The organism is Capnocytophaga sp. G2 (genome assembly GCF_035282625.1).
Lineage (GTDB): Bacteria > Bacteroidota > Bacteroidia > Flavobacteriales > Flavobacteriaceae > Capnocytophaga.
This window is the reverse complement of the sequence record NZ_JAYKBU010000011.1, coordinates 1-57671: the sequence shown is the minus strand read 5'-3', so window position 1 is coordinate 57671 and position 57671 is coordinate 1. Positions and strand designations below refer to the sequence as shown.

The window sequence follows — 57671 nt, the reverse complement described above, 5'->3', positions numbered from 1 at the left end:
AATACTCATTTTCATTTCTATGTATTGTGTATGCTGACTTATTACTGCTTTATCCGCCGCACGGAGCTAACCAAGCTAAAAGTGAGCGATGTAAATCTTAGCGGTGGATATATCATTATTAGTGGAGAGAACTCCAAAAACCGCAAGACGGAAAGCGTTACCATACCGAGCAACCTTCTGCCTGACTTAGCGCAACACTTGATAACTGCCCATAATAGTGATTACCTCTTTAGCCAAAACAATTATAAACCAGGAAAGAAAGCCTTCACTCCTAAGAAGATTTCCGATGAGTGAGCAAAGTTTCGTAAGGAAGGAAAATTTGATAGTAAGTTTCAGTTTTATTCTCTCAAGGATACAGGGATTACGGACCTACTCAATAGCAGTATGCCTGCTATCAAGGTCAGGGATCAAGCCCGACACTATGATTTAAAGATGACCGAAAGCTACATAGCCGGAAACAAGTTTGCCGATGAAATGGTTAAAAACGTCTCTTTTTTTTAGTTATTTCAGAGTGTTTGGAATGTGTTTTTTTGTGTGTTTTCTGTGCAAGTCCTTTTTTAAAGGATAATTAATTGAATATCAGTGTAGATTGCTACACATAAACTGCACACAAAAAATAATTTTGTACATAAACTTACCTTTTTGCACATAAATTTTTTCTTTTTGGGTACGGGTGTGAGGGTGTATAAGAAAGAAACCTCCTCAGAACGGACGTTCTTAGAGGAGGTAAAAAAGATAAAAAATATCTGAATTTATGCGTTTCTATGCCAGAAGGTATAACCAACCAAAGAGGTAATAACGAGTTTCGGTATACTGGAGCTCTCCAGCAGTGCCTAAGTGGTAAAATATCTTTGTTCTCATAGCAGCAGGGCAAAATATTTAACAATCGCTTTTTTGCTGGAAAAGAGTTCTTGTTCTTCTAAGTTGATAAAAGTAGTCCTCAAGCCAGTGCCTGAAAAGTCAATCTTTTTTACTTCAACGGCATAAATGATAAGCTCCTTAGCCTGATCATCTTCAGGATCTCGCCTAAGAAGCCCATCTCGTTTGTATTCTTTAGTGATTTTTACGCCTTGAATGGTTTCGTTAATGATTTTTCCTTTGTGAATGAAGAAAATACTTTCGTTAAGTTCAAATTTTGTTCTGAATTCCATAGTTTTACAATTTTTTGTTAGTGAAATAGGGATTAAGTGTCTCCAAAAACTTGTTTAGGTAGTAGCTCCCTTGACTACCTCGCTGGGGATCGGCTCTTCGCTTTTGCTGTCCGATAACACCATAAAGGTAAGGGAGATTTCATTGTTGTAGGCACGCATAGAGTGGGCAAAGGATTCCACGTCAAAGCAGTAAGTGCTGGAGCTACTGTGATTCACCACAGCGGGGTTGGTTTTTTGGTAAGACATAAGATATAAAGATAAGGTGTCCGTGAGAAGGTGTTGTCTTACCAAGTATTAATGCATTAGTTGAGGCTGTCCGAAAAGGGAACCTCTTTTCACTCTCCAAAGGCTCTTCGGATAAGGGCATCGGGGGTAGGCTCTTTTCCACGAAAGCGTTTGTAAAGGGTCATTTCCTTCTCACTACTACCTTTGCTGAGTACTTCTCTGCGGAAACGAGTAGCTACCTCAGTATTAAAAATACCTGCTTCTTTAAAGACTTCAAAAGCATCAGCATCTAGCACTTCCGACCATTTGTAACTATAATATCCTGCGCTATAGCCTCCACTAAAAATATGTGAAAAGGCGGGCGAAATACACATCGCTTCCACAGTTGGATAGAGTTGGGTTTCTTTGGTAACTGTTTGTTCGAAAGTACGAACATCTTCAAGGCGTTCCAAATGAGGGTAGGTATGCCACGTCATATCTAAGAATCCGAAATTTAACTGACGCACACTTAAAAGTCCTTCCATAAAAACACCGGCTTCTTTTATTTTCTGTACCCATTCTATGGGTAAAGGCTCACCTGTTTGATAATGTGTTGCAAAAAGGCGCAAGGTTTCTTCTTCATAACACCAATTTTCCATCAGCTGACTGGGAAGTTCTACAAAGTCGCGGGCTACATTAGTACCGCTTAGAGAAGGATACGTAACCTTAGAAAGCATACCGTGAAGAGCGTGCCCAAACTCGTGAAAGAGAGTTGTCAGTTCGTTGAAGGTGAGCAAGGAAGGAGCCGAAGCAGTAGGGCGCGTGAAGTTACACACTATGGAAATATGTGGACGCGAATCCTTCCCCTCAGTATCAGTGTATTGCTCTTTGTAAGAGGTCATCCACGCACCATTGCGTTTGCCTGTACGTGGAAAGAAATCGGTGTAGAAAAGGGCGAGATAATCTCCTTTATCATCGGTTACTTTGTAGGTTTGTACTTCGGGGTGATACTTTTCTACCTCATCGGTAAGGGTGAAGTGCAAACCGTAGAGCTTATGTGCTACTGCAAACATTCCTTCCACTGCTTTATCCAAAGATAAGTAGGGTTTTAATAGAGAATCATCTATTTGATAGCGCTGTTGTTTCAATTTTTCGGCATAATAAGCAAAATCCCATTGCTGAAAGTCATCAAGTCCTGAAAAGGCTTTTAGCTCTTCTAATTCTTTGATTGCTTGCGGTTTGGCTTTAGCTAAAAGTTTATTCAAGAAATCCATTACCTTTTCTGATGTTTCTGCCATACGCTCTTCTAATACCAAAGAGGCATAATCGGGATAACCCAATAGTGAGGCGCGTTGGGCACGTAACTCAGCGATACGCAACACATTGGCTTCGTTATTATAAGCACTATCACCTGCGCAACGGCTATGATAGTCAATAAAAAGTTTACGGCGCAACTCACGGTTATTAGCATATTTCATCACGGCGGTATAGACAGGCAGGTCGAGGGTAATCACCCAGCCTTCTTTATGACGTTTTTTTGCTTCGGTAGCGAGCATCTCTAATACAAAGTCGGGCAGACCGCTGAGCTCTTCTTTATGGGTAATCACCCATTGGTAATGCTGTGTTTCAGCCAATACATTTTCTGAAAACTTCAGTTTGAGGCGCGCTAATTCCTTGTCAATTCTGCGCAAATGCTCTTTATCATTCGATGATAAATTTGCACCATTGCGAGTAAAACTCTTGTAAGTCTTTTCAAGTAGAGTATGTTGTTCTGGTGAAGCGGAAAGGTAATTGCGGGTTTTGTAAACTGCTTCAACACGTTTAAAAAGTGCTTCGTTCAAACGGATATCGTTGCTGTAATCGGTGAGCAGAGGCGAGATGCGTTGAGCTTCTGCTTGCAGGGTTTCGTTAGTTTTGGCACTGTTCAAGTTGAAGAACATCGCCGTAAGTCGGTCGAGTTCTAATCCCACATAAGCCAAAGGCTGTATTGTATTCATATAGGTAGGCACTTCTGGATTATGAGCAATAGTATCGATTTCTTTGAGGTTTTTGGCAATAGTTTTTTGGATGGCTGGTAGATAGTCGGTAGGAGCAAAGCGCGAAAAGGGCGCAGATTCATAAATAGTATCAAACATAACAGTGACTTTTTAGTTTTGAGTTTCTTGTGTTAAGCTATAAATTCTTTTTGGCAAGAGAACTTTAAGAATAAAGAAATTATGCAGAGATAAGAAAATAGAGATGCAATAATTTACATCTCTTAAGTAAAAAATAGTTATTTAATAGTTGTTGGTTGTCAGCAATGAAAAGTAAAAAACTTTAAATCTTAGGACTAAAAATTCTCCTCATTATCATCAGGAGTAATACCTGCATAACCCTTCATAATACCGTGCTGGGATTTACGAACAAATTGTAAGATTTCATCTCTTTCTAAAGTAGCTTCCATTTCAGCTTCTATATAATCTAAGGCGTGAGAAGTGCTGAGTTTCTTTTGGAAGAGAATACGATAGATATTCTGAATTTCACGAATTTTTTCGGTAGAGAAGCCTCGACGGTGTAGCCCAATAGAGTTGACTCCTACATAAGAGAGTGGATTGCGGGCAGCCTTGACATAAGGAGGCACATCCTTACCCACTAAGGAGCCCCCAGTAACAAAAGCATAGCTTCCGATAGAGCAGAACTGATATACAGCCGTCATACCTGCCATCACGGCACAATCACCCACAGTAACATGTCCCGCAAGGGTGGTACCATTGGAGAAAATGCAATTGTCCCCAACAATACAATCGTGTGCGATGTGGGAGTAGGCCATAATAAGACAATTATTACCCACAACAGTACGCATACGATCCACTGTTCCTTTGTTAATCGTAACACACTCTCGAATGGTGGTGTTGTTCCCAATATGGGTAGTGGTTTCTTCCCCCTTGTACTTGAGGTCTTGGGGGATCGCTGAGATGACTGCACCAGGAAAAATTTTACAATTTTTTCCTATACGAGCCCCTTCCATGATAGTTACATTAGGTCCTATCCAAGTGCCTTCTCCTATTTCTACATTCTTACATATAGTAGTAAATGGCTCCACTACTACATTTTGAGCAATTTTGGCTTCGGGGTGTATATTGACTAAGGGATACATCATAAGTTATTGTTGATTATCGTCTCTTTTTACTATTTTAGCCATAAGTTCTCCTTCGGTTACTAATTTGCCATTTGCATAAGCATAGCCTTGCATGTGACAAATACCTCTACGGATAGGAGTGAGCAGTTCCAACTTGAAGATAAGAGTATCGCCAGGAAGTACAGGATTTTTGAATTTGACATTGTCAATCTTCATAAAGTAAGTCAAGTAGTTTTCAGGGTCGGGTACAGTACTGAGAATTAGTACACCCCCAGCCTGTGCCATGGCTTCTATTTGTAGAACACCAGGCATTACAGGAGCTCCAGGAAAATGACCAACAAAGAAAGGCTCATTCATAGTTATGTTCTTGGTAGCAATTACATGCTTGTCAGAAAGTTCAAATACTTTATCCACCAAAAGCATAGGGGGACGGTGGGGAAGGAGCTTCATAATACCCACGGTATCAATCAGAGGAACTTGGTTAATATCCACTTTAGGAATATCATTTTTGCGTTCATTGGCGATGATTTTTGAGAGTTTCTTAGCGAACTGTGTATTAGTAAAATGTCCTGGTTTGTTAGCTATTACTTTTCCACGGATATGAACTCCTACAAGAGCTAGGTCTCCTACTACGTCCAAAAGTTTATGACGTGCTGCTTCATTGGAGTAGTGGAGAGTGATGTTATCCAGTACACCATTAGGTTTTACAGTAACATTATCTCGGTTAAATACTTTCTTAAGCTTTTCCATTGTTTCAAAGGAGGGCTCTTTATCTACATAGATGATAGCATTGTTAAGATCTCCTCCTTTTATGAGTCCTTTGTCTAGAAGAATCTCTAATTCATGTAAAAAGCTGAAGGTGCGAGCACTAGCTATTTCATTTTTGAATTCAGAAATATTGTTCATATAGGCATTTTGAGTACCTAATATTTTAGTACCAAAATCCACCATGGTGGTAACCTGGTATTCTTCAGCAGGGATAATAGTAATTTCAGAGCCTGTTTCTTCGTTTCTGTAAGAAATGACCTCACGAACAATGTATTCATTACGTTCTGCCTCTTGTGCTATGATACCTACTTTTTCAATAGCCTCCACAAAATATTTAGCAGAGCCATCCATAATAGGAGGTTCAGGAGCATTTAATTCAATGATAACATTATCTAAGTTCATTCCTACTAATGAAGCAAGAATATGCTCACATGTTTGTATTTTTACACCTTTTTTTTCCAGAACAGTACCTCGTTCAGTACTGATTACATAATTTGCATCGGCTTCTATAACAGGATTTCCCTCCAAATCTACCCGCACAAATACATATCCTGTATCTACAGGGGCAGGTTTAAGAGTTAGTGTTACATCTTTTCCAGTGTGTAGCCCTTTTCCTTGTAAAGTAATAGGGCTGGCTAATGTATGTTGTTTCACAAGATATATATTTTAAATTACGTAATTTTAATGTATACTATTTTTCGTCAAGTTTCTTTTCCAATTCATCAATTCTTTTGAGTAATTCAGGTAGTTTCCTAAATACTACATAAGATTTATTGTAATTCATATAAGTAAATGCGGGAGATCCTTGTATGGCTTCATTATCCTTTACATTGCGCCCAATACCTGATTGAGCCTGAATCCTAACATTATTACCAATAGTAAAATGCCCAGCAATACCTACCTGACCACCTATTACACAATGGGAACCAATCTTACTAGAACCCGCTACTCCAGTCTGTGAAGCTATGACTGTATTTTCTCCTATCTCTACATTGTGAGCAATTTGTACTAGATTGTCTATTTTTACACCTTTGCGGATAAGAGTAGAACCCATGGTAGCACGGTCTATAGTGGCATTAGCACCTATTTCTACATTGTCCTCCAACACCACATTCCCTATTTGAGGAATCTTTTTATAGGTACCATCTTCCTGAGGAGCAAAACCAAAACCATCTGCACCAATTACCGCACCTGAATGAAGAATACAGTCCTTTCCTATAAGAGAATCTGCACAAATAGTTACTGCACTGAAGATAATAGTGTTATCAGCGATGGTCACATTATCGCCAATGTTGACATTAGAATATATTTTTACATTGTTCCCTATTTTGCAATGTGCTCCAATATGGGTAAAAGCCCCTATGTACAAATTTTCTCCTAAGGAGGTAGAAGGATCAATAAATACAGGATTTTCTATACCTATTTTTGTAGCAATCCGTATCTGATTATAATATTCAAGTAACTGAGTAAAAGCAGAATAAGGATCAGGAACTCTAATGAGGGTTGATTTGATCTTATGTTCAGGATGAAAGTCATCTTTTACAATCACCACGGAAGCCTCTGTAGTATATATGAAGTGCCGATATTTTGGATTAGATAGAAAAGTAATAGCTCCTTGGCATCCTTCCTCTATTTTGGAAAGCTTATACACTTCTACCTCAGGATTACCAACGAGAGTTCCATTAAGTATTTGGGCAATTTGGCTTGCTTTAATTTTATGTAACATAAAAACTTAAGTTCTTATAAAAGAGACTCCTACTCATAGAGAAAATATTTCCTCACTGAAAAGAGGCTCTTTTTATGGCACAAAAATAAAAAATATAATTTATATAACATGTATTTTTTATATAAATTTCTTCACATTTTTTGATTTTAAAAAAATGCTAAAATAGAAAAATATTTTATATATTTAAAAATCAGACGGATATAGGAGATATTTCCTCCTTATTTTTTTAAAAGTTTCTAGTTCCTTTTGCCAGTTTGCTTTTATTTCTTTTTCGCTTTTATGTTGTAGAAGTTGTTCTCGCAAATTTTTATTACCTGCTAATTTATCAAACAAGGGGTTAAAAAAATTTATCTTTACTTCTGAAGTTTGATGGAATGCCTTGATAAGCCAAGAAAGATTCAGGGAGGACAGGGTAGGGGTATGACTGAGGTCTTCCCCATAACAGGTTTTCCCATTATATTTTGGATTTCTATCTCCTGTGTTTGGATGAGGAACAAAAGTAAAAGCAGTTTTCTCTAAGTAAGGAGAACCATATATTTGAAATTGCCACTGAGTACCTCTCCCCATACTAACATTTGTACCTTCAAAAAAGCATAAACTGGGGTAAAGATTTACAGCTGTTATATTGGGGAGATTAGGTGAGGGAGGAACTGGTAATGGGTAGATAGCGTTTCTATCATAACTTCTTAATGGAATAATTTTTATATTGCAATGGATCCCATTCTTTAGCCATTTTTCTCCATTAATCATTTGGGCATATTCGGCAATAGTCATACCATAAACCACAGGAACAGGATGCATACCTACAAAACTTTTATAGGAATTTTCTAACACAGCTCCATCAATATAATAGCCATTAGGATTAGGACGATCAAGGATTACCAGAGGAATATAGTTTTCTGCACAAGCCTCCATAATGTAATGTAGAGTAGAGATATAAGTATAAAAGCGTGCTCCTACATCTTGTAGGTCAAAGAGCATAACTTCAATTCCTTTGAGTTGTTCTTTGGAAGGCTTTTTGTTTTTCCCATATAGGGAAATGATAGGGAGTTTTGTTTTAGGGTCAATATCATCTTTAATTACTTCTCCAGCATCAGCAGTGCCACGAAACCCATGTTCAGGGGCGAAAACCTTAGTAATATGTATTTTTTTAGACAAGAGAAAATCTACTAAGTGCTCATTTTGAGTAGTTATAATACTATCTTTTTGATAAATTATTTTCTGGATGATACTTGTGTGGTTGGTAACAACTCCTACACGTTTCCCTGTAAGCATAGGCAGATATTGGTAATATTGGCTTGCCCCTGTACCTACATACTCATATTTCTTAATAGAAATATTTTGTGAAGAAAGTCGTCCAAAAATGCTTATAAATAATAAAAAAAGTGTAATTTTGCTCATTCTAAATTGCATTTTTTATTTTGAATCTTGAATTTTTTATTGCTAATCGTCTTGTGGGAGATTCGGGGAACAAAAGTAATATTTCTTCTCCAATTATCAAAATTGCTATTAGTGCCATTGCTCTAGGGGTGGTGATGATACTTATTGCTATAGCTACAGGACGAGGCTTACAGGAGCGTATTCGGCAGAAGATAGCATCACTTAATGGGCATATCCAGATTTTTAATTATGACACTAATCGATCGGAAGTTTCAATAATTCCCATTTCTACGGAGGAAGATTTCTATAGGGATCCTCAATTTTTTAATCAGGAAGAGAAAAAAGTACTTCATATCCAATCGGTAATTACAAAAGGAGGAATTATTCGTACAGAGAAAACATTTGAGGGTATTATAGCCAAGGGGGTAGGGAAGGATTTTGATTGGCAATATATGAAAGAATATCTAAAGAAAGGAAAACTCCCTAATTTTTCATTAGATATCATTAGTAATGAGGTGCTTATATCTGAATACTTAGCGAATCGATTAGAACTTTCAGTGGGGGATATCTGTAATACTCTTTTTCTTCGTGAGGATAATATAAGTATCCCTAATCAGCGAAATTTTAGAATAGTAGGGATATATTCTTCTGGCTTTCAACAATTTGATGAAACTTATATTTTAGTGGATATTCGTCAATTACAAAAAATAAATAAATGGACTTCTAATCAGACGGGACTTTTTGAAGTCTTTATTAAAGATTTTGATCAAATGTCCTCTGTGGGAGAGTATGTTTATAATCATATTCCAGCAGAGTATGATTCACAAACTATTGCACAGAAGTATCCTACTATTTTTGATTGGTTTCATACTTTTGATCTTAATATTATTATTATTATTAGTATTATGGTAATTGTAGGTGGGGTAAATATGATTACTGCTATTTTAGTCCTAATATTAGAGCGTACTCCTATGATTGGTATCCTCAAGGCTCTTGGGGCAACTAATTGGAATATCCGCAAGATATTTCTATATAATGCTGCTTATCTTATTGGTTTAGGATTATTCTGGGGAAATATAATAGGTATGGTTTTGCTTCTTATTCAATACTATTTTTCTCCACTGAAACTTGATCCTTCTATTTATTATGTTTCAGAAGTACCTATATATTTGCACGTAAGTTATGTTGTAGTGCTCAATATAGGAATCCTTGTTATTTGTCTTTTGATGCTTTTGATCCCTTCTTATATAGTGAGTAAGATCTCTCCTATTAAAGCTATGAAATTTGAATAACCTAATAATGTATTATATATGATTTCTGTTTATAAGCTAAAACCTAAATTTCAGCAGCTATTACACCCTCTGTTGGTATGGTTATACAAAAGGAAAGTTACGGCTAACCAGATTACCATAGTAGCAATTATGTTTTCCCTGGGGATTGGTATCCTCTTTTGGGAGGCATCGGTGATACCTCTTTTCTATTTGGTGCTGCCAATAGGGCTATTGATTAGGATGGTGCTCAATGCTCTTGACGGAATGATGGCGCGAGAGTTTGGACAAACTACCCGTCTGGGGGAAATTCTTAACGAGGTGGGTGATGTGCTCTCTGATGTGTTTATCTTCTTCCCTTTGTTAAAATACCACCCCGAGAGCCTTTACTTAGTGGTGACTTTTATCATACTTAGTGTGCTCAATGAGTATGCTGGTATTATGGGCAAGGTATTAGGGGGACAAAGACGCTACGAGGGTCCTATGGGCAAGAGCGATCGTGCGCTGCTGATGGGTATCTATGGACTATTGGCCTACTTAGGAGTGGAGATACATGCTTATTCCCAGGTAATTTTTGCCATAGTAATCGCCTTACTTCTTGTAAGTACTTTTATTCGCTTAAAAAAAGGTTTTTATGGCACTCCATAATAAATATGCCGATGTGCCTCTTCGCATCAGAAGTTGGGGAGTGATTATCTGCGTTTTTGCAGTGGCTATTTTCCACCCTTATGCCATGTGCCTCTTTACCTTATGGGTGAGCTTCCAAGCCCTTACGGAACTCGGCAGACTTTTTGGCTTCAATTCTACCTATTGGCGTATTGCCATTCCCTTGCTACAAGGACTCTTACTATGGGGCTGTCCCAACTACTCCGCCTACATGATAGGCGTTTGTACCTTAGTAGGGGTAACCCTTATCCTGAGCCTTTGTCTACGGAAAATACCCTTAGGTTTGCCTCTTTCCTTGCTAATCGTTTTAGTAGCCTATCCTCATTTGACTTTCTTACGTATGGAGCCACAAGGGGTACAGTGGGTGATTTTCTTGGTGGTGGTAACCGAACTCAATGATATCTTCCAATACCTCACAGGCAAGAGTTTAGGCAATCGAAAGATCTTACCCAAGACAAGCCCTAATAAGACCATAGAAGGTTTTGTAGGAGGACTACTACTCACGCCGCTACTAAGTATGGGCTTAGGTCGCTTATTAGATCTTCCTATTGCACTGCACACTTTAGCATTGTTAGGACTAACTCTTAGCTTCTTCGGCTTCTGGGGAGATGTATGTTTTTCCTACTTCAAGCGACGGGTAGGGGTAAAAGACACAAGTACCCTTATTCCCGGTCATGGTGGGCTCTTAGACCGTATAGATAGCCTATTGTTCAATTGTATTTGGTTTTACCTATGGATACGATGAAGCCTTTTTTCCGCAGTCTGCTCTTCTCAGGAGGGGGTACCCGCTTTGCTCTCTATAACGGTATGTATGCCGCGTTGTGTGCTATTGGCAAAGCTCCAGAGCTACTGATTGCCTCCTGCGGAGGTGCCTTTGCTGCTTTGATAATCAACGCTTTTCCTACTGACAGAGAACGCAAAGCCTATCTGCAGTCAAAGGAGTTTTACTGCTTTATCCAAAGTCTGTCTCTTACTCCTTATTGTAAGCTACATCACTTAGGACTTTTAGCACTGCAAAAGCGATATGACAGGCGTCGAGCACCTTTTGTAGAAGACGTATACCAGCGTTATTTGGTAGAAATGTCTCAAGACCTTTCTGCACTACTCCCTTCTTTGGCTGAGGTATCTTTTTCAGCTACTTTGCCTACTATTATCATAGGAGCAAAGATGCTATTTACACCTCATGAGTGTGACAAACCCAGGAGTGAGCGAAAGCTCTACCAGGAAGTGCTCTTTACCGACTTCAGTACTGCCCAAAAGATACCGCTTTCTGGCATACAGCATACCGAATCAAACTATATTCATTCAGCAGTAGCCCCTGACATGCTACTCAATACCGAAATGTCTATGCTCAAGGCTGCCCGTATTTCCATCTCAGATATGTTTTATGTGCCGCCTGTTGCTTATCAAGGAGCATATTACGCAGGTGGAGCTATTGATCTGATACCCATGGAATTGGCTGATACTCTTTCAACACAGGTGATTGCCGAGCAAAAACAGATCTATTCCCCTACCGAAGAGGCTTTGGTACGTGCCGTCTTAGGCTTTAGCGGCAATGAGCGGTTAGCTTCTGTGGCATCTTATTCTGCTCAATGGGTAGATACACGTGGGGCAATTACCTCTCTAAAAGGTTTTTATTCTGAAAAATATATGGATTGGAAACGCTTTAGTATAAATATTCGCTTTCCCAAAAACTATCCAACATACCAACAACAGATAGACCAGCAATGGGACTATGGTTATCAAACTATTCTTAACACTTTTAGCGTATGAATGTATTTATCATAGGCGGCACCTCAGGAATAGGTCTTGCCCTGGCCTACTTCTATCAACAAAACGGTCATCGTGTAGGGATCTGTGGCAGAGACCTCAGGAAACTCACCTGCGAATCACCTTTTGAGAAATATAAGGTCAATGTCATAGATAAAGAACTGTTAGCTAGTACTATACGTCAGTTTGTGGGTACTGGTACCTTATCCCTGCTTATCAATTGCGCTGGTAGCTATGCTGAAGATGTGGTAGAGGAGATTTCCTACAATGATGCGGTAATGATGCTACAAACCAATATCATAGGTGCTATCAATACCTTAGAGATAGGACGTGAACTTATGGCCTGTAGCGGTGGACAGATTGCTCTACTAGCTTCTATCTCAGGGATTTTGGACTATCCTCAGTCTAGCCTATATACCAAAACCAAGCGCAGTGTATTGCAAATAGCCGATGCCTATAGCCGTGCTCTACGTCCATTAGACATTCATATCACTGCTATTGCTCCAGGATATGTAGCTACTCAAAAGCTATACGAGCTAAACCAAAACAACCTTTCTAAAAAGCCTTTTTTGGTTAGTGAGGCTAGAGCTGTGGTTGAAATTAGTGAGGCTATTGCCCAAAAGAAAGCGTTACACTTATTTCCTACTCGTATGAAGTGGCTTATGCGACTGCTTTCCTCTTTGCCCAAACCTTTGTTATCACTATTTATGTATAGAAAAGCCAAATGGATGCAAAACAACTAACTTTTCGTCATAGGATTATAGCATTAATTCTCTGTAGTGTTGTCTTTCTTATAGTATATAGTTTTTGTGGGACTTATACAGGAAGACTCTCGTATGTACCCTCTATTACTTTCTTTTTTGAAAAAGAAATTCCTTTTGTCCCTCTCTTTATATTTCCTTATATGAGTAGTGGAATCTTCTTTATTTGGGTGTTTTTTTGGGTAAGAAATGAGGAACAATTAAGAATACTTACTTACAGAATACTTTTTATTATTTTAGTGGCAGGAGGATGTTATTTGCTCTTCCCTTTACACTTTTCTTTTGAAAAACCATCAGTGAATGTTCCTCTCTTTCGTATTTTTTTTGAGGAACTCAAAAAAATAGATACCCCCTTTAATCAAGCACCCTCTTTACATGTAGCTTTTGCATTGATTTTTTGGCAAGAAGGAAAAAAATATTTTACAGGAATAAAAAAATATTTCTTATTTTTATGGCTGCTTATGCTCATACTTTCTACATTATTGGTGTATCAACATCATTTGATAGATATATTCTCAGGAGCCTTACTGGCAATACTTAGTTTTTTGATAATAAAGAGGTAATTCTTTAGAATAGGAAGTACCTCTTAGAATTATTTTATGAATAGAGGTTATTCAATAGCTTTTATTTTTTCCTTATATTTCTCCCAAATGGGTGCATCTTTATAATTTATTATCTTATTAGCAGGAACATAAATAGTCTCTAAAGAAGGACAATCTTTAAAAATTCCTTCTTCATCCAAACTAATTCCTTCTATTGAGGGAGGTTCTTGAGCAAGGATAGTGATTGTTTTCAGGTTAGAGCAATAAGAAAAAGCATCTCTGAAAATAATATTGACAGATTTTGGAAGTGTGATGGTTTCAATAGCGCAATTATAAAAAGCTTCAGCATTAACTTTTTCAAGCCTTTCGTTCAAAAGAATTCTTTTTAATTTAGAATTTTCTTTAAAAGCCTGTGCTTCAATCTCTCGTATGTTTTCTCCTATAATTATTGATTCTAAACTTTTACATTCTCCGAAACAGTCAGCAGCTATTTTTTCTACAGCTCTTAGTTCAGGAATTGTATTCATGTTTATTTTTTTTGCCTTAGTATTATCCCATTTAAGTAGGCTTTTCTTATCATCACTTAGTGTGTAATCAGTATCTCTTTCTTCGGAATTTAGATTCAAAAAATCGGCATTCCAACCTTTGTTAGTTTTAGGTCCATAAAGCCTTTTATTGAGAATATCAATATAAAAATCTCCTTCTTGACCTATTTTATTATTGGGAGCGTCTTTTCCGGAATATAGTCTGGCGCCACCTTGTTGTTCTTTTTGTTCTCCATCTTTCCCTTTTTCTCCTTTAGCACCAGGCTCTCCCTTTTCTCCTTTGGTACCTTTTTCTCCTTTCTCACCTTTAGCACCGGGCTCTCCCTTTTCTCCTTTGGTACCTTTTTCTCCTTTCTCACCTTTAGCACCAGGCTCTCCCTTTTCTCCTTTGGCACCTTTTTCTCCTTTCTCACCTTTAGCACCAGGTTCTCCCTTTTCTCCTTTGGTACCTTTTTCTCCTTTCTCACCTTTAGCACCAGGTTCTCCTTTCTCACCTTTAGCACCAGGTTCTCCTTTCTCCCCTTTAGTGCCAGGTTCTCCTTTCTCCCCTTTAGTGCCAGGTTCTCCTTTGTCTCCCTGTGAACCTTTTAAATTGATAGGAGATCCCCAACCTTGGGCTGTTTTGGCTCCATATAGTTGAGAAGAAACGAGATCTAAATAGTAATCTCCTATATTACCTATAGTATTACTTGGACTTCCTTTCCCTGAGTGAATAATACTTCCTTTCTGTACCTCTACTCGTTCAATAACGGTTTCTTTCTGGCAACTGATAGCCACTAAAATACAAACTGCTGCAAAAACTAAATTTTTCATAGCTGTGATAATTAGATTTAGATAAAGTATGTTTTAATAATAAAGTAAATTCTCTTAGAGGATACAAAGTTAAGAAATAATTGGTAAATATTCTATATTTCTTTTAAAATTCTTATAATAAATAATTTTTTATATAATTATTTTATATTTTATTTTTTGAGTTCTATTAAAAAATATTGATTATCAATGTGTTTGGTTGATAATGGATTGTTCTTGTGTCAACTTATATGGCTCAAAAATTTATGAGAGAATATAATTCTTACTGCTTTTTGTAATAATGAAAAAGAATTCGGTATAAGCAATGGCAACTGCTTACACCGAATTTATATATCATATAATCATGTATAGATTTTTACTCTATGAATATTCTCTTTATCCTACGAGAAAGAGAAGTAACAAGTTCGTAGGAAATGGTCTGTGCTGTTTCGGCTAAAGTTTCACTAGTATGTCGTTCATCAAAGATAATAACTTCATCACCTTCATCACAGTCCAGTCCTGTGATATCAGTCATAATCATGTCCATACATACATTTCCCACAATAGGGCATTTCTTGTCCTTGATAAAGACAAAACCTACTCCTTTACCATAAATACGGTTCAACCCATCAGCATGACCTACCGAAATGGTGGCTATTTTCATCGCTTTAGGGGCTTGGAAACCAAAATTATATCCTACATAGTCTCCTGCTTGAATATGATGTATCTGAGAGATAATACTTTTTAGGATAGTTATAGGTTTAAAATCCTTCTGTAGACGGGTATCATTAGCAAATCCATACATACCTATTCCACTTCTTACCATATCAAAATGTGCTTCAGGATAGTTCAGTATGCCTGAAGTATTACAATTGTGATAAATAATCTTATGGGAAAAATGCGTTTCTAATTTCTTCTGAAAATCCTTGAAGATAGAGATCTGCTTCTCCATGAAAGACCGTGCCTCAAGGTCTTCAGAAGCTAATAAATGAGAGAAAGCTGTCTTTACTTTTATATTATTTTGCTTTTTGATAATTTCACAAATGTCATCTATTTCTTCCACAGAAAAACCTAAACGATTCATTCCTGAATTACATTTTATATGAAAAGGATATTCATATAGATTTTTTTTCTTAGCAAAATCAATAAAATGGATAATGAGTCTTTTAGAATACAAAGTAGGTTCTAAGTTATAATGAATAATATCCTCAAAATCTATTAGTTGAGGATGAAAAATAAGAATAGGTTTAGTAACTCCTGCCTTGCGCAATTCTATACCTTCACTGGTAAAGGCAACTGCGAAATAGTCGGCTAAGTTTTTCTTTTCTAAATATTTAGCAATGGCAATAGAACTATTTCCATAGGAATTGGCTTTAACTACAGCCAAAAATTGTGTATCAGCTTTTAAATATTTTTTAAGTTGAAGTACATTGTGTTGGAGGTTATCTAATCGAATCTCCAAAGTAGTTTCTTGTACTGACATTTTTTTATTAAGATTGTTTTTTATTTTTTATATATGAATATAAGAGATACCCTAAAATGACCAATACGACAAAAGGCAAAAGGCTCCCTATGAGTACTCCAATGGCATACATATTATCAGGAGCATTAGCTATTTTTTCTTGTATCTCACTTATATTTTGTTGTAAAGAAAGAGAAATCATTTATTTTTTGATTTTAATTTATCTTTAGTATATTCAGACAGAGCTAATTTTCCGGATATTTGAGCATTATCAAAAAGTAGAGATCCCCATGAGGGAGTATCTTTCCAAAGAATCTTCTTGATTTCCATAAGAGCGTCTAAAGGATAAGAAGTGAGATCCTGTACAAAGTACCCAATTTCTTTATCCATTTCAGGGATATTCTCAAATACACGTGCATAAAGTCCTTTTTCTTTTGCCCAATAAGCATTTTTCCATTGATTAGGAGTAAAAGAAAGTTCAGAGAGTGCATTTACCCCCATTTTTCTCTCAATAGCAGGAGCAATAACAAAGGGACCTATTCCAATACTTAATTCTGGTAGGCGAATACTAGCTTGCTCTGTAGCAAACACATAATCACATGTAGCAAGGATACCTATCCCTCCGCCAACGGCTTTTCCCTGAGCTCTTCCAATGATAGGTTTTGAACAATTACGGATGGCATTAAGTACGCTTGCAAATCCACTAAAGAAAATTTTACCACTTTCTAAAGAATCTACCTTTACTAATTCATAAAAAGAGGCACCTGCGCAGAAGGTTTTCTCGCCTGCACTTTTAAGCAAGATAATTTTTACAGACTTATCAACTGACAAATTATTAAGCTCCTTAACCAAACGGTGGAGTAAATCTATAGAGAGAGCATTAGCTTGCTCACTGGAGAATTCTATAGTGGCAACACTTTCTTCAATAGTTGTATATACGTAGTTCATTTTGGTAGAAGGTCATTTTATAGTTAACTTATCTATAATAAATTCATTGTTTATTACTTACAAAAGATAAAATCAAGAAATGTCTAAGGAATATCTATTTTAGGTAAGAATATTTCAGCAAGCATACAACGGGCACTTCCACCACCACATATCTCTATAGTTGATAAATCACTATAGAGGATTTTTGTATGTTTTTCTATAGTGGTTATTTGCTGAGGAGTGAGTGCATTGTAAGCAGTTTTGCTCATTACCAGATAGGTGCTATCTTTTCCTTTTACTTGCAGCATATTCCCTACAAAATAGTCTACTTGTTCATTACTAATAGTAATAATTTCTTTTTTATCCTCTTTGAGATGATTTAGTACGTTTTTTCGCTCATTTTTATCCTCAATAACATCGGGACAGATAATAGCAAAAGTATTTCCCAAAGCCATCATCACATTCGTGTGATAGATAGGTTTGAGTTTTCCTTCAGTTTTTTGGAATGCTTTAAAGATGACTGGAGTGTATTCGAAATCCTCACAGAACTCAATGAACAACTCTTCATTAGCTCTTGGAGAAAGTGCACAATAAGCTTTACGATGAATTCTATCCAAGACCATAGCTCCTGTACCTTCTAAAAAAAGTCCTTCCTTCTCAGCAGAAGTGTAATCAAAGATGTTCTCTATATGGAAACCAGCATCTTCTACAATATCTAAAATATCCTCTCTACGTTCTCTGCGTCTGTTCTCTGCGAACATTGGATAAATAGCTACATCTGCAGTATTATGAAAACTTATCCAATTATTAGGAAAAATAGAGTCTGGCGTATCTTGATCATAGATATCATCTACTTGAATTACATTTACCCCCACAGCTTTTAGTTTCTTAACAAGAGTGTCAAATTCTTCTTGTGCCCTATAGTTGATTTCTTCATTAGTAATATTAATTCCTTTTTGAAAATAATTATTTACAATGGTTTCTTCATTCGTTCGGAAACGGATAGGACGTATCATTAAAACAGTATCGGTGATTTGTTTTTTCATTTTTGTTAGATTAAATTCTATGCCAAAAGTACATCATTTTTCTTTACTATCCAAATTTTTATAAAAAACTTTGCCAAAAATATTTTTGGCAAAGTTTCCAATAATATCATTCTTATTGTCCAAGAAGATAAGCAAATATGAGAGGAGCAACAATAGTAGCATCGGATTCAACAATGAATCTCGGAGTATCTATATCTAATTTGCCCCAAGTTATTTTTTCATTAGGTACTGCACCTGAATAAGAACCATAACTTGTGGTAGAATCGGATATTTGACAGAAATATGACCAAAAAGGTACATCCTCCCATTCTAAATCTTGATACATCATAGGTACTACACAGATAGGAAAATCACCCGCAATACCTCCTCCTATTTGGAAGAAACCTACTCCCTCTCCTGTGGCATTCTTTTTGTACCACTCAGTGAGATATATCATATATTCAACGCCTGTCTTAACTGTAGAGGCTTTTAAATTCCCTTTTATAACATTAGCAGTAAAGATATTTCCAGTAGTGGAATCCTCCCATCCTGGGCATACAATAGGCAAATTTTTCTCAGCAGCAGCAAGTATCCAAGAATTCTTAGGGTCTATTTCATAATATTGTTCCAAGACCCCTGATCGTACTACCTGATAGAGAAATTCGTGAGGAAAATAGCGTTTTCCTTCTTTCTCAGCCCTATGCCAAACTTCTTCTAAGTGTTTTTGTAAGCGCCGAAAGGCTTCCTCTTCCGGAATACAAGTATCCGTTACACGATTGTAATGGTTGTCTAAAAGTTCCCTTTCTTGTTCAGGAGTAAGGTCTCTATAATGCGGTACTCGCTTGTAATGTGAATGAGCTACAAGGTTCATTACATCTTCCTCAAGGTTAGCTCCTGTACAGGAAATGATATCTATCTTTCCTTGACGAATCATTTCAGCTAAGGAAATACCTAATTCAGCTGTACTCATAGCTCCTGCAAGGGCAACAAGCATTTTTCCTCCTTTTTGCAAGTGCAATTCATAGCCTTTGGCAGCATCTACTAATGTAGCTGCATTGAAGTGTAAAAAATTCTTCTCAATAAATTGAGAAATAGGTCCTTTATTCATCTTTTAAGTATTTATATAAAGTTCAGATCATTGTAAAATCAGAAAGGATAATTTATTCCTATATTAAAAACAAAGTTAGATAATCTTAGCTTGGTTGTCCAATGTGAATCCACATATTTGGAAGGATTATAGAGCTTCATTCCAAAATCCCCACGAATAACAAAATAACTCATATCATAACGAAGCCCAAAACCTGTAGCGAGCCCAAGATCAGATATGTCAGAAAATCTATCTAATTTATAATCTGTATCCTCCTCATTATCAAGAAAGTGCCATACGTTTCCTACATCAAGAAATAAGGCTCCTTTTAAGGAATTTGCAATTGTGAAACGATATTCAGCGTTTGTTGTAAATTTGAAGTTAGCTTCATTAAATTCCAAAGGAGAACCAGAAGAGCCAGGACCTAAAGCATAAGCTCGCCAGCCTCTGTTATCATTAGATCCTCCTGCAAAATAACTCCTTGAGAAAGGAATGCTATTTGCATTTCCATAAGGCTTAGCAAAGCCAATAAAAGTACGAAATGCAAATACCTCTCCACCATTCTTTCGAATAGATAGTGGTATGTGCTTGATATATTCTAATTCAGCTTTTGCATATTGTGCATAGGTAACATCAAGAAATTTACGTTGTCCTTGTTCATCTGTTGGCAACTTACGTATAATATTGAATAATTGAGGAATATTTCCTGCAGTTTCCACTTTTACACGAAATTGTTCATAGTCAGACTCATAATAATTCATTGTACTATTGGACATATAAGTAAAACTTGAAGCTAAAATGAGATCATTCTTTGTTAAGCGATTATATCGTTGGTATATATTGGCAAAATCTAAATTATCTTGAGGATTACCATACCAATTTCCCTGTTGAACTACATAATCAATATAATTATAAGCTCCTACTTGATCATCTAGATTTCCATTATTATCTAGAAATTGTGCTGGGGCATTATTTTTTTTAGCAAGTTTGTTTAAAGTTTCATAAGAAGTTCGGTAAATACGAAAGTAATTATGAGGGTTCTTATTTCGCACAAACTCTACATCTAAGAGCTCTAATATATTACGATTTACGGTATTAGGACTCCATGTATAACGTAATACTCCAGTAGTCTTTTGCTTATCTAGTCCAATATTCTGTTGAGTACTGGTGGAAAATTGTAAAATTGTTTGTGGTGTTTTTGAATAAGGAATAAGAGATTCCACTTTTCCGAAGAACCATATACGAGGAATGGTCAGTCGCAATCCTCCTCCGTATTCAAATACATTAAAGAAGGCTGAAGAGCCATCTAAAAACTCTTGTGCTCCCATCGTAATGCGTGGAGTAATTTCTAGTGTTTCTGCACCTCTGAAAACATTCCTTGCAATAAAAGAGGTGCTAAATCCTATTCCAAATTCTTGAATAGAGGATCGAGAAAGTTCTGTACTAGCCTCAATAGAGAAACGAGAAAGAGGTTCTAAAAAGATATCTGCTATCAAAGTTCTTTCTAAAGAATCTTTGGCTACGTAATGGTATTGTATATTTGGATATTTAAAAGAACGTAAGTTATTGATTTGTCGATATGCATTATTTCTATCAATATCTCTATAGAGACTGTTGGAGCGTAAAGCTATTGCATCATAGAGAGTCTGTTTGCGATAACGTAATTTATTGCGGTAATAATAAGTAATACCTTTGTATTCTACTGAGTCATAAGTGGTGGTTTGCAAAGAAGAATCATAATCAGTATAAAGATATACTTTCTTAATATGATGTGCTTTGTAAGGTTTTTCAGTAGGGGGGTCAGTAGAGCGATCTGTATAATTGGCTATAGTGGTGGTTACATTAATAAGAGAGTCTCTGTTATAAGTAATGGTATCTCTAGCAATGGTAAAATCTATAGCACTTTGTTGGAAATTATAAAAGCCATTATTTCGTAATATATTGGTAATGCGAGTGCGTTCATTAGTGAATTTCTCTAATGAATAATGTTCTCCTTTCTTTATTAATCGTTCTCCGAGATGCTTTCTGTAAAGAGAATCTACCTCTGGAGAAAGAATATGTTCACTTAGGGAATCAATATAAAATCGCATTCCTTTGTCAATCGTATATATTACAGAGGTCTGTTTTTCTTTTTCTAAAGGAAGAATATCATAATGGCTTTGGCTGTTGTAATAACCTATACTATTATAGTAAGCTTTAAGAGTTTGTGATGATTTTCTTGTAAGAGCAGTGTCCAATATTACAGGGGCTTGTCCCATTCGCTGGAGCATCCTATCTTTTCCTGAGACGAGAAAGGACTTACCTAAGCGTTGTGTTTGTTTTTTAGAAAGAAAACTATCTAAAAAACGATGCCAGCGAGGATGTTTTTTTAACCATTTTTGATAATTTTCCTCAGCATGGTCATCTGCTAAGTTATAGATAAGTAATCCTAATGGAATTCCCAAAATACGGGAATTAGGTTCCTGTCGAAGATAACTATATACATGATGTATTTTTGGTTTCTTATTATTTATACTGATATCATTTTTACGCAAAAGAAAAGAACCCTCAGGAACTTTTTTTGTAGAATTACATCCTGAAAGAGATACAAAGATTAATAACAACAGTATTTTTATAATGAAATTGCACTTCATTGGGCACCCTCGAAAATTCGGCTCAAAATTACAAATTTTAAACGGTATCTCAATAATAAAAAAGCGTTAATTCATTGGACTAATATTAATCCTAATTATAAATTTTGAAAAAGGGATTTCTAAAGACTATTTCTTTAAGTTTAAATTTCTTGATTATATGTAAGTTATTGTTTTATAATATAATATAATATATACTTCTTTAGTTATCTAAGACATTATTTGTTTTCTTTATAAATAGTCGCTATAAAAACATCGCAACTGTTCATTTCCTCTTTTACAAACTCTTCTGCTAATCTATTATTATCTTCTATGGAAGGGTTGGAATTACTTTTAGGATCAAAGCAGCTGTCCCAAATACAATCAATTCGAGCTTCAAAACCAGGGCTATGCCAAATGCCTCCTTCTATTCTCCAAACATATATTTCTCTACGGACACATTCTTTACAAACATCAATAATAGCTAAAGATGACAGTTTCATAATACTATTTCCATCTAACTCAAAAAACAGTATAAAATTCTCATATCGCTTATTTCTATCAACTTTTGTATTCATATCTAAGATTTCTAAAACCAATTTATTCTGCTGTCAGCAATCCAATTTGTATCATTTTTATCACTAATTTGTACAACTTCATTTGTTCTGTCATTTACCGCAAATATAAGTTGTATCATTTTCAAAGATTAAATTAGGATTATTTTTTATCCATTGCTCAATACGCTCGTCCATAGTTTATTTCCTTCATTTAAAATTTAATTTTCTTGCTCATAGGTGGATATCAAATAATCTTTCTTTTAACTCATAAAAAGTATTATGATATTCAAGTGTATAAGCTGTTTCCGATTTTCTTTCAAATACTATATGCTCGTATTGGTTTATTAACTCCTAACACTTTTTTTTACAAACACCTTACGAAATGTTTTAATGTCCATCTATTTGTTTTTTTTAATCCTCCTGTCCCATTTTTCTAAAGATTATTGAATAATTTCTAAACCATGTAAATATGCAAATTTGATTAAACTTGCACCGTAAAAGTCCTCAAAATGTAAATCGATGCTTTCTTTTGGAATTTCTTTTAATGAGTTATAAAACGAAATATATTTTTTCTTTAACTTATCTTCTTTGATAACTTTATTAAAATATCTTTCAGCCGGCTCTTTACCGCCAAAATAGTAGATATAGTAGAGCAAAGCATATCCTTTTAATGAGCCGTTTAAAATTCTTTCGATATTTTTATTTGTATCTTCAAAGTCTGCAAATAAAGGTATAATGTGTTTATGTAATAATCCCGTAATTTGCGTTACGGTATCTTTATAGTTTGCTCCAGCCAACTGCCACCAAGCACCTGCTTTTCTTCCGGCTAAAGAACTAAGCTCTCCGCCGTAAATAATTCCCTCACTGGTTATGCCCACTTTTTTCATAGCCTTTGAATAAATGTTGATATGCGGGATAAACTCAACATTAGATTCACAGTTATATCTATTGGCTTGAAAATATATTTCAAAGATAATGTCTTTGTTATTTGCAATTTTTCGTAAAGTCTTTCCTTTACCTAACACTTTAAAGTCAGGGAAATTGCGTGCTATTTCTTGCCATGCTTTTTCGCAAAGTTCTCTTGGTTTTTCAGTCATAAAGATTTATTCGGCAGCGCAAAGCTCATCCAGCTTTGTGATCAATATTTTATCCATCCATTTACAGATAATGGTATAAGCAGTATCTATTTTTTCTTCATTCGCTATATCAAGATACACTCCCTTGTTCCATAATGAATGATATAAAACTTGGCTATCGGCATCGGGGCTTGGATCATAGGGACGACGATTGATAATGTAACATACATCTACATCAATTTTTTCATTTGTATTCCCACTAAATGAAAAAAAGGCAATCATATAAGTGAAATTTTTGCTGTGCATTGTCAATGTTCTGTCAGACTTTTTATATTTAAAACCTAACGCCCTATATTTTTCTTCCAGTTTATAGCCAAGTATTTGTACCGCCTCTTTAAATTTCATAAAAATTCTCCTTAATCTTTCTCTGATATATTAAACTATTTCTCCAATATAATTTGTAATAATATAGTTGTGTTAAATAACTTTTAATAAATATTTAATTCAATCACTTTTCTATATATTCAGAAGGATAAACAATATGTTCATTCCTATCAAAAACAACAAATTCTATATTTGCCTGTCGATTATTTATTATAAAATCTATAGCTTCCTTTCTATTACTAAAAATAGAAAAGACAATCTGATTATTATTTTTCATATATGATGTATACTTTTCATCTAATATATGCCCTGTCATTGCATCTACTCTAAGAATAGCAACTTCCTCGTTTTTTAGAGTAGGAAATTTTAATATGTCTTCCATCCCGCAAAATCTTTTTCGCCTTCTTCCTTACGGACTCTTCCGTAAATGTCTAACGTCCGCTCCCAAACTTCATTGCCTTGCTCGTCAGCAGCTAAAATCGGTGTTCCTAAATGATTGGTAATCTATAAATATTACTTTAATAACACATCTAAAACATTATCTATTCTTTGATTTTTCAATGTACTTTTGGGCTTCCTTTTTTTTCCAAGAAATTTTTTCTTTTGATAAAATTACTTGTACTTTATCTGTGTAACTAAATAATTTTAGCTTAGTTAGTTCTCCTATGGCAAAAGCATATAATTGTTCATCATCTAAAAGAGAACTTAATATTTTCTCAATTAAATCATTTTCTTTTTTAAAATAATGTAATAACATTACAAAACTTTCTCTTCCTCTCCTATACTTAACTGTTTGAATAACAATTAAAATTTCCTTTATTAGCAGTTGGTTTATCCTATACTTTTTTGTTTTGGCAATTTCCTGCCGTAATTGCTCTCCAACCATCCATATTTCCGTTTCAAAAACCATTCTTTCCGGCATATCCTCTAATAAGCATTTTTCTTTATAATTATATTTTTCAAAAAGGCTTTCACAATACCCTGAAAGATAACCTTGTATAATACAAGCATTGGTGGTTTTAAATGTGTTCAAAGACATAATTTTAATGACATCCTGTTTTATTTAATTCTTTCTTTTTCAATTTAATTTGTCCAGTATCAATCGCTACTTGAAGTTGCTTTGAAAGTTTCGTTCGTTTATCAACAATCAAAGTAACAGTTCCTCGTTTCCCATCTCTATTTACATAAGCTAAATCATCTTTTAATTGAGATGAAAGATATTGGTAATTAACATTTTTAACTTCAGTAATATGTCTTTTATTTTTTGACATACCATCTGGAACTCTAAATACCTTTTTTCCAGAAGCTGACGGAATTCTTGTTGTATTCTTTGTTATTCCTGCATTCTTTTCTCCGATTTACCCTAAATCATTTATTTCATTTAACCCAAACGGATCAATCTGTGTATTGGGGTCACAAACATACCCATAGAGGGTGGGGTTTCCACCCGCCAACCCTATCGGGTCTTGACTGATGTAGCAGCCTGTCTCCGAATTATACCACCTGTATCTGTTATAGTAAAGTCCCTCTAATTCACTATCTTCTATCTGTCCTGCTTGCCTGAACGGTATGAAAGTCCGTTCGCCTTTTACATTTTTCAGCCTGCCGTAAATGTCATAATCGGCACTCCATACAAGTTCGCCATTGTCATCTATCGAACGTATAGGTCTACCTATATGGTCGGTTATTATGCTGTACGATTTACCGTTTGCAAGCTTCGCCGTCGGGGTAAAGCCTTCAAATATCCACGTCGTTAATTCATCTTCTCTTTTTCCCTCCCTTTTTATTTCGTGCAAAGGTACGTTACCTATTTGTGAAATTAACTATCTGATTATTTTTATTGAAAGCTCTTATAGTTTCCAATCTTTCACTTGAACATATCTTTTCCAATAATGTTTTTTGCATTTCAATTTCTTTAGCAATAATTGAATTATAATTTTCTTCCACTTCATAGCAAATATAAAAACATTGGAAAGGCATATCGCTACAATAGTTGATACTATTAATATCTTTATTTATCATATAATCAAAACCATAGGCGACACATAAAGAGGGCTTTTGAGCCAAGTCAGATATAGTAGTAGCTATTTCTTCCATATCGGGAGTTAGTCTGAAAACACAATTATCTATTATTTGTTGAATAATTAAAGGGTCTATTTTTGCTCCAGTACTAACATAATTAAATCCTCTGGACAAAATATTTTCTAATTCTTTATAATGGCCAAAATCATATATGTCTGTATGATTATTACATAAGTCATAATATAAAGGCATCATTCGTTCAGCCATTGAGAAAGCAAAAAGCTCTCTCTCTTTATCATTTAAAGATTCTATTCTTTGATATATTATTACATTATCCATCTTTGCAATCTATTTTCCTTTTTTTACTTTTTTTGCCTGTTGTTTCTGTCTCAAATTTTATATTCTTTTCTTCCATTAAAGTTTGGCAATCTATACATATTTTGGAACTGGCTTCAATTGCTATTATTCCATTGTTAGACCTCGCTAATGCTTCTTCTGCGTGAACATTTTCTAATCTACTATGCACAACTGTAATATTATTATCCTCAGCCCATTTCACAATTTTACTATCAACTTTTGGGGTGCTTGAAGAAACAAATAATGTACCATATTCATTTACACCAACAGCTGTAACTCTTCTTTTTTGAGCAAATTTATCCAAATTACTGTGAGCTTCTTTTGCTAAATCTTGTAATTCATTTAGCCCAAATACATCAACCCAACTATTTGTATCGTGAACATAAGCGTACAACGTAGGATTATTCCCTGCCAACCCTATCGGGTCTTGACTTATGTAACAGCCTGTCTCCGAATTATACCATCTGTACCTATTATAATATAATTTTTTCTATTATAAGTTCTTCTGATACCCTCTGGACTTCAATTTTACTCCTCCGAACCTCAATTTTACTCCTCCGGACTTCAATTCTACCCCTCCGGACTTCAATTCTACCCCTCCGGACTTCAATTTTACTCCTCCAGACCTCAAATGCACCGCAACGGAGCATTACAGGACTGCAACGGAGGGCTTCTGAAGTGGTAATTTGGTGTAAAATTATCCTATGGAGGACTAAAAAACACCTACGGAGAGCTAAAAAAGAGGTTTGTACTACTAAAAAACTCCATCGGAGTTGTTTTATAGCGGTTCCGATGGAGAGTAAGAAAGAAAATACATACTTTATGTTTCTTTAGAAGAGTCTTTACCTCTATTTTTGGTAAAAAACTGCTTATGGACATAGTCCATATAATTTTAAAATTTATGCGACAAAGATAGAGAATTATTTTTTAACTCGACAAAAAAAGTATAAAAATATATATTATCAATCATATAACTATCTATATGGTCGTTTATTATGCCGTACGATTTGTCGTTTACAAGTTACAAATTATCATTCAATTTATTGAAATATTTTTCCAGCATTGCAATATTATTATACTTCTGGGTGCGGTCTGTATAAGTAAGCCATTTATCAACTAAATCGTCAAATATTTGTTTGCCTATTTCTGTTAAATCACTTTCTCTGATTATTGTTTCTATTTTCAAATTCCCTTGTTCATCGAAAGGAGATTTTAATAAAAGACCTTTCTCATAACTAAATTGAAGCAAATTACTACAAACTATTAGTGTGTTATCTTTATCAATTTGCCTTATATATACTTCTGCAAGCAATTTTGCATTTAATAATACTGTATCTTTCATATTTTTATAATTTGTGTTGGAACAAAAGATATGATATATTACGCTGTTACTAACTTTTTGTGTAAAAGGATAATATATCACCATAGTTATGTGTGTTACTGATGCATTCTATAATTATATTTTTATTAGGGAATTTATGTTTAAAATAAATACTCCAAGAAAATTGTAAGAACTCACCAATGTTTTTAAATAATATATCATCTGTAATATCAGTACAATGAGCAAATAAATCATATAAATATAATTTATTTATCTCAAATTCTATTTCACTACTATTGTTATATTTCTTTTTGAGATTCTCATAGAGAAAATAATCATAATTATCCTTTAATAAAATACAGTTCTCAATTTCTATAATCTCAGGAAATAGCAATTTACCTATAATCAAAATGTCATCAGGATGAATATTAAAACTTATATATTGATATATGTCAATATTATCTTTCTGAGACCATCTGTTTTTCCATTCTATATACTTACCTATCTCTTCCAAATTCATATATTAAATATTTCGGGGGATTTCTTCCTTTATCAATTTCTAAACGCTTAGTTCTATTGTTTATAATTAAAGTTGGAGTACCTTCTTCATTTATTTATAGGTTTAAAATTAATCATCATTAAACCGCCCACATTCAAGAACAACATCTTTAATTTCATTTGATTCAATAAGAAAATCTAATTGTTCTAAAGAAATATCTAAAGGAAATTTTCTATTGCTTTTAATATAATTCTGCAATAAACTTACTATAATATCAAATTGAGTTAGAGACATAAAAACAATAATAGTACTATCTTTTATAACTATTTTTGATTCTTCGGACTGTACAATTTGCAAACTTGTTCCATTACGAGAGATAAAGCTACTATTTTTTGATGTAAATAATTTGTAAAAAGCCTCTATATCTTCTTCATTTATGGATATGATTAAAACATCTTTGTAAGTATTTATTGTTATTATATCTTTCATTTTCTCTGTTTTTATAATGTTTTATCATCAGTTATAATGATACCCGATATACCAACAGAAGGATTTAAATAATAAATAATCAGATGGTTGTTACGATTATTATGATAGTTTGATAAAAAGGGATAATCTTTAAGCAATATTTTTGGAACATTATTCATTGTGTATATTTCTATATCGAATAATACATTTTGGTCAGAAAAGAAGTTTAGTTCAAATTGAATGATATTATTGAAACTCAAATCTCCCTTATCAGCAAAGTAAAAAGTTAATTTTTTCTTTTCCTTATCATAAAAAACTCCTGTAATTTCCTTATCGTGATAATCATTCTTCTCCATAGTTGCTATTTTTTATTCTTTTGCATTTGTTTTTAGTAATCTCCGTTTCGAGCTTTTTATCAGTATTACCTCAATCTCAGTCCCTGCAAATATGCCATCTTCATTTCTCCCGCTCCGACAAACTCATTGTATTTAGGATCTATGTTATCTTCTTTCATATTTAATAAGGTATTATATAGTTTCATATATTGTCCTTTGTACCGACATTGGTTTATCTTCGTTTGAAATACTTGCTCTGCCGTTTCTTTTCCTCCGAATACAAGAAAATATGATAACGAAATGTCTAGCTTCTGGGTAATGCCGTATTCGATAATTTCGTCCGGCGATTTACAAAAGACATCGAACAACGGAAGTACCGTATCGGTAAGGGCTTTTTGTATTTCAGAAACTGTCCGTGCATAATTGGTTTTTGCAAGATTCCATATCTTATATTCAGCCCCAAGGATATAGCAAAGCTGTTTCCCCCAAACTATTCCGGTGCAATATTCGTTTTTATAGGCTTTAATATCAAACGTTTTTACGGCTTTTGAATACACAGTGATATGCGGAATAATCGTAACGGAATTTTCATCATTATAATGTGAAGACTGAAAATAAACCTGCAACGTAATATCCTTATTCGGTCTTTTTGAAACGGTTTGCCCTTTTTGTGCTACCTTAAATCCGTGCAAGATTAATACTTCTGCTATCTCGTTACATCCCTTTAAAAATATTTCTCTCGGTTTCTTACTCATAAAATGGTCTCTCCTTATAGTTGAATGTATGAATAATTTATGTTACTTATTATTTGCTTCTATAAAAACCACCTCAAATATCTTACTCCAATTTTTACCCGTGATGAAGAACGTACTACGCCTAGCGTGATAAGCAATGCCATTAAGAACATCTAAATCAGGAGTTTGTTCTACTTTTTCTTTTAATCCTCGTACATCTACAACGCCTTCTATAGCACCATTATTGGGGTTGATAATCATAATACCATCTTTTAGATAAGTATTGGCATATATTTTCCCGTCTACAAATTCTAATTCGTTAGCATTGGTAAAAATAGATTTATTAGTACATAGTTGTAAACTGTCTACTTCTTCAAAAGTGTTAGGATTGAGTATCCAAATCTTTTCTGAACCATCACTTTTGTAAAGTTTATCACTACCGTTATGACAGAGTCCCCAACCTTCTTTACTTTAAAAATATCCTTTTTTTGATGTATCTATTTTATTAGAATAAGAACTTTCATAAAAAGAGTATAAACTTTTATTAGATAAAAGTTTATACAAAAAGAGCTTCAGAGAATTTCGAAGCTCTTTTTTGATGACTATTTTTTTCTTCTTCTTCTTATGAAAACTATTAATCCTACAAAAGCAAGCAACACTGCTATAGAAACCCATAGGGTATTGAAAGATACTTTCTTTTGTTCTCCTGTGGTGGAGTTTTCTTCTTTTTTTAGAATCCTACTGTTCTTAGTGTCAAACTCCTCACTATTGGCTTGTTGTGCTTTAGTGAGTTGAGACTGATAAGTTTGAGCATTAGTAGGGGAGGCTTTTTGCATGATATATTGCTGTAACTTTTTGTTTTCAGATGAAAATTGAGAGGATTCTACACCAAATTCTTTAACAAGATTGGTATGTAACTCTACAAGTTTAGTTACTTGTGCTTGTGATGCCTTCCACATTCCTTTACGAGTGGCTTCCAACATTACTGCTGTTACTTCTTCCAAGGAAGCAACATTCTTTCGTTTGATAAAATCAGTTACTCCTAATTTGAGCTTATCCTCTATATAAATTTCATATACCTCATTCCAAAGAGCATCATCAATTAATTCAGGTCGAGTAGCTTCCCATCCATGCATATTGGTAACAATCTCTTGTATTTGTCCAGCACTGGAAGCTTCCCCTTTCATCATTTCCTTGATATACTTAGGGTTGAGTACCGTAGCTCGTGCTTCAACTCCTATAGCTTCTTTAAGTTCTTGAATATGCATATTCTTATGATTACGATAATCGGCGAGATAAGCATCAGGATCCTTGCCTGTAACTTCTTTGATTGCGGCATTCATACCTCCCATGAATTCGTATACATGATCTAAACTAAGAGCTCCCCAGGTATTATTTTGTCTAGGTTGGATAAGTACATCGGCATTTTTAATAGCTGCACGGAACATGCCGTTTTGAAATTTACTCCAATTTTCTCTACTTCCATAGAAAGCACCCATATTGTGCATGTATACTTCCGCAATATCTTTCTGGGTTTCCCACTTATCTCCAGCATTAATAAGTTCTTTAATGCCAGTATCATATCTTCCTTGTAATCCTCCAAAGATACGCTGAGTGGACATTTCACGGGCATCTTTAGGAGGTACTCCTGCTTCTACTAATTCTTTCTCTATATTCACTGTACCAGCGCTTACTTCATTAGGATAGGTTTCTTGAGGTAAGGCACTTACCATTTCAATAGCTTTAGTAATTAAAAATAGGCGAGAGGCGGCTAAGTCACGAAATTGTCCAGAGGTCTGTATTACCACATCTATACGAGGTCTTTTAAGTTCTTCAGAAGGAATTAGGTGAATGTCTCCTACTCTTCCAAAAGTATCCCATATAGGTTCCACCCCTAACATATATAATGCTTGAGCTATGGAAACTCCCTCAGTTTCCACAAATTCAGAACTCCAAAAAGTATAGGCTATTTTTTTAGGAAAAGTTCCATGTTTTTCCTTATATTCATTAATGATATTTTGAGCTAAAACGACTCCTCTTTCCCATGCTAATTTAGAAGGGGTAGCTTCTGCGTTTACGGAATAGAGATTGTGCCCTGTAGGGACTCCTTTAGGATTTGCTACAGCATCTCCCCCTGAAGAGGGAGATGTATATCCTCCATTGAGTGCATTAAAAAAAGCTTTCTCTTCTAATTTTGGGCTACTTTCTAAACCTTCTTTATAGACACTTACACTTGTAATTGCTTTTTCTATATCTGTGATGGCACGAGCGCGATCTATTTTTGCCTTTTTAATAGCTATCTCAGCTAATTCCTTTTCACTAAGAGGTTTATTCTCTATTTTCTTTACAGGAGCTTTTTTTGTTTTAGTAGCCTTTCCTATAGCATCAGGTTTCTTACTCTTTTCTGTATCAGGTTTTTGCTGAGAATTAGAAGCCTTTGTCATCTGTTTTTTTAGGAAATAAGGCATGCTACCCTCTTCTTCTTGAGCCATTATTTCCTTTGATTTTTGCAATTCTTCTGAAGTTATTTTAGCATACTCACAGATAAGTTCATTTGTTACAGGCTTTCCTGATAAAATCTGTTGTACAAGTGCTTTTGCTGGATTCAGATATTTTTCTGAAAAAAATACTTTTCTCTTTAGATCATTTTCTGTAACCTTTCCATTAAGTTTATCTAAAGATGCTAAACTATAAGCAATAGGATCAACAGACATGGCCATGGCAGTTGAATTGATTTTGTCAGGAGAATAAGGTATCCCCATCGTATAGAGTTCTCCATTGATTTTTTCAGTGGCTATTTCCTCTGCGAAATTGGATAGTCGGTCTATTTCGGTTTCTGTATAGGGATTACTAAGAATGCTATCTAAGCGCAAGTCACGATGTAGTCCCATATTGACTGCTAATTTTTTGATATGCAAAGAAATGGTATTTTTATCAGTGGAATTTTTCACTTTTTGGTAAGAGAGAATAGCATTTTCTAGTTCATTGAAAGTGTTACGCATATCACTTTCAGTAAAAGCAGGAGTAAGATAGGACACTAAAGAACCATAGGAACGGCGTTTAGCAGTCATTGCCTCTCCAATATTACCAATAGTATAATAATAAAAATGAGGTACAGTGCCTACGAGAATGTCTCCCCAGTCATAATCAGAAAGGGTTACTTGCTTATTAGGAGTAAACTCCAAAGATCCATGAGTGCCAAAATGAATTAGAGCATCAGCCTTAAGTCCATTTTGTATCCATAAATATGATCCTATATAGGCATAAGGAGGGATTTCTTTTACTCCATGTTGTACTTTGAAATCATCTTTTGTACTAATAGCAGCAGGAGGTTGTGGTAAAATGGTTATGTTTCCAAAAGAAACTTGAGCCACAGCTAAATAATCCTTCCCATTTTTGACGGTATTAAGATAAGTTCCTGGTATAGTCCCGTTATGAGCAATTACTTCTTTATATAGAGACTTTGGAAGTGCTTTTTGGAGCCAATTGTCCAATTCTGCTGCCTCAACCAAAGCAGGATTTCCATTAAAGAATCTTTCTATTTCTCCTTTAGAACTTGCTCTATAAGTATTTGCTTGATTGTTAAGTATCGTATTGAATTGTTCCACAGTAGGAGGGAGGTTATCTACTTTATATCCTTCTTTTTTAAGCTGTTGTAAGAAATGATAAAGAGATTCAACTACTTCTAAACCTTGTCCTACAGGCGGATTTTTCCCCACTCCTTTGAAATAAACAATGGCTAATTTTTTATCCTGATTTTGTTTCTTCTTAAGTTCAATGAAGTTATGTATGATTTTAGCAAACTTTGCTGTGCGATTTCCAATAGCATTAAGAAAGTAATAACCATCTTTATTTTTTTCTTGGGCTATAACTACATAGGGATAAAGTGCCCCGTCTAATTCTGGCATAACAACGGTTTGCCCTAAAAAGCCACCAGACATACCCATGGGATCTTTTTCCCAATTCTCTTTAAGAGAGAGTACGGAAAGTCCTGTAAAGATAGGAATGTTTTTTTGCTTGATCCAGTTAATGAATATTTCAGGAGCCCCCATCATCATTTGTCCATGAGGGAAATACACAATGGCATCAGGATTGATATCTTCTAGAAATTCTATTCTTTTGGCTTGTGCAGTAAAAGGATATACATTCATTCCTTCATTTTGTAGGGCTGAAATAACCCCATTGAGATGCTCTTTGTTCCCACCAAAAGGTTCATGTAATCCTGATACAACAGCAATACGAGGCGCATTTTCTTTGTAATAATTATTCTTCTTTAGATATTCTTCATACGTCTGTAAATTATTGAAAGAGAGTTCGTCATCCAGATGGAAGTATACGTTTTCTTTACGTTCAATTGCTGGAGCTGGTTCGGTAGCAAACCATTTTTTATCAATATATTTGCGTACATATCGAGCTAAGTTTTGATAATTATTTTTATTAGCACTCTCTAAGTATTCTGATATTCGCTTTTGATCTTTTTCATTGAGGCTATTAATATCATTATCCGGATTAGTAACAGCAAAACTATGGAAAGGTACCCTTTGTGAAGTTTCTATAAGGAGATTGCGTTGTTCTTCACTTATTTTCATACCCATTCCCCAAATAAGTACAAAGTCATAATTTTTGAGTCTATCAAGTTCTTCTAGAGGGACTTCCTCAAATTTGATAAACCTATCCTTATTGGATAATGCCACATTAGAGGACTGATAGCTCAGAAAATTTACCAGTGCAATACGCGTAGGCGCTATGTACTTGCGCCATACAAAGTAACCCAATATCCCAATAAATAATAGGGAGGTAATAAGTAGGATCTTTTTTCTCATAATAAGGAGATTAATATATTTTTCTTAATTAATAATTAGATTTATTTTATATAATTTGAATTCCGCAAAGGTACAACTTTTTTTAAAATTATTACTTAGAATGAATAAAAATAATTATAGTTGTAATGTTTATATGAAAAAAATAATTATCTTTGAGTTTGGAAAGTAATTATAACAAGAATGGAGCAAAAAATACGTTGTACTTGGTGTGAAGGTAATTCTCTCTATATAGATTATCATGATACTGAATGGGGAAAATTCACTTATGAAGAAAATACACTCTTTGAGTTTCTCATTTTAGAGGGATTCCAAGCAGGATTAAGTTGGTTGACTATATTGAAAAAAAGAGATGACTTTCGCAAAGCTTTTGATGACTTTGATCCTATGAAAGTTGCTTCTTATGATGAAAGGAAAGTAGAAGAACTTCTTTCCAATGAAAGAATTATACGCAATAAACTTAAAGTCCAAGCTGCAATTAATAATGCGAAAAGATTCATAGAAATACAGGAAGAATATACTTCTTTTGGTGATTATCTTAAAAGATTTGTCCCTAATCCTATTGATAATTACCCTGATACACTTGAAGATGTTCCCTCACAATCTCCCTTGTCAGACCTATTGAGCAAAGATTTGAAAAAAAGAGGATTCAAATTTGTTGGAACTACAATTATCTATTCTTTTTTACAAGCAACGGGTCGTATAAATGACCATTTAAAAAATTGTTTTACAAGAGAATAAAATAATATATAGTCTACTTTGTTAAAAAACATATAGAATAATACACATATTATTCTATATGTTTTTATTATAAACAATTAACTTTTTTATATGAACAAATATTGTTGATAACTCTTAATTAACAACAATTCTATTTTTGTTGAAAATTATTTTATTCTTGTTAATTTCTCTTCTTTAATATATTTAAATATAGTTGTAAATATTTGATATATAAGCATTTATGATATATATCTTATTCTAATTTATTTCTTAAAAACAGAAATATTTTCTAATGCCCATTCTGTACAAATTAGTTGATATAGATATTTGCTTGTAATTTTGTAACAGAATTTGACATAGCTGTGAATGATAGATGTCCCTTACATAGAAACCCAAAAAGTACCTATTATTTATCCTAAGGGAATAGAACTTTATATAAAACGAGAAGATAGAACTCATGTTTATATTTCAGGAAATAAATATAGAAAATTGAAATATAATATTATAGAGGCTATTCAAAGAGGTTATAAGCGGTTGATAACTTTTGGAGGAGCTTATTCCAATCATATTGCTGCTACAGCTTATGCTGGAAAACTTGCAGGGATAAGAACTATAGGAGTTATTCGTGGTGATGAATTAGCCACAAAAGTAGCAGAGAACCCTACACTTTGTTTTGCTCATGATTGTGGTATGCAATTTTATTTTGTTAGTCGTGAGCATTTTCGTCAAAAACAAACGGATGCTTTTAAGGAAGAACTTGCTCAACTTTTTGGAGATTATTACTATGTTCCTGAAGGAGGTACTAATGCTTTGGCTATCAAGGGTACAGAGGAGATACTTACTCCAGAGGATGAGATATATGACTATATTGCTACAGCTGTGGGAACTGGAGGTACTATTGCAGGACTGATTAATAGTGCTTTTGTACATCAAAAAGTATTGGGTTTTCCTGCTCTTAAAGGAGAGTTTCTAGAAGAAGAACTCAAAAAATGGGTACATAACTTTGATAATTGGACACTTATACATGATTATAATTTAGGAGGATATGCCAAAATAAATGAAGACCTTATTTCTTTTCTTAATGATTTCTTCAGGCAGACTCATATTCCACTTGATCCTATTTACACAGGAAAGATGGTTTATGGACTTACAGATTTGATAAAAAAGGGCTATTTTCCTCCCAATAGTAAAATAATGGCTATTCACACTGGTGGATTGCAAGGAATATATGGAATGAATCAAAAACTTAGTAAAACAAAAAAACAGATAATTAATTATGAACAAGAAATTAATTAGTCTTTTGTGTTTGTTATTGATAGTAAGTTCATGTAACACTACACAGAGAAGCCTTTCATCTCGAAAACCTATTACTCGTATTCCTGAAAAGGTATTGACAGAAAGCAAACGTACTCAAACCTATATTAATAAGGATATCCCTGAAACTCCTGAAGAACTCCGAGCTACTTCAGCAGTGAAAGTAACTCCTGCTCTTATTCGTGAATATATTAATACCTACAAAGATATTGCTATGGTGGAAATGCAACGCTATGGTATTCCAGCAAGTATCACTTTAGCTCAAGCAATATTAGAGAGTGGTTCTGGACAAGGACGATTGGCGCGCCATGCACGTAACCATTTTGGAATCAAATGTCATTATGGTTGGGAAGGAGATACAATTACCCATGATGATGATGCTAAAGGAGAGTGCTTCCGTAAATATGAGCATGCAGAGGCTTCCTTTGAGGATCATTCTCAGTTTCTTCTAAATCGTACTCGTTATGCTTCTCTTTTTGAACTAAAAGCAGGAGATTATAAAGGATGGGCTTATGGACTTAAAAAAGCAGGATATGCCACTGACCCTGGGTATTCTCAAAAACTTCTTACTCTTATTAGTAAGTATGAGCTTCATCAATATGATACTCAGGTATTAGGATTTGCCTACAAAGAAGAAAAATCTATTTCTCCTATTCCTAATACTCCTCCTATTCCTGTTGGCAATAAAAAAGAAAATATTACCAAAGGAAATGATGCCCTTGTAGGGAAAATGAGTAGCATTTCAGCTACTGGGACAGCAAGTATTAATACTGCTAAAAAGAATACTCCTATTAGAAAAGATAGTACGCAAATAGCTCAAAAGATAAGTAATACTCAAATAGCTGATAAAAAAGTGAATGCTATTGTTAAAAAGGATAGTATGACTGTTGATAGTACTCGTGTGGTAAAACCTCAATCAACAAATAATATTACAGAAGAACCTGCTATGGATATAATAAAAATGTATATTGTAAAAAAGGGAGATACTTTGTATGGTATTGCTCGTAGAGCAGGGGTAACCGTAGAACAATTGATGAATCTTAATAACATGAATAATTCTAATCTGAATTTGGGACAGATACTTGTTATTCGAGAGTAATTCTAATTTTTGATGAAAACAATGTGGAAAACTCTTTCTTTGAGAGAAAAAATTCTTTTTTTGATAAATGGAATCATAGGTGTCATTTTACTTTTCGCTTATGTACTTCCCTTCATTCCTCCACGATACTTTGAATATGCGACCTTAAGTGTTTTTACTCCCTTGTTAATGATACTTAATATAGGCTTTATTATTTTATGGTTAATATTACGTAAATGGAACTTCTTATTTTCAGCAGTACTCTTTTTCTTAGGCTTACCCTTTATGCATCGTTTTGTGCAATTCTCCCAAAACACATTACCTCTTAAGGGACAACCGAGTATCATGAGTTTTAATGTCCGTTTACTGAACCATTACAAATGGAGTAAGGATCTCACTTTGCGAGAAAAAATAATTTCTTTTCTTAGAGAAGAGCATCCAAATATCGTTGCTTTACAGGAATTTTATAAAAAGGAAAATGAAAGTTTCCCTTTCTATAAATATAAACGATTTATTTATAAGAATGAAAATGATAAAATAGGACAGGCTATACTCAGTGATTATCCAATTATAGGAAGTGGATCTCTTAACTTTCCTCATACAGGGAATAATGGAGTATATGCTGATATTGTCCTTGGAAAAGATACTCTTCGCCTGTATAGTTTGCATTTTGAATCTTTTCATATTGATGATACTCAAATTACTCAAGAAAACTCAAAAAAAATACTCCTGAGCCTTCCTAAGCGTTTTGCTATTCAACAATCTCAAGTAGAACTTTTTGATGCGCATGCCGATACTTCTCCATATTCCATTATTGTTTGTGGGGATTTTAATAATACTGCCTTTTCTTATTTGTACCAAAAAATTCAGAATAGAGGACTCATAGATAGTTTCCAAGAAGAAGGTTCAGGGTTTGGAAAGACTTATTATTTTCCTTATTTTCCTTTTCGCATTGACTATATTTTTGCTGATCCATATTTTAAGATTACTTCTCATAAAGTATATACAGGAATCAATTATTCAGACCATTATCCCCTAAAGGCAACCTTTATAAAGAGAAAGTAACTAATGATCAGTAACATATAACTTGTAATAAATAATTAATTATTAATCATTAGGAAATTAATCATTGATTTCGTACTTTTGTCCCTTATAAAACTCTTTATATGGACTGGAATCCCAATCAGGTATTACTTGACCTGCATTTTATACAAATACGCTACTATAGCCTTATGTTTGTTATTGCCTTTTCTTTAGGCTTTTACATCACCAAAAAAATCTTTTTAGCAGAAAACAAACCTTTAGAGAAACTCGATACCTTGGTCATCTATGTAGCCATAGCAACGCTTTTGGGTGCACGCTTAGGACATGTTTTCTTCTATGATTGGGCATATTTTAAGCATCATTTATTGGAAATTATTCTACCTTTTCGTTTTTCTCCTAAATTTGAGCTTACAGGATTTGCAGGTTTAGCAAGTCATGGAGCAGCAGTGGGTATTATTATAGCAATGATTCTATACATACATAGGTATCCTGAATTCAAACTTTCTTGGATACTTGACCGTATTGTGATTCCCATTACTATAGGAGGGATGTTTGTTCGCTTTGGTAACTTTATGAACTCTGAGATTGTAGGGAAAGTGGTGGATAAATCATTCCCTTTTGCAGTAAAGTTTTTGCAATCAGGTGATTTTAGCCCCTATCAGGCTATGGAACTTACGGGGCAAAACACCCCACAAAAAGCCTTTGAAGTGATTGCCCACAACCCACAATTTGTAGAAATCTATAACCAAATTCCTTACCGACATCCAGTACAACTCTACGAGGCTATTTGTTACTTTTTTCTTTTCTGGCTGCTCTATTACCTCTATTGGAAAACCAACAGGAAAAACCAGCCTTATTTTATCTTTGGTGTGTTCCTTATCGCCCTTTGGACTATTCGTTTCCTTGTAGAGTATGTCAAGGACAGTCAAGGCGGTATTGAGAATACCTTAGGTATCTTCTCCACAGGACAGTGGCTGAGTATCCCCTTTATCCTCGCTGGGGTATTTCTGCTGTTCTTTAAGAGAAATAAAGATATACATTAAAAAGGAACTACAACAAATAGATTTTTTTATGTTGAACATAGAACACTTTATATCCAAATACGTTACCAAACGTCCTGAGAGTATGTTTCTTAAGGATTTACATGCTCACCAAAAAGAGCTTACCGCAGCCATAGAAGGGAAGCGTGTATTAGTCATAGGAGGTGCAGGCTCTATAGGGAGTTCTTATATTAAAGTACTATTACCTTTTAAACCTAAAACCTTGGTAGTGGTGGATATTAATGAAAATGGACTAACTGAACTCACCCGTGAGCTACGTAGTACTTCCGCTTTCTCAGTACCCGATGACTATGTAACCTACCCCATGAGCTATGCTGATGATACTTTTGTAAAGATGTTCAAAGCTCGTGGCGGATTTGATATAGTAGCTAATTTTTCTGCTCACAAGCATGTACGCTCAGAAAAAGATAAATATTCTGTAGAAGCCTTACTGAAAAACAATGTAATCAATGCCAAAGGCTTCTTAGACTTGTTATGTGATTATCCCCCTGAACATTTCTTCTGTGTCTCCACAGACAAAGCTGCTAACCCCGTAAATATCATGGGAGGAAGCAAGAAGATTATGGAAGATATGATCATGGCCTACGCAAAAATTTTCCCTGTAACTACTGCTCGTTTTGCCAATGTGGCTTTCTCCAACGGTTCCCTACCTGCCGGATTTTTAGAGCGTATTGCCAAGAACCAACCCTTATCCGCCCCCTCAGATGTAACACGCTATTTTGTATCCCCTGAAGAAAGTGGACAAATATGCCTAATGGCTTGTATATTAGGAACTACAGGGCAAATATACTTTCCAAAACTAAAAAAAGAACAAGCACTTACTTTCTCCACTATAGCTACAGAATTACTTAAAGGCTTAGGATATGAACCCTTAGAATGTCACAGTGAGACAGAGGCTATTGCCAAAGCAGAAAGTAGGAAAGAAAATGACAAATGGTATCCTGTTTATTTCTCAAAGAGTGATACCACTGGAGAAAAGCCCTACGAAGAGTTTTATACCGAAGGAGAACAAGTTCTTTTAGACAAATATGAATCTTTGGGTGTGATCAACCTTCAAAGTTTCAAAGAACTGACTGAAATAGAAAATTTTATCAAAGAGCTAACAAAACTATTTGACAACCCTGACACCCAAAAGAATGATATAACCCAACTGATGAGAAGGTTCTTAGTGAATTTTGATCATCAAGAGACTGGGAAATATTTAGATAGTAAAATGTAGTAAGGTAAATAGTATATTTTTTGGATAGAACAATACATGGAAACGAATGTTTTAATACATAAAGATAAAAATCTAATAGAAGGACTGAAGAAACTAAGTGAGTTACAGGACATCAGTAGGCTTATCCTCTTTGTAATAGATGATAATAATAGAGTAATTGGTTCTGTAACCGATGGAGATATTAGGCGTTCTATTGTAAATGAACAAAATCTACAAAAGAAGTTAGGCGATATTTGTAACCGATCATTTAAACATCTTTTACAGAGTAGTGCTTATCAGAGTTTTGAAAGTTTTAGAAAAGCGGACATCAGGATCCTACCTGTTCTTGATCAAAAAGGACAGATGGTGGAGCTTATAGACTTAGAAAAAACAAAAGCAAAACTCCCCTTAGAAGCTGTTATTATGGCAGGAGGGCGAGGAAAGCGCCTAAGCCCTTTGACTGATACAGTTCCAAAGCCTATGCTTCCTTTGGGTGGTAAGCCTATCATTGAATATAATATTGATAGACTGATCAGTTTTGGAATCCGAAAGCTCTACATCTCTATAAAATACCTCGGAAAACAAATCATAGATTATTTTGGAGATGGAAAGCAAAAGGGTATTCACATTGAATATATACAAGAAGAAGAACCTTTGGGTACAGCCGGTGCATTAGCCTTAATTGACTCTATAGCGACAGAACATGTCTTATTGATGAATAGTGATTTATTCACTAACATCAATCTTGAGTCTCTCTACCTAAAGTTAATCAATGAGCAAGCAGATATGTCAGTGGCCTCTACTGAATACAAAGTAGATGTACCTTATGCCATTTTTGAAACCAATCAAGGAAGAGTGGTTAACTTTAAGGAAAAACCTAGCTTTATATATTATTCTAATGCAGGAGTTTATATACTGAAAAAGTCCTTAGTTCAGAAAATTCCTAAAGGAAAATATTGTGATATTACAGATGTTATGGAACAATTAATCTGTGAAGGAGGAAAACTTGTCTATGATCCAATTATAGGATATTGGATTGATATTGGAAAACCTGTTGATTACCAGCATGCACAGGAATTTATAAGACATCTAGAATACTAATCTGTGACTTACTCCAGCTTATCATGGATAATCCTATCCATATAATCCTGCATAAAGGCTCGCATGTCTGCGATGCCCTTTTTCATTTCTTCGTTATGAGTGATTTGGCCTTTGAGGTTATGGATAAGGTCTAAATCTTCCTTAGCATACACCCCTACCACTTTTCCTTGCAAATCAAGTACATAGATGTAATTACCTTGTATAAGCTGATAAAACTGAGTATGTGTAACAAAGGCACGAGGTATCTCATCTGCCTTATCACTCAGAAGACTACGTCCCCAAGAGCGAAAAGGTTTTTGATAGCCCATAAGATCTACCAAAGTAGGAAAAATATCTATCTGTTGGCCTAATGTATCTGAACTCCCTTGAGGAATAAGTGCTTTATTCGGGCTAAACAAGATAATAGGTAAGCGATGGTGCGCTATTTTCTGTTTGTAATAATCATAATAATCATCGGTAGTATGGTCAGAAATAATAGCAAAGATAGTATTAGCATACCAATCCTCTTTCTTAATAGTATCGAAGAATTTTAAAAGAGATAGGTCTGTATATTCTGTAACATTGTGCATAGGAATATCCCCTGTATTGAATTGGTTTTTATACTTATCAGGAACTGTATAAGGTCCATGAGAGGATAGGGTAAAGACTGTAGCCAAAAAAGGACGCTTCATTTGATTAATATTCTTGGCAAAATATTGTAAGAAAGGTTCGTCATCTATACCCCAACTACCATTGTAATAACGGTCATCATTAAATTCGGTACGTCCTAAATAGGTCTGATAACCAATTTGGTGAGTATAACCATCAAAGTTCATAGAACCATTAGTTGCCCCATGAGCAAAAAGGGTTTGATAACCCAGGGAACGTGCTATTTCAGGTAATGAAGACACCTTACGCTGGGCATAGCCCGAACGTACCCATGCCGTTTGAAAAGTAGGCATTCCTGCCGTTACTGCTGAAATTCCCTCAATAGAGTGAATACTATTGGAGAATATATTGGTAAAATAGTATCCTTGCCTAGCCAATGAATCTAAAAAAGGCGTATGGCTACGATAATTAGGAATATGAGTATGTTGGTTCATCACCCCAAAGTACTCCGCTCCCATACCTTCAAGAATAATAACCACTATATTGGGTTGATCTTTAACCTGTCGTCCATATCGTTTGATAGGCTTAATATTTTCCGCTATATAAGCATCTGTAGTAAATTTGAATTCCTTAAAGCCCTTGTTCTTACCCATGGTACGAAAGATGGTAAAAGGTGTATTTAGTAGTATATTTACCTGAGAAATATCGCGTGCATACTTACTGGCATCCATTACAGTGAGAGGAATTACTCCCGCTTTGAATGAAAACCCTCGTATCCCAAAGATAAGTGTAGGAGCCAACAGAACCAAGACTATTGCTGAGATTATAAAGTAAGGCCTTCTATGTGTTACCTCTTCTTCTCTGACTTGTACTTTCCTATAAAGGAATATCCATAACACAATTAACACTAAGAAAACAGCAAAAATAGCCCAATATTGTACCAAAAATCCAACCATGAGTGTCAGTGGATTGTGTTCGTTTTCTACCAAAGCCCAATCATTGGTCGTAAGGCGTGTTTTGTTATACGAAAAATATACAATATCTATAAAATTAAGTAGATATACAGGTATATTACAAGCAAAATATACCCAAAAAAGTACTTTTTGAAAACTTTTCTTAGTGTTGATAAGTAGCGGTAGCACACTTAGGAAAATAAACAGCAGATTCACATAGATAATAGCTGTAGTATCAAACAACAAACCATAAAAAGCAAGACGAAAGAAATCACCTATACCCTCCACACGGAGATGTGCTTGATTAAAACAGTAAAAAGAAAGGCGTGATAAAAAATAAAATATATAAGCTAAAGTCAAACGATAAGCAAGAGCTTTGTATTCTGTAATGCGTTTCATTGTTCAAATACGGTTATATAAATCTAAATAATTCTGTGCCATTATACGGTAGTCAAACGCTGTAGCTCTATTTTTTAATCTATTGAAATAGAGTATTGGCTGTTGGTTATAAGCTGTCAATCCCTCCTTAATAGTATAAGCCATAGATTCAGGTTGAAAGTTATCAAAATAAAAAGCCTCTTCTGCTCCGATCTCAGGTAGGCTTGTACATTTACTCAAAAAAACTGGTCTGCCAAAGGCTATAGCCTCAATGGGAGGAATACCAAACCCCTCAGCTAACGAAGGCTGGCAAAGAGCTTGACAATGTTGCAAAAGAGCATTTTTTTCTTCCTCGCTGATATGGCTGAATATGTGCACTCGTTGCTCCAAACCCAATTTTGAAATATGTTCCATCAGTTCCGTAGCATAAGGTTCTTTTTTTTCAGAACATACTAAAACCAAATCTTCTTCTAAATAGGGTAAAGTCTCTATAAGGCTCTTTTGGTTCTTCTTAGAAAACAAAACACCTATATTTAGCAGATATTTTCTCTCTTTTAAGAATGAAAACTTCCCATTCAGTGGATAGTCACTATCTTCTGGGAGAGTAATACCATTGTGTATCACTACTATTTCTTTCACTTTATCCAATTGTAGAAGAGAAGTACTTTTTACACATTTTCCTTTACAAAATTTGAGATACACACAAGATAATCAGTGTTTTTCAAATTAGAATTAACCAGTGCAAGCATTTTTTTAAACTTGTGTTTGCTGATATCTTCATACAAAAAATTTAGATCATGTAAGGTAAGTATCTTTTGGGTATGAGTATAGTCTTTTCTAAAATAAAGAGATCTTTGATTGCTACTATGAATAATATCAAACCTTTCACTAAAAGACTCATAGAAGCGATGATAATGCTTATAAGGTATTACTTTAAGATCTGTACCTATCTCTCTGATTGATTTTAAAGTGCCAAAATATGAGAAATCTATACAAGATGGTGTATCTAAAAGTCCTTTTGTAAGATTCCTAAATACATTTGCCAAACCTGTGTTAGGATAATGTAGGCGTTCTAAGTCTATGAGTATTTTCTTGCTTGTGGCATTCATAATATCTTTTTAAACAAACGATCCCATTGCTTCACAATAGCTACTATATCATAAAGTTGTGCTTTTTTCAGTACCTTTTGTTGCATTTGTCTACGCAGTGCCGTATCTCTCATTAACAGAGAGAGTGTTTCAGCATAAGCATCTAAATCAAATGGAGTAACCAACATTCCATTTTCACCATTGGGTGAAAGTATTTCTCGTATCCCTGCTGAACTTCCAAAAGCCACAGGTATAACTCCTGCCTGTTGTGCCTCAATAAGGACTAAGGGAAATCCTTCTATTTGGGAAGACAGACAACTGATAGAGGCCTCATTATAATAAGGAAAAGTACTTTCTTGTCTTCCTAAGAAAGTGATACGTTCTAAGTTATAATCACTGGCAAGTTGTTTAAGCTTAGGTAATTCCTTTCCTTCTCCTACCAATAGAAATTCCCAATCAGGATAGTTTTTATATATTTTTCGCCATACTTCTACCAAGCGCTCTATACGTTTATCTATATAAGTCATACGTCCCACATAGAGTATTTGTTTCTTCTTATCCAACGAATATGTGCTTGGTGGAGGTTGAATACCAATAGGAATGGCTATAATTTTATTATCTTTTTTTAGCTTTAAGGCCTCTACAAGTTCTTGCTTGTAAGCCTCACATAAGACCATAAAAGCATGATAATGCCTATAGATGACTCTATACTTAGCTATTTTTATCCATTTACTAAGATGAAAAAGAGGTATTTTAAATCCCTTATACCACAAGGTATTTAGAAAATTCTTGGAGGCCTTAGCCTTTAGCTCATTCCATTTGTTTTCTGCCTGCCAAAACGTGATACCATAATGTGCAAATACACACTTACACTGAGTTTTCTTAAAGATACCTTCTCGCAAAGCACTAAAACTCTTACCTACAAAGACTAAGGCATCTATATGAAGTTCATTTACTTTGTCCGCTAAGGATACTTTAGGATGTGAAAACAATCGTGTTTTACCTATATCTACAAAAGTAATATACTGCTTATCTTCTTCACTAATCTTCTGATGATTAATTCGTGAAGAGAATACAAACACCTTATACCCCAAGTCAGTGAGGTAAGGCGCTATATTTGAGGTTACTTTCTCTCCTCCTCCATATGGATAACTCCCATGTACAAAACCAATATTAGGCATAGAACTCCCTTTCTATAGTTTACTTTTTCTTTATTTTTTCAACTTCTTCTATCACAGTATCAATAACAAATTGGACCTCCTCATCGGTAAGTTGAGGATAAATAGGCAAAGATACTTCAGATTTGAAATTATCATAAGCTTGCGGATAGTCTTTTATATCATACCCCAAATTCTTAAAGAGCGTAAGCATAGGCATTGGAATAAAATGTACCGTTACTACCACCTCTTTTTTAGCAATTTCACTAATAAGAGTATCGCGTTGTTCTTCTGTAAAGTCCTTAATACGCAGTGCATAGATATGATAGGAGGTCTCTTTTCCATTTTTTATAGACGGAGGAAGAATTGCCCAATCATACTTACGAAATGCCCTATCATATAACTGAAAGACATGCTTACGTCGTTCCAGCATTTTTTCATATTGTCGTATCTGAGCAAGTCCAATAGCAGCATTTACATCTGCCATATTTATCTTCATTCCCAGTCCTGTAATATCATATCTCCATACCCCTGCTTGGCTTTTAGTAAAGGCATCTTTTGTTTGACAATTCAGACTCATTTGTCGTAATTCCTTGTAGAGTACTTCATTATCAAAAGGAGTTGGTAAGTTCAAACAAATAGCTCCTCCTTCGGCTGTAGTAATATTTTTTACAGCATGTAATGAAAAAATAGCCACATCTGTCTCGCTTCCTGTACGTATTCCTTGTCTGTATTTACCTCCTAAGGAATGTGCTGCATCATTTAGTACAAGTATGCGACCTAATTGCTTTTGTACAGTACTTGTGGGGGTGAAAAGAGCTTGTATATCTGGAGATTTTACCAAATCCATTAGAGCATCATAATCACAAGGAAACCCTGCTATATCTACAGGGATAATAGCTTTTGTTTTAGAAGTGATCGCCTTTCTAACAGCAGCTACATTGATATCAAAATCATCATTTACATCTACCATTACAGGCGTAGCACCTGCATGAAGTACTGCCAATGCTGTAGCGCTGTAGGTATATGCTGGCACAATCACCTCATCTCCCGTCTTCACTCCTAACCATCTAAGCATTAAAATAGCTCCTGATGTCCATGAATTTACACAGAGTACTTGTGATGCTCCTGAGAATTTTCTAATCTCTCCTTCCAATGCTTTTACTTTAGCTCCAGTAGTAAGCCAGCCTGAACGTAAAGTATCTACTACTTCATTTATTACCCCCTCATCAATATAAGGAGGTGAAAATGGTATTTTCATAAAGACAAAATTATTATTAGGTGCAAAGGTACAAAAAAATAAAAATTAAATTTCAAAACACATAAAAAAATATTATCTTTGCCCTTAAAAAATGAATGCAACCTTTAACAGAAAAAGTAAGTGGCCTTATCATTACTTATAATGAGGAAAAGAATATCAAGGAAGTGTTACAATGCCTTGATTTCTGTAATGAAATTATTGTAGTAGATTCCTTTAGTACCGACCATACTGTGGCTATAGCAGAATCTTTCCCTAAAGTGAAGGTGATCCAAAATAAGTTCGAGGATTTTGCCCAGCAGCGCAATTTAGCACTTGAAAACGTCTCCAATGATTGGGTTCTTTTCTTAGATGGAGACGAACGTATTACTCCTGAACTAAAAGAGGAAATTATCCTTACGCTCAATAGCCCTGAGAAAAAAGATGCTTACTATTTCTACCGATTGTTTTTCTTTGCTGGAAAGCCTATTCACTTTTCAGGCACCCAAGGAGATCGAAATTTTCGTTTGTTCCGCAAGTCAAAATGTCACTATGTGCCTGAAAGAAAAGTGCATGAAACACTCTCTGTAGAGGGGACCATTGGGACGCTCAAGCACAAGCTATTACATTATTCGGTATCCGATTATAAGTCCTACCGAGAGAAAGCTATCCTCTATGGTAAGTTAAGAGGAGAGGAGATGTTCCTTAAGGGGAAGCGTTACAATCCGCTAAAGATGTATGTCAAAATGGCTTTTCATTTTTTCAAAACCTATATACTCAAGTTAGGTATTTTAGATGGTAAGGAGGGATTTTTACTCAGTAAAGTAAGTGCTCTCTCTGTTTATGAAAATTTCAGATCACTCAAACAACAACAAAACAAAAACAATTAGATGATAACTTTTCTACAAAAATATTTTATACTTATTCTAAATATCTTTGTTATAAGTACTATAGGAATATTCTATTTTCTTCCTTTAGACTTTAATATTTATTATACAGATTTCCCTCTGAAGTTATTCTTTAGAATCATTATCGGAATTGTTATAATAGTCTCTTGTATAGATATATTCTTCCGATGGAAAACATTAGTCCAAAACATTAGTCCTTTTAGAACCTTTATCACTATTCTTGCTTCCTTTCTAATCTGTTTGTATCCTTACAAATACAAGATGATATTAGGATTAGGAATTGTCTTACTTTTGCTGTGTCTATTCTATGGAATTTATAAAAGAACTTTTTACAGACCTCATCCTATAATGATTGCTTTCTTTCTCTTGAGTTTTGTGAAATTCTTAAGCATTTTATGGTCTGACAATTTTTCAAAATCCTTCCATCATATAGATTATTATTGTCTCTTTATTATGTTACCTATAGTAAGTTGTTTTTACAAGGTACAGAAAAAAGAACTTTACCCCTTTATCTATATTTCATTTATAGTCTTTATCAACTTAATGACGCTCAATATAGCCTCCTATATTTTCTTAGTAAAACAATATCAAAAACCTCTTTTTTCTTTTCTCTCTCTATCGAAGGGATATTTAGGGGATATTTCCTATATTGAGACTATGAAGTGGAGTGTTACTCTACATCAGAGTATGATTGGTTGGGGATTCTTATTAGTTTTTGTTATGGGTTATTGGTTATGGAGAGAGAACAAACAAAAATGGATTACCACTTGGCATATCATTTTCTATTTTACACTCCTGATAATGGTATCTTTGATTATACAAGCACGTGTAGTTATTTTAGGAATCGGGATTATTATGCTTGTGTTTTTATGGGTTGAACTGATGAAAAGGATAAAATTAAAAAAGAAGATTATTTACACAAGTTTTGCTGCTCTAATTATTTTATTTCTCCTTCCTTTTCTCATTATAAAAAAGAATAATTATTTTAATGATGAGATCAGAAATAGAATGAATATTGCTGCTTGGAATAGTTTTAAAGAGTCTCCTGTTTTTGGAAAAGGGGCAGGATCAGAAGAAAATGTTATTATAAAGGCAGGATATGATTTTCATACCTTACACAATGATTATTTAAGTACTTTAGTAGAACAAGGGTTAGTAGGTTTTTTCTTTATTTTCCTATTCCACATTTTTGTTGTTTATTTTGGCATAAAGAACAAATTCCTTTTAGGTATCTATGTACTAATTACTTTTTTTCTATTCAATACAACTGAAGGAATTATGGGTTTTCCTATTTGTATCCCCTTATTTCTATTTTGTTTATTACCTCCTGAAGATACTTCTTGCTCATCTTCTGAAAAAGAACTATCTTTGCCCTCTGATATACCAACTTAAGATACGCCATGAAAAAAGCCTATATTTTTCCTGGGCAGGGTTCCCAGTTTGTGGGAATGGGGAAGGACTTGTATGAGAGCCATCCTCTTGCCAAATCTCTCTTTGAAGAAGCTAACCATATCTTAGGCTTCGCCATTACCGAAGTCATGTTTGCTGGTGACGAAGAAGCACTCAAGCAAACGTGTGTTACCCAGCCTGCTATCTTCCTACACTCTGTCATTCAGCGCCAAGTATTGGGCGATGCCTTTACTCCCGATATGGTAGCAGGACACTCTTTGGGCGAGTTCTCCGCCTTGGTATCCAGTGGGGTACTTACCTTTGAGCAGGGCTTGCACTTGGTGGCCAAGCGTGCCGAGGCTATGCAAAAAGCCTGTGAACTCCAGCGTGGTACTATGGCCGCCATCTTAGGTCTGGACGATGCCGTGGTAGAGCAAGCCTGCAAAGATACCGAGGGGATAGTAACCCCAGCCAACTATAACTGTCCTGGACAGTTAGTTATCTCTGGCGCTTATGAGGCGGTAGAGAAGGCCTGCGAAACACTTAAAGCAGTAGGGGCAAAACGTGCCCTAATCCTGCCCGTTGGAGGCGCTTTCCACTCTTCTCTGATGAAGCCTGCCGAGGAGGAACTTGCTGCTGCTATCGGGGAAATCACTTTCCAAAAACCGCTATGTCCTATTTATCAAAATGTGACCACCACTGCTGTAACAGATCCTGATGCGATCAAGCAAAACCTCATCGCTCAGCTTACCGCTCCTGTCAAATGGACACAGAGTGTCCAGCAAATGATTGCCGATGGTGCTACCGAGTTCTATGAACTTGCTCCAGGGAAGGTGCTCCAAGGATTGGTCAAGAAAATTAATAAGGATGTGGCTGTTTTCTCTGCTTAAAAGAGAATTATGTATACATTCAGAATAATTATCTTTGCTAAGTTTTGTCAAGAATATAGAAATTAGAGAGGCTTTCACACAAAATGGAAGTCTTTTTTGAATAAGAAATATTTATGGAACCCAACCGAGAAAAATTAGTACTCCCCAATGGAGGTAAGAAACTCCTTTTGCATTCTTGTTGTGCTCCTTGTTCTGGTGGTATTATAAAATTCATTCAGGATTCTAATATAGATTTTGCTATCTTTTACTATAATCCGAATATACATCCCAAGAAGGAATACGAGATACGCAAGGAGGAGAATATTCGCTTTGCTGAAAAATGTCATGTACCTATCATTGATGCCGAGTATGATACCGATAATTGGTATGCACGTGCTAAAGGTTTAGAGTTTGAACCTGAACGGGGTATTCGCTGTACGATGTGTTTTGATATGCGTTTGGAGCGCACGGCTCTCTATGCATACGAACATGGCTTTGATGTGATTGCCACTTCACTTGGCATCTCACGATGGAAAAACCTTGACCAGGTGAATGATTCCGGGAGGCGTGCTGCTGAGAAGTATGAAGGAATTACTTATTGGGATTATAATTGGCGCAAGAAGGGAGGAAGTGCTTGTAATTTGGAAATTTGTAAGTACGAACGTTTTTATAAACAGGAATATTGTGGTTGTGCTTATTCGTTGCGTGATGCTAATCAGCATCGTTTAGCAAAAGGACAAGAACGTATTCAAATTGGTGTGAAATTTTATGGAGAAGAAACTAATAATAAATAACAAGAGAATATGCAACTGATCACTTATTACCAAAACGAGTTTCTTGCCTTTATGAAAGAACATTTTGTTGAGCGAGAGCCTAAAAATTTATATGATCCTATTCATTATATTCTTAATGTAGGAGGCAAGCGTTTGCGCCCCACTCTTACGATGCTCAGTGCTGACATCTTCGGAGAGGATTACCACAAGGCACTTTATGCTGCTCTTGCAGTGGAGATTTTCCATAACTTCTCCTTGGTACATGACGATATTATGGATGAGGCTTCCTTAAGGCGAGGTCAGCCCACAGTGCATACTAAATGGAACCTCAATACAGGTATTCTTTCTGGAGATACTATGCTTATCCTTGCTTACCAGTATTTTGAGCAGTATGAGCCAAATATTTTTCAAGAGTTAGCTAAAATTTTTAGTAAGACTGCTATTGAGGTGTGTGAGGGGCAGCAGTATGATGTGGATTTTGAAAAAGAGGTGCAAGTATCCACTGATCAATACCTCAAAATGATTGCATACAAAACAGCTGTGTTGATAGGAGCAGCGCTCAAGATGGGAGCTATTATTGCTCAAACCACTGAGGAGAATAAGCAGCAAATATATGACTTTGGTCTTGCCTTGGGTATTGCTTATCAATTGCAGGACGATTACTTAGATACCTTTGGGGATGTTTCCTTTGGTAAAAAAATTGGAGGAGATATTCTCCAGAACAAGAAAACACTCCTATACCTCAAGGCTTTAGAGAAAGGTACGCCAGTGCAAAAACAGGAGTTATATACACTCTATACCACCCAGCCTAAAGATGAAGCTGAAAAAATCACTCGTGTAACTGAACTTTTTGTTATCACTCAAAGCCATACTTATCTTAGAGAACAAGTGGAGATCTACACCCTAAAAGCATTCACTATCTTAGATGCACTTGATGTCCCCAATGAGAAAAAAGAAATTCTAAAGGAGTTTGGGAAAAACCTTATGAATAGAACGATATAAAGGTTAATGGTTAATGGTTAATTGTCAATGATTAATGATATGGAACTTGTTATGGAGTTTTCGTTATTCATCATTATTTAGATTTAGATATGTCTTGGAATTTATCATTAATAATTTGTCATTGGTCGTTATGGCTGTTTTGTTGCTCTGTAGTAGCACAACAAACAGATTCCTATGAGAATTTTAAGAACCTTAAAGGGAAAGTGCTCTCTGTAGAAGAAAACTACTATACCTCCTTGGAGCATTACCGTAATCGTACCTATGAAAAGGAATATAAGACCTTGGAGGTTGTGAAGCGTAGCCTGACCTTTGACGATCAGGGTCGCAAGTGGATCTATCAGGAATATGATACACCCAAGCATTGCCTGATGAAAAAAGTATTCCTATACGACAGCCTTTCCCGTCCCATAGGTTATGACAAGCTTTATGACACAGCCGAACCCTCTTATAAGGAGCGAGACAACTATTGGTCGGCTGTTTATATCTATCCCAAAGATGTTCCTGACCCCAAGGCGAATATCATCTCCTCGCTTATCTATCATGGAGATTTGTTAGACGAACATCGTACTTATACTTATGATAACACGGGGATGCTCACCGAGGTGAATATCACACATGTACAGCATGATAAGGATAAGGTTTCTTCCTATGGTACCTGCCTGACTTATACCTATAACCCACAGCGGCAACTAACCAAAGTCCGTTGGGAGGCGACCTCCTCTGGTGATGTGCTATACAATGATATTTACAGATATGATGCCCAAGGAAAAATAATAAGAAAGGAATACTGGTGGGACAATACGCTTTTTATCAAATATACCTATGAGTACAACGAAAAAGGCGACCTTACTATTGAACTCAAAGAAGAAGGCGATTTTTTAGAACATCCCAAAGTCAAGCGTAAGGAGTTCTTTTATTACTCTTATATATATGATGCACATGATAACTGGATAAAAAAAATAAGTACTATTGATAGTGATATTTTCTTAATAACTGAAAGAATTATCAAGTATAAAGACTAATAACTAATATAATATGAAAAGACATCTTTTATTATTACTATTATTTTGCTCTTTATTAGGATGGTCTCAAAAGAAAAACCATTTGCAAGAAATGAAACTCAATGGAAAGGTAAAATATCTCAAAATATACGAATATAATGATGGAATTTTGGAATTAGTGAAGGAGTATTTCTTTAATCGTCAAGGAAATATTGAAAGAAATAATGTCTATGAAAAAGATAAACTGATCAGTGAGTTTATCTATTATTTTGATAAGCAAGGAAGAGTTTCTTCCTCAGATATATATTATTATGGAGATCACCCTAAAGAAGGAAGATTGGTTTACATATATGATAAAAGAGGGAATAGTATTCAGGAGGAATATTATGAAGATGATAAGCTTCAGCAATATACACAAAACAAATATGATAATGACAACCACATCATTCTTTCTACTCTTTATGTAAATGAAAAAGAATTACATCATTTTGAATTTACTTATAATGATAATAACCAATTAGTTGAAGTTAAGAGATTTGATAGTAAAAATGTATTAGAATCTATTCTCAAGAATTGCTATGACTCAGCAGGGAACCTTTATGAGAGTGATACTTACAGCGCTAAGGGTAAAGAATATTCTCAAAAAATGGAATATAATGAATATAATAATATCACTAAGGACAGATTCGTTGGAGAAAATTATACTTCAGAGAACAATTACCAATATGAATATGATTCTTATCATAACTATATAAATAAGAAAATCTCTAAAATGCAGGAGAAAAGAAATAATCTTGAAAACGTCTATCTCAAAGAACATCGTGAGATTAAGTATTATGAATAGAAAAATGATAAAATAAATAAGAGATGATCTTTTTCAGACAGCCTCTTATTTATTCTAAAGTATGCTTGTTAGCACTTTTTTACTTAACTTCTTCAAAAATAACAATTAATGAAAATCAATAATTTATAATTTCATGGTACAAATTTGATTACTAAATATAGGTGATTTTAATTAGAAATATTCTTGGGTGTTATTATCTTTGTATTCTTTATATACCTAAAATTTTTCTAGATTTCTCAAATAACAGTTTCTTCTTTTGCGGGGATAATTTATATTTTTCTTACATAAACACATTAAAATCAGCAAGTGGATTAAAAGTCTACGTAACATCATTGTCAGAATAGTGAACTACATTTCTGAAGTATTTATCAAAAACATTATGAAAACCTTGTACCTTGAAAATATGGGAATATAACATTAGCACATCTATAGACATTACTACTGGGAGATACATCAGACCAGGAAGTTCTTGTTCAATAAGTGGCTTATACCAAGAATTGATAATATAAGATTACTAGTGGTGCGTTGATTTTTTTAAAACTATTGTAAGTAATTGATATTTAATTTTTTATAAAGGTTTTTTCTTTTAGCGATTTGAATTTATATTTTATACTGAAATTGATATAATTTATTGACATATAGCCATTTATATTATAGTGATTTTTGAAATGAGTTAAATTTGCATTTTATATAAAATGTTTTAGTATCTACTTCTTAATCTAAAAATGAATTCATATGTATTAATATTAAAAAGATAATGATAAATCCACGGACTTCGTTCATCTTCCCAAACCCACACCTCTAAATGATTCTCAAATTCTCTAATAAAATTATTCTTATTTGAAATTATCTTATTTATTTGTAAAAAACCTCCTCCTTTTTTACCATTAGGTAATATAGGCGTTGTTAGTACCTTCTCTATTTCTGCTGTAGGAGTGTATATTACAATGTTATTTGGAGCAGGGAAAGATGCTTCTGCCGTTTGATATTGAATAAAAATCTTATCTTTTTCTATAAGAACATCTCCAAATTCTTTTTTTAGAAAACATATCTCATATTTCTTATTCTTATAATTCCATTCAATAGCATCAATTGCCATTCTATTGCCAAATCGTAATGCTTGATCTTTTTCATTAGGATTTTCATAGTTGAAAAAATAATCTTTATTATTTTCTCTTTTTTTGTATAATACATTAGTAATCATATTATTCTAAGATTTTTAGATAAGGTTCTCTCTATTGTATTATTCGCTTTTTCTGCTCTAATGTTCAACTAACCAGACACCATTTTTCTTAAGATAAACAATAGGTTCTTCCTCAAATTTAAACCCTTTTATGGGAGTTCTTTCTTCCCATACATCTGTAACTTCACTTTCTTTTATTTCGTATATAGGGTCATAACCTTGCTTTGGAAAATCATTAAAGAAAATCATAGCTTCCTCTAAAGGACATAATATAAAAATATCATTTTTTATTACATTCTCTACAAAAAACTTTAATCCTTTATAAAGAGCATAATAGTAAATACTATAAGCACTTGTTATTTTTGTATTTTTGATAACTAATCCATAATAATAGTCATATTTCTTAAAATGATATTTATTTATCAAAGAAGTATCTTCTGTTATAAATAACCAATCTTTCTCTTTCTGAAGTTCTAGTAAATTATCATTCAAATAACCAAAATCTCCTTTTCTTCCTATAGTTGCCATAATTATTTTATTTTGTAAAATCTTTCAATATTGTTTTCTTCTTTAAACACTCCTATTAGTTCCTCAGTTCCATCAGGTTTAATCCTCCAAATTTCTGCTCCTATTTTTGGGGAAACACGCTTATCTAAAACATATTCAGGAACACCTAATCTACCATTATTCCCAGAAGTAAAAGGATAATTCCACAGATAAGGTAGACTCGTAGTGCATCTCCTCTTTCTAATGTTCAACTAACCAGACACCATTTTTCTTAAGATAAACAATAGGTTCTTCCTCAAATTTAAACCCTTTTATGGGAGTTCTTTCTTCCCATACATCGGTAACTTCAGTTACAAACTTATCATAGGGAACATCAACACTATTGTCGTTATAAATATGAAAACCTATTTTACGTTTTGTTTCTAAATCTGGAAATAGAATAACTGTGTTATCTGCAATATTAGATAAATCATATTTCCCATCTTTATAATTACAGTATGTTCTCACTCTATAGGCTGAACTTATTTTATTTTTAGATACATCTATAAACATTTTATCTTTGAGTTCTACTTCATCATAGTTTTTAAAACCTAATAAGTTTTTTCTTTTCTCTACTTGAATACGGTATATTCCTTTTTTAACTTCCCAAAATCGACCATCAGTGTCCAAGTACTTTGCATAGAAATCATTTTTAATTTTTAGCATATTTATTTAGATATAAATTTTCCCAAATCTTCATTATAAACTCCTCTTAATCTTTGAGTCCCATCATTAAAAACTTCCCAAATTTCATCTCCATCTGTAAATTTAATTCTTTCAGGAAGATTCCATTCAGGAACACCTAATCTACCATTATTCCCAGAAGTAAATCCTGTAGAGGTAAAAGGATAATTCCACTCGTCAAATGTTCCTCCTTTTGGAATAATAATTTTATCTGGTACTTCTGTTGATTTAAAACGTATGACCCCACAGCTACCCTCTTCTAAATAAAACTCATATTTACCATTAGATAGTTTATAGTCCAAGCGCAAACCATAATAATAGTCTTCAAAAGTTTTAAGATGCTTTGTATCAGAAGCTATAGCCACAGAACCTCCAACTTCACCTGCATACTTGCCTTCTATATATCTATTCATTGTTTCTTTAGTTACAACTTTCTGCATTAAAGTATTTTTATCAGGTTTAGGAATAGCTTTTCTTATTCTGGTAAGTTTCTTAATTTCATTAGGAGTCAAGGCATTGGCGTGTTTTTGCATCATATAATGAAAATCATCCATTGTGAGTCCTTCTTTCTTCAGTAAATTAGGAAGTATATCCGTAAATCCTTTTTCTTTAGCTATCGCTTCCTTAGTATATTTACCTATAGAAGAAGCTTCTGTGAGGGTTTTTCCTACATTTCCAATCCCTTTTCCCCATACTTTCTTAAAATTCTTGCTTAGAATGCGTTGTGATTCATTGATTGCTTTATTAGTTATTGCTAAGTCCAACAAATCCCCATACATCTTAAAGTATTGGAAACCTAAAAAGAAAGCTGAGGTGGTACCATAATAGGCTACATATTGGCTGTGTCCTCCTTGTATATCTATAGCAGAAGCCTGTCCCGCTTTTTCTCTTCGAGAAATCTCACCTAACCAGTTATTATCTGCTAAGAATGACCGTTTTTCTAAGTCTTTAATACTATAGTAATATCTATCATAAGCTCCTAAGAGTTGGAAAGCAGCCATGAAGTTCATGCGCTCTTGTAACTTGTGGGTCAGTACAAACTCTTTATCCTCCCTGCTACTCCTATTGGCTCTCTATTCCTCTTCATAGATAAAAAGGTTATCATCTGTATCTGTAACAAACATCTTATCGTCATAAAATTTTATATTTTCTATATATCCATTACTATCTGTTATCTCATGTAT

Annotated in this window: 60 protein-coding genes and 1 pseudogene (1 of these 61 running past the window's edge); 21 read left to right on the top strand and 40 right to left on the bottom strand. The window is 34.5% G+C overall.

Annotation, left to right across the window (positions count from 1 at the left end; translation table 11 throughout):
• Window positions 1-294, top strand: partial view of a tyrosine-type recombinase/integrase gene (locus tag VJJ03_RS07630; protein WP_323974792.1) — the end only. 330 nt of this gene lie to the left of the window's left edge; 294 of the gene's 624 nt are visible here — the last part of the coding sequence; its start codon lies off the left edge, out of view; the stop codon is at window positions 292-294.
• A gap of 563 nt (window positions 295-857) precedes the next feature.
• Here VJJ03_RS07630 and VJJ03_RS07625 read toward each other — a convergent pair.
• From VJJ03_RS07625 to VJJ03_RS07595, 7 genes are all read right to left on the bottom strand, one after another.
• Entirely contained in the window at window positions 858-1151 is a 294-nt protein-coding gene (locus tag VJJ03_RS07625) for a hypothetical protein (protein WP_009745376.1), read from the bottom strand.
• A gap of 54 nt (window positions 1152-1205) precedes the next feature.
• Window positions 1206-1397 carry a hypothetical protein gene (locus VJJ03_RS07620; RefSeq protein ID WP_323974790.1) on the bottom strand — a complete coding sequence of 64 codons (192 nt, stop codon included), beginning with the start codon at window positions 1395-1397 and terminating at the stop codon, window positions 1206-1208.
• Window positions 1398-1486: 89 nt separating this feature from the next.
• A complete protein-coding gene (locus tag VJJ03_RS07615; protein ID WP_323974788.1) occupies window positions 1487-3490 on the bottom strand; it encodes a M3 family metallopeptidase in 2004 nt (667 codons plus the stop codon).
• 194 nt (window positions 3491-3684) lie between these two features.
• The gene (lpxA, locus tag VJJ03_RS07610) at window positions 3685-4494 is read right to left on the bottom strand and encodes an acyl-ACP--UDP-N-acetylglucosamine O-acyltransferase (RefSeq protein ID WP_323974786.1); all 810 of its coding nucleotides are present in this window, start codon (window positions 4492-4494) and stop codon (window positions 3685-3687) included.
• A 3-nt stretch (window positions 4495-4497) separates the two neighbouring features.
• The gene (locus tag VJJ03_RS07605) at window positions 4498-5895 is read right to left on the bottom strand and encodes a bifunctional UDP-3-O-[3-hydroxymyristoyl] N-acetylglucosamine deacetylase/3-hydroxyacyl-ACP dehydratase (RefSeq protein ID WP_009745380.1); all 1398 of its coding nucleotides are present in this window, start codon (window positions 5893-5895) and stop codon (window positions 4498-4500) included.
• A gap of 37 nt (window positions 5896-5932) precedes the next feature.
• A complete protein-coding gene (gene lpxD, locus VJJ03_RS07600; RefSeq protein ID WP_009745381.1) occupies window positions 5933-6967 on the bottom strand; it encodes a UDP-3-O-(3-hydroxymyristoyl)glucosamine N-acyltransferase in 1035 nt (344 codons plus the stop codon).
• A 183-nt stretch (window positions 6968-7150) separates the two neighbouring features.
• A complete protein-coding gene (locus VJJ03_RS07595; protein ID WP_009745382.1) occupies window positions 7151-8368 on the bottom strand; it encodes an exo-beta-N-acetylmuramidase NamZ domain-containing protein in 1218 nt (405 codons plus the stop codon).
• A 20-nt stretch (window positions 8369-8388) separates the two neighbouring features.
• On the opposite strand from VJJ03_RS07595, the gene VJJ03_RS07590 reads away from it, so the two are divergent.
• From VJJ03_RS07590 to VJJ03_RS07565, 6 genes are read left to right on the top strand one after another with little or no spacing between them, the layout of a single operon-like run.
• Complete coding sequence (locus tag VJJ03_RS07590; protein ID WP_323974784.1) at window positions 8389-9639, top strand: ABC transporter permease; 1251 nt, start codon at window positions 8389-8391, stop codon at window positions 9637-9639.
• Between the two features lie 18 nt (window positions 9640-9657).
• A complete protein-coding gene (locus VJJ03_RS07585; RefSeq protein ID WP_323974782.1) occupies window positions 9658-10263 on the top strand; it encodes a CDP-alcohol phosphatidyltransferase family protein in 606 nt (201 codons plus the stop codon).
• A complete protein-coding gene (locus tag VJJ03_RS07580; RefSeq protein ID WP_323974781.1) occupies window positions 10250-11026 on the top strand; it encodes a phosphatidate cytidylyltransferase in 777 nt (258 codons plus the stop codon). The genes VJJ03_RS07585 and VJJ03_RS07580 overlap by 14 nt, the downstream gene beginning before the upstream one ends.
• A complete protein-coding gene (locus VJJ03_RS07575; RefSeq protein ID WP_323974779.1) occupies window positions 11014-12054 on the top strand; it encodes a patatin-like phospholipase family protein in 1041 nt (346 codons plus the stop codon). Before VJJ03_RS07580 ends, VJJ03_RS07575 begins: the two co-directional genes overlap by 13 nt.
• Complete coding sequence (locus VJJ03_RS07570; RefSeq protein ID WP_009745387.1) at window positions 12051-12794, top strand: SDR family NAD(P)-dependent oxidoreductase; 744 nt, start codon at window positions 12051-12053, stop codon at window positions 12792-12794. Before VJJ03_RS07575 ends, VJJ03_RS07570 begins: the two co-directional genes overlap by 4 nt.
• The gene (locus tag VJJ03_RS07565) at window positions 12776-13375 is read left to right on the top strand and encodes a phosphatase PAP2 family protein (protein WP_009745388.1); all 600 of its coding nucleotides are present in this window, start codon (window positions 12776-12778) and stop codon (window positions 13373-13375) included. Before VJJ03_RS07570 ends, VJJ03_RS07565 begins: the two co-directional genes overlap by 19 nt.
• A 47-nt stretch (window positions 13376-13422) precedes the next feature.
• Here VJJ03_RS07565 and VJJ03_RS07560 read toward each other — a convergent pair whose 3' ends face one another.
• From VJJ03_RS07560 to VJJ03_RS07450, 24 genes and pseudogenes are all read right to left on the bottom strand, one after another.
• Window positions 13423-14712 carry a leucine-rich repeat protein gene (locus tag VJJ03_RS07560; protein WP_323974776.1) on the bottom strand — a complete coding sequence of 430 codons (1290 nt, stop codon included), beginning with the start codon at window positions 14710-14712 and terminating at the stop codon, window positions 13423-13425.
• Between the two features lie 352 nt (window positions 14713-15064).
• Window positions 15065-16171, bottom strand: a complete 1107-nt coding sequence (alr, locus tag VJJ03_RS07555) for an alanine racemase (protein ID WP_009745390.1) — start codon at window positions 16169-16171, stop codon at window positions 15065-15067.
• A gap of 7 nt (window positions 16172-16178) precedes the next feature.
• Window positions 16179-16352 (bottom strand): hypothetical protein, encoded by a 174-nt coding sequence (locus tag VJJ03_RS07550; protein ID WP_009745391.1) that lies wholly within the window; start codon window positions 16350-16352, stop codon window positions 16179-16181.
• A complete protein-coding gene (locus VJJ03_RS07545; protein ID WP_009745392.1) occupies window positions 16349-17098 on the bottom strand; it encodes an enoyl-CoA hydratase/isomerase family protein in 750 nt (249 codons plus the stop codon). The genes VJJ03_RS07550 and VJJ03_RS07545 overlap by 4 nt, the downstream gene beginning before the upstream one ends.
• An 83-nt stretch (window positions 17099-17181) precedes the next feature.
• On the bottom strand, window positions 17182-18123 hold the full coding sequence (gene ctlX / locus VJJ03_RS07540) for a citrulline utilization hydrolase CtlX (protein ID WP_323974772.1): 942 nt from the start codon (window positions 18121-18123) through the stop codon (window positions 17182-17184).
• Window positions 18124-18235: 112 nt separating this feature from the next.
• A complete protein-coding gene (locus tag VJJ03_RS07535; protein ID WP_009745394.1) occupies window positions 18236-19210 on the bottom strand; it encodes a deoxyhypusine synthase family protein in 975 nt (324 codons plus the stop codon).
• 38 nt (window positions 19211-19248) lie between these two features.
• Window positions 19249-21792 (bottom strand): BamA/TamA family outer membrane protein, encoded by a 2544-nt coding sequence (locus VJJ03_RS07530; RefSeq protein WP_323974770.1) that lies wholly within the window; start codon window positions 21790-21792, stop codon window positions 19249-19251.
• Window positions 21793-22037: 245 nt separating this feature from the next.
• On the bottom strand, window positions 22038-22376 hold the full coding sequence (locus tag VJJ03_RS07525; RefSeq protein ID WP_323974768.1) for a colicin transporter: 339 nt from the start codon (window positions 22374-22376) through the stop codon (window positions 22038-22040).
• Between the two features lie 11 nt (window positions 22377-22387).
• The gene (locus VJJ03_RS11500; RefSeq protein ID WP_416377849.1) at window positions 22388-22495 is read right to left on the bottom strand and encodes a colicin E5-related ribonuclease; all 108 of its coding nucleotides are present in this window, start codon (window positions 22493-22495) and stop codon (window positions 22388-22390) included.
• A 300-nt stretch (window positions 22496-22795) separates the two neighbouring features.
• Complete coding sequence (locus VJJ03_RS07520) at window positions 22796-23452, bottom strand: DUF4304 domain-containing protein (protein ID WP_009745397.1); 657 nt, start codon at window positions 23450-23452, stop codon at window positions 22796-22798.
• 6 nt (window positions 23453-23458) lie between these two features.
• The gene (locus tag VJJ03_RS07515) at window positions 23459-23836 is read right to left on the bottom strand and encodes a hypothetical protein (RefSeq protein WP_323974766.1); all 378 of its coding nucleotides are present in this window, start codon (window positions 23834-23836) and stop codon (window positions 23459-23461) included.
• 103 nt (window positions 23837-23939) lie between these two features.
• Window positions 23940-24197 carry a hypothetical protein gene (locus VJJ03_RS07510; RefSeq protein ID WP_323974765.1) on the bottom strand — a complete coding sequence of 86 codons (258 nt, stop codon included), beginning with the start codon at window positions 24195-24197 and terminating at the stop codon, window positions 23940-23942.
• A gap of 156 nt (window positions 24198-24353) precedes the next feature.
• A complete protein-coding gene (locus tag VJJ03_RS07505) occupies window positions 24354-24848 on the bottom strand; it encodes a hypothetical protein (protein WP_323974763.1) in 495 nt (164 codons plus the stop codon).
• Between the two features lie 10 nt (window positions 24849-24858).
• Window positions 24859-25173: a putative toxin gene (locus VJJ03_RS07500; RefSeq protein ID WP_323974826.1), complete on the bottom strand. Its 315-nt coding sequence runs from the start codon at window positions 25171-25173 to the stop codon at window positions 24859-24861.
• The gene (locus VJJ03_RS07495; protein WP_323974761.1) at window positions 25174-25611 is read right to left on the bottom strand and encodes an RHS repeat-associated core domain-containing protein; all 438 of its coding nucleotides are present in this window, start codon (window positions 25609-25611) and stop codon (window positions 25174-25176) included.
• Window positions 25612-25618: 7 nt separating this feature from the next.
• Window positions 25619-26176: a hypothetical protein gene (locus tag VJJ03_RS07490; protein WP_016479539.1), complete on the bottom strand. Its 558-nt coding sequence runs from the start codon at window positions 26174-26176 to the stop codon at window positions 25619-25621.
• Entirely contained in the window at window positions 26169-26630 is a 462-nt protein-coding gene (locus VJJ03_RS07485) for a hypothetical protein (protein ID WP_416377850.1), read from the bottom strand. The genes VJJ03_RS07490 and VJJ03_RS07485 overlap by 8 nt, the downstream gene beginning before the upstream one ends.
• Before the next feature lie 585 nt (window positions 26631-27215).
• Window positions 27216-27536 (bottom strand): hypothetical protein, encoded by a 321-nt coding sequence (locus VJJ03_RS07480; protein WP_323974759.1) that lies wholly within the window; start codon window positions 27534-27536, stop codon window positions 27216-27218.
• Window positions 27537-27585: 49 nt separating this feature from the next.
• Window positions 27586-28035, bottom strand: a complete 450-nt coding sequence (locus VJJ03_RS07475; RefSeq protein WP_323974757.1) for a hypothetical protein — start codon at window positions 28033-28035, stop codon at window positions 27586-27588.
• Between the two features lie 108 nt (window positions 28036-28143).
• Entirely contained in the window at window positions 28144-28503 is a 360-nt protein-coding gene (locus VJJ03_RS07470) for a hypothetical protein (RefSeq protein ID WP_002672079.1), read from the bottom strand.
• Window positions 28504-28514: 11 nt separating this feature from the next.
• A complete protein-coding gene (locus VJJ03_RS07465) occupies window positions 28515-28838 on the bottom strand; it encodes a hypothetical protein (protein WP_323974754.1) in 324 nt (107 codons plus the stop codon).
• A 65-nt stretch (window positions 28839-28903) separates the two neighbouring features.
• Window positions 28904-29572: a DUF4304 domain-containing protein gene (locus VJJ03_RS07460; protein ID WP_323974752.1), complete on the bottom strand. Its 669-nt coding sequence runs from the start codon at window positions 29570-29572 to the stop codon at window positions 28904-28906.
• Between the two features lie 42 nt (window positions 29573-29614).
• A pseudogene (locus VJJ03_RS07455) lies at window positions 29615-30022 on the bottom strand (glutaminyl-peptide cyclotransferase); the annotation flags it as partial.
• 131 nt (window positions 30023-30153) lie between these two features.
• Complete coding sequence (locus VJJ03_RS07450) at window positions 30154-34374, bottom strand: cobaltochelatase subunit CobN (RefSeq protein ID WP_323974750.1); 4221 nt, start codon at window positions 34372-34374, stop codon at window positions 30154-30156.
• Between the two features lie 180 nt (window positions 34375-34554).
• Here VJJ03_RS07450 and VJJ03_RS07445 point away from each other — a divergent pair, with 180 nt between their 5' ends.
• The 7 genes from VJJ03_RS07445 to VJJ03_RS07415 all read left to right on the top strand — a co-directional run bounded on the left by VJJ03_RS07445 (window position 34555) and on the right by VJJ03_RS07415 (window position 41887).
• Entirely contained in the window at window positions 34555-35112 is a 558-nt protein-coding gene (locus tag VJJ03_RS07445) for a DNA-3-methyladenine glycosylase I (protein ID WP_323974749.1), read from the top strand.
• Window positions 35113-35457: 345 nt separating this feature from the next.
• A complete protein-coding gene (locus tag VJJ03_RS07440) occupies window positions 35458-36387 on the top strand; it encodes a 1-aminocyclopropane-1-carboxylate deaminase/D-cysteine desulfhydrase (protein WP_323974747.1) in 930 nt (309 codons plus the stop codon).
• The gene (locus VJJ03_RS07435) at window positions 36368-37504 is read left to right on the top strand and encodes a glucosaminidase domain-containing protein (protein ID WP_009745410.1); all 1137 of its coding nucleotides are present in this window, start codon (window positions 36368-36370) and stop codon (window positions 37502-37504) included. Before VJJ03_RS07440 ends, VJJ03_RS07435 begins: the two co-directional genes overlap by 20 nt.
• A gap of 60 nt (window positions 37505-37564) precedes the next feature.
• Window positions 37565-38548 (top strand): endonuclease/exonuclease/phosphatase family protein, encoded by a 984-nt coding sequence (locus VJJ03_RS07430; RefSeq protein ID WP_323974745.1) that lies wholly within the window; start codon window positions 37565-37567, stop codon window positions 38546-38548.
• 101 nt (window positions 38549-38649) lie between these two features.
• Complete coding sequence (gene lgt, locus VJJ03_RS07425; protein ID WP_323974743.1) at window positions 38650-39570, top strand: prolipoprotein diacylglyceryl transferase; 921 nt, start codon at window positions 38650-38652, stop codon at window positions 39568-39570.
• A 28-nt stretch (window positions 39571-39598) separates the two neighbouring features.
• Window positions 39599-40807 carry a UDP-N-acetylglucosamine 4,6-dehydratase gene (locus VJJ03_RS07420; protein WP_323974741.1) on the top strand — a complete coding sequence of 403 codons (1209 nt, stop codon included), beginning with the start codon at window positions 39599-39601 and terminating at the stop codon, window positions 40805-40807.
• A 36-nt stretch (window positions 40808-40843) separates the two neighbouring features.
• A complete protein-coding gene (locus VJJ03_RS07415; protein WP_009745414.1) occupies window positions 40844-41887 on the top strand; it encodes a nucleotidyltransferase family protein in 1044 nt (347 codons plus the stop codon).
• A gap of 8 nt (window positions 41888-41895) precedes the next feature.
• On the opposite strand, the gene VJJ03_RS07410 is transcribed toward VJJ03_RS07415, so the two are convergent.
• The 5 genes from VJJ03_RS07410 to VJJ03_RS07390 are packed head-to-tail and all read right to left on the bottom strand — an operon-like array spanning window position 41896 to window position 47312.
• Window positions 41896-43827 (bottom strand): LTA synthase family protein, encoded by a 1932-nt coding sequence (locus tag VJJ03_RS07410; RefSeq protein ID WP_323974740.1) that lies wholly within the window; start codon window positions 43825-43827, stop codon window positions 41896-41898.
• A gap of 3 nt (window positions 43828-43830) precedes the next feature.
• Window positions 43831-44445: a glycosyltransferase gene (locus VJJ03_RS07405; RefSeq protein ID WP_323974739.1), complete on the bottom strand. Its 615-nt coding sequence runs from the start codon at window positions 44443-44445 to the stop codon at window positions 43831-43833.
• Window positions 44446-44474: 29 nt separating this feature from the next.
• Window positions 44475-44915 carry a hypothetical protein gene (locus VJJ03_RS07400; protein WP_323974737.1) on the bottom strand — a complete coding sequence of 147 codons (441 nt, stop codon included), beginning with the start codon at window positions 44913-44915 and terminating at the stop codon, window positions 44475-44477.
• On the bottom strand, window positions 44912-46075 hold the full coding sequence (locus VJJ03_RS07395; protein WP_009745417.1) for a glycosyltransferase: 1164 nt from the start codon (window positions 46073-46075) through the stop codon (window positions 44912-44914). Before VJJ03_RS07395 ends, VJJ03_RS07400 begins: the two co-directional genes overlap by 4 nt.
• A 19-nt stretch (window positions 46076-46094) precedes the next feature.
• Window positions 46095-47312 carry a DegT/DnrJ/EryC1/StrS family aminotransferase gene (locus VJJ03_RS07390; protein WP_009745418.1) on the bottom strand — a complete coding sequence of 406 codons (1218 nt, stop codon included), beginning with the start codon at window positions 47310-47312 and terminating at the stop codon, window positions 46095-46097.
• 95 nt (window positions 47313-47407) lie between these two features.
• Between VJJ03_RS07390 and VJJ03_RS07385 the strand changes: the two genes are divergently transcribed.
• From VJJ03_RS07385 to VJJ03_RS07355, 7 genes are all read left to right on the top strand, one after another.
• Window positions 47408-48178, top strand: coding sequence for a glycosyltransferase family 2 protein (locus tag VJJ03_RS07385; protein ID WP_009745419.1), 771 nt, complete (start codon window positions 47408-47410; stop codon window positions 48176-48178).
• Between the two features lie 471 nt (window positions 48179-48649).
• Window positions 48650-49588 (top strand): O-antigen ligase family protein, encoded by a 939-nt coding sequence (locus VJJ03_RS07380; RefSeq protein WP_323974735.1) that lies wholly within the window; start codon window positions 48650-48652, stop codon window positions 49586-49588.
• Window positions 49589-49596: 8 nt separating this feature from the next.
• Window positions 49597-50475 carry an ACP S-malonyltransferase gene (gene fabD, locus VJJ03_RS07375; RefSeq protein ID WP_009745421.1) on the top strand — a complete coding sequence of 293 codons (879 nt, stop codon included), beginning with the start codon at window positions 49597-49599 and terminating at the stop codon, window positions 50473-50475.
• 113 nt (window positions 50476-50588) lie between these two features.
• A complete protein-coding gene (locus VJJ03_RS07370; RefSeq protein ID WP_323974733.1) occupies window positions 50589-51248 on the top strand; it encodes an epoxyqueuosine reductase QueH in 660 nt (219 codons plus the stop codon).
• Window positions 51249-51257: 9 nt separating this feature from the next.
• Window positions 51258-52229: a polyprenyl synthetase family protein gene (locus tag VJJ03_RS07365; RefSeq protein ID WP_323974731.1), complete on the top strand. Its 972-nt coding sequence runs from the start codon at window positions 51258-51260 to the stop codon at window positions 52227-52229.
• 89 nt (window positions 52230-52318) lie between these two features.
• Window positions 52319-53251, top strand: coding sequence for a hypothetical protein (locus VJJ03_RS07360; protein ID WP_323974729.1), 933 nt, complete (start codon window positions 52319-52321; stop codon window positions 53249-53251).
• Between the two features lie 13 nt (window positions 53252-53264).
• Complete coding sequence (locus tag VJJ03_RS07355) at window positions 53265-54074, top strand: hypothetical protein (protein ID WP_009745425.1); 810 nt, start codon at window positions 53265-53267, stop codon at window positions 54072-54074.
• Window positions 54075-54774: 700 nt separating this feature from the next.
• Here the strand turns inward: VJJ03_RS07355 and VJJ03_RS07350 are convergent.
• The 4 genes from VJJ03_RS07350 to VJJ03_RS07335 form a co-directional block, all read right to left on the bottom strand.
• Window positions 54775-55278, bottom strand: a complete 504-nt coding sequence (locus tag VJJ03_RS07350) for a hypothetical protein (protein ID WP_009745426.1) — start codon at window positions 55276-55278, stop codon at window positions 54775-54777.
• Between the two features lie 57 nt (window positions 55279-55335).
• On the bottom strand, window positions 55336-55785 hold the full coding sequence (locus VJJ03_RS07345) for a hypothetical protein (RefSeq protein ID WP_009745427.1): 450 nt from the start codon (window positions 55783-55785) through the stop codon (window positions 55336-55338).
• Between the two features lie 219 nt (window positions 55786-56004).
• A complete protein-coding gene (locus VJJ03_RS07340; protein WP_009745429.1) occupies window positions 56005-56469 on the bottom strand; it encodes a hypothetical protein in 465 nt (154 codons plus the stop codon).
• A 2-nt stretch (window positions 56470-56471) separates the two neighbouring features.
• On the bottom strand, window positions 56472-57497 hold the full coding sequence (locus VJJ03_RS07335; protein WP_009745430.1) for a hypothetical protein: 1026 nt from the start codon (window positions 57495-57497) through the stop codon (window positions 56472-56474).
• Between the last annotated feature and the right edge of the window lie 174 nt (window positions 57498-57671).

What these genes read in the sequence shown, in the direction of transcription:
- VJJ03_RS07625 (WP_009745376.1), bottom strand. Translation starts at nt 1,151, where the DNA reads ATGGAATTCAGAACAAAATTTGAACTTAACGAAAGTATTTTCTTCATT.
- VJJ03_RS07620 (WP_323974790.1), bottom strand. Translation starts at nt 1,397, where the DNA reads ATGTCTTACCAAAAAACCAACCCCGCTGTGGTGAATCACAGTAGCTCC.
- VJJ03_RS07615 (WP_323974788.1), bottom strand. Translation starts at nt 3,490, where the DNA reads ATGTTTGATACTATTTATGAATCTGCGCCCTTTTCGCGCTTTGCTCCT.
- lpxA (WP_323974786.1), bottom strand. Translation starts at nt 4,494, where the DNA reads ATGATGTATCCCTTAGTCAATATACACCCCGAAGCCAAAATTGCTCAA.
- lpxD (WP_009745381.1), bottom strand. Translation starts at nt 6,967, where the DNA reads ATGTTACATAAAATTAAAGCAAGCCAAATTGCCCAAATACTTAATGGA.
- VJJ03_RS07595 (WP_009745382.1), bottom strand. Translation starts at nt 8,368, where the DNA reads ATGAGCAAAATTACACTTTTTTTATTATTTATAAGCATTTTTGGACGA.
- VJJ03_RS07585 (WP_323974782.1), top strand. Translation starts at nt 9,658, where the DNA reads ATGATTTCTGTTTATAAGCTAAAACCTAAATTTCAGCAGCTATTACAC.
- VJJ03_RS07580 (WP_323974781.1), top strand. Translation starts at nt 10,250, where the DNA reads ATGGCACTCCATAATAAATATGCCGATGTGCCTCTTCGCATCAGAAGT.
- VJJ03_RS07575 (WP_323974779.1), top strand. Translation starts at nt 11,014, where the DNA reads ATGGATACGATGAAGCCTTTTTTCCGCAGTCTGCTCTTCTCAGGAGGG.
- VJJ03_RS07570 (WP_009745387.1), top strand. Translation starts at nt 12,051, where the DNA reads ATGAATGTATTTATCATAGGCGGCACCTCAGGAATAGGTCTTGCCCTG.
- VJJ03_RS07565 (WP_009745388.1), top strand. Translation starts at nt 12,776, where the DNA reads ATGGATGCAAAACAACTAACTTTTCGTCATAGGATTATAGCATTAATT.
- VJJ03_RS07560 (WP_323974776.1), bottom strand. Translation starts at nt 14,712, where the DNA reads ATGAAAAATTTAGTTTTTGCAGCAGTTTGTATTTTAGTGGCTATCAGT.
- alr (WP_009745390.1), bottom strand. Translation starts at nt 16,171, where the DNA reads ATGTCAGTACAAGAAACTACTTTGGAGATTCGATTAGATAACCTCCAA.
- VJJ03_RS07550 (WP_009745391.1), bottom strand. Translation starts at nt 16,352, where the DNA reads ATGATTTCTCTTTCTTTACAACAAAATATAAGTGAGATACAAGAAAAA.
- VJJ03_RS07545 (WP_009745392.1), bottom strand. Translation starts at nt 17,098, where the DNA reads ATGAACTACGTATATACAACTATTGAAGAAAGTGTTGCCACTATAGAA.
- ctlX (WP_323974772.1), bottom strand. Translation starts at nt 18,123, where the DNA reads ATGAAAAAACAAATCACCGATACTGTTTTAATGATACGTCCTATCCGT.
- VJJ03_RS07535 (WP_009745394.1), bottom strand. Translation starts at nt 19,210, where the DNA reads ATGAATAAAGGACCTATTTCTCAATTTATTGAGAAGAATTTTTTACAC.
- VJJ03_RS07525 (WP_323974768.1), bottom strand. Translation starts at nt 22,376, where the DNA reads ATGAATACAAAAGTTGATAGAAATAAGCGATATGAGAATTTTATACTG.
- VJJ03_RS11500 (WP_416377849.1), bottom strand. Translation starts at nt 22,495, where the DNA reads ATGATACAACTTATATTTGCGGTAAATGACAGAACAAATGAAGTTGTA.
- VJJ03_RS07520 (WP_009745397.1), bottom strand. Translation starts at nt 23,452, where the DNA reads ATGACTGAAAAACCAAGAGAACTTTGCGAAAAAGCATGGCAAGAAATA.
- VJJ03_RS07515 (WP_323974766.1), bottom strand. Translation starts at nt 23,836, where the DNA reads ATGAAATTTAAAGAGGCGGTACAAATACTTGGCTATAAACTGGAAGAA.
- VJJ03_RS07510 (WP_323974765.1), bottom strand. Translation starts at nt 24,197, where the DNA reads ATGGAAGACATATTAAAATTTCCTACTCTAAAAAACGAGGAAGTTGCT.
- VJJ03_RS07490 (WP_016479539.1), bottom strand. Translation starts at nt 26,176, where the DNA reads ATGGATAATGTAATAATATATCAAAGAATAGAATCTTTAAATGATAAA.
- VJJ03_RS07480 (WP_323974759.1), bottom strand. Translation starts at nt 27,536, where the DNA reads ATGAAAGATACAGTATTATTAAATGCAAAATTGCTTGCAGAAGTATAT.
- VJJ03_RS07475 (WP_323974757.1), bottom strand. Translation starts at nt 28,035, where the DNA reads ATGAATTTGGAAGAGATAGGTAAGTATATAGAATGGAAAAACAGATGG.
- VJJ03_RS07470 (WP_002672079.1), bottom strand. Translation starts at nt 28,503, where the DNA reads ATGAAAGATATAATAACAATAAATACTTACAAAGATGTTTTAATCATA.
- VJJ03_RS07465 (WP_323974754.1), bottom strand. Translation starts at nt 28,838, where the DNA reads ATGGAGAAGAATGATTATCACGATAAGGAAATTACAGGAGTTTTTTAT.
- VJJ03_RS07460 (WP_323974752.1), bottom strand. Translation starts at nt 29,572, where the DNA reads ATGAGTAAGAAACCGAGAGAAATATTTTTAAAGGGATGTAACGAGATA.
- VJJ03_RS07450 (WP_323974750.1), bottom strand. Translation starts at nt 34,374, where the DNA reads ATGAGAAAAAAGATCCTACTTATTACCTCCCTATTATTTATTGGGATA.
- VJJ03_RS07445 (WP_323974749.1), top strand. Translation starts at nt 34,555, where the DNA reads ATGGAGCAAAAAATACGTTGTACTTGGTGTGAAGGTAATTCTCTCTAT.
- VJJ03_RS07440 (WP_323974747.1), top strand. Translation starts at nt 35,458, where the DNA reads ATGATAGATGTCCCTTACATAGAAACCCAAAAAGTACCTATTATTTAT.
- VJJ03_RS07435 (WP_009745410.1), top strand. Translation starts at nt 36,368, where the DNA reads ATGAACAAGAAATTAATTAGTCTTTTGTGTTTGTTATTGATAGTAAGT.
- lgt (WP_323974743.1), top strand. Translation starts at nt 38,650, where the DNA reads ATGGACTGGAATCCCAATCAGGTATTACTTGACCTGCATTTTATACAA.
- VJJ03_RS07420 (WP_323974741.1), top strand. Translation starts at nt 39,599, where the DNA reads ATGTTGAACATAGAACACTTTATATCCAAATACGTTACCAAACGTCCT.
- VJJ03_RS07415 (WP_009745414.1), top strand. Translation starts at nt 40,844, where the DNA reads ATGGAAACGAATGTTTTAATACATAAAGATAAAAATCTAATAGAAGGA.
- VJJ03_RS07410 (WP_323974740.1), bottom strand. Translation starts at nt 43,827, where the DNA reads ATGAAACGCATTACAGAATACAAAGCTCTTGCTTATCGTTTGACTTTA.
- VJJ03_RS07400 (WP_323974737.1), bottom strand. Translation starts at nt 44,915, where the DNA reads ATGAATGCCACAAGCAAGAAAATACTCATAGACTTAGAACGCCTACAT.
- VJJ03_RS07395 (WP_009745417.1), bottom strand. Translation starts at nt 46,075, where the DNA reads ATGCCTAATATTGGTTTTGTACATGGGAGTTATCCATATGGAGGAGGA.
- VJJ03_RS07390 (WP_009745418.1), bottom strand. Translation starts at nt 47,312, where the DNA reads ATGAAAATACCATTTTCACCTCCTTATATTGATGAGGGGGTAATAAAT.
- VJJ03_RS07385 (WP_009745419.1), top strand. Translation starts at nt 47,408, where the DNA reads ATGCAACCTTTAACAGAAAAAGTAAGTGGCCTTATCATTACTTATAAT.
- VJJ03_RS07380 (WP_323974735.1), top strand. Translation starts at nt 48,650, where the DNA reads ATGTTACCTATAGTAAGTTGTTTTTACAAGGTACAGAAAAAAGAACTT.
- fabD (WP_009745421.1), top strand. Translation starts at nt 49,597, where the DNA reads ATGAAAAAAGCCTATATTTTTCCTGGGCAGGGTTCCCAGTTTGTGGGA.
- VJJ03_RS07370 (WP_323974733.1), top strand. Translation starts at nt 50,589, where the DNA reads ATGGAACCCAACCGAGAAAAATTAGTACTCCCCAATGGAGGTAAGAAA.
- VJJ03_RS07365 (WP_323974731.1), top strand. Translation starts at nt 51,258, where the DNA reads ATGCAACTGATCACTTATTACCAAAACGAGTTTCTTGCCTTTATGAAA.
- VJJ03_RS07360 (WP_323974729.1), top strand. Translation starts at nt 52,319, where the DNA reads ATGTCTTGGAATTTATCATTAATAATTTGTCATTGGTCGTTATGGCTG.
- VJJ03_RS07355 (WP_009745425.1), top strand. Translation starts at nt 53,265, where the DNA reads ATGAAAAGACATCTTTTATTATTACTATTATTTTGCTCTTTATTAGGA.
- VJJ03_RS07350 (WP_009745426.1), bottom strand. Translation starts at nt 55,278, where the DNA reads ATGATTACTAATGTATTATACAAAAAAAGAGAAAATAATAAAGATTAT.
- VJJ03_RS07345 (WP_009745427.1), bottom strand. Translation starts at nt 55,785, where the DNA reads ATGGCAACTATAGGAAGAAAAGGAGATTTTGGTTATTTGAATGATAAT.
- VJJ03_RS07340 (WP_009745429.1), bottom strand. Translation starts at nt 56,469, where the DNA reads ATGCTAAAAATTAAAAATGATTTCTATGCAAAGTACTTGGACACTGAT.
- VJJ03_RS07335 (WP_009745430.1), bottom strand. Translation starts at nt 57,497, where the DNA reads ATGAACTTCATGGCTGCTTTCCAACTCTTAGGAGCTTATGATAGATAT.